General features: G+C 30.9%; 53 protein-coding genes and 2 tRNA genes (2 of these 55 cut by a window edge). 36 read left to right on the forward strand and 19 right to left on the reverse strand.

The genetic code is table 11. The features are described 5' to 3' along the window. The 3 genes from ACEWL1_RS06640 to prfB all read right to left on the reverse strand — a co-directional run. Positions 1-2,389, reverse strand: the 5' portion of a protein-coding gene (locus tag ACEWL1_RS06640; RefSeq protein WP_409232510.1) for a TonB-dependent receptor domain-containing protein. The gene continues 35 nt to the left of window position 1, outside the view; only the first 2,389 of its 2,424 coding nucleotides appear in the window; its start codon is at positions 2,387-2,389; its stop codon lies off the left edge, out of view. A gap of 115 nt (positions 2,390-2,504) precedes the next feature. Beyond that, positions 2,505-2,846 (reverse strand): arsenate reductase (glutaredoxin), encoded by a 342-nt coding sequence (gene arsC / locus ACEWL1_RS06645; protein WP_409232511.1) that lies wholly within the window; start codon positions 2,844-2,846, stop codon positions 2,505-2,507. Positions 2,847-2,853: 7 nt separating this feature from the next. Further along, positions 2,854-3,960: a peptide chain release factor 2 gene (gene prfB / locus ACEWL1_RS06650; RefSeq protein WP_409232512.1), complete on the reverse strand. Its 1,107-nt coding sequence runs from the start codon at positions 3,958-3,960 to the stop codon at positions 2,854-2,856. A 94-nt stretch (positions 3,961-4,054) separates the two neighbouring features. On the opposite strand from prfB, the gene ACEWL1_RS06655 reads away from it, so the two are divergent. Further along, complete coding sequence (locus tag ACEWL1_RS06655) at positions 4,055-6,448, forward strand: zinc-dependent metalloprotease (protein ID WP_409232513.1); 2,394 nt, start codon at positions 4,055-4,057, stop codon at positions 6,446-6,448. Positions 6,449-6,484: 36 nt separating this feature from the next. Beyond that, a complete protein-coding gene (locus ACEWL1_RS06660) occupies positions 6,485-7,504 on the forward strand; it encodes a threonine aldolase family protein (protein ID WP_409232514.1) in 1,020 nt (339 codons plus the stop codon). Positions 7,505-7,539: 35 nt separating this feature from the next. On the opposite strand, the gene ACEWL1_RS06665 is transcribed toward ACEWL1_RS06660, so the two are convergent. Beyond that, the gene (locus ACEWL1_RS06665; RefSeq protein ID WP_409232515.1) at positions 7,540-8,181 is read right to left on the reverse strand and encodes a hypothetical protein; all 642 of its coding nucleotides are present in this window, start codon (positions 8,179-8,181) and stop codon (positions 7,540-7,542) included. 5 nt (positions 8,182-8,186) lie between these two features. After that, the gene (locus tag ACEWL1_RS06670) at positions 8,187-8,681 is read right to left on the reverse strand and encodes an RNA polymerase sigma factor (RefSeq protein WP_409232516.1); all 495 of its coding nucleotides are present in this window, start codon (positions 8,679-8,681) and stop codon (positions 8,187-8,189) included. Between the two features lie 123 nt (positions 8,682-8,804). Here ACEWL1_RS06670 and ACEWL1_RS06675 point away from each other — a divergent pair, with 123 nt between their 5' ends. From ACEWL1_RS06675 to ACEWL1_RS06775, 21 genes are all read left to right on the forward strand, one after another. Then, a complete protein-coding gene (locus ACEWL1_RS06675) occupies positions 8,805-9,701 on the forward strand; it encodes a MerR family transcriptional regulator (RefSeq protein WP_409232517.1) in 897 nt (298 codons plus the stop codon). A 54-nt stretch (positions 9,702-9,755) separates the two neighbouring features. Further along, the gene (locus ACEWL1_RS06680) at positions 9,756-11,237 is read left to right on the forward strand and encodes a phytoene desaturase family protein (protein ID WP_409232518.1); all 1,482 of its coding nucleotides are present in this window, start codon (positions 9,756-9,758) and stop codon (positions 11,235-11,237) included. Continuing rightward, a complete protein-coding gene (locus ACEWL1_RS06685; RefSeq protein WP_409232519.1) occupies positions 11,221-12,063 on the forward strand; it encodes a phytoene/squalene synthase family protein in 843 nt (280 codons plus the stop codon). The genes ACEWL1_RS06680 and ACEWL1_RS06685 overlap by 17 nt, the downstream gene beginning before the upstream one ends. A gap of 4 nt (positions 12,064-12,067) precedes the next feature. Next, on the forward strand, positions 12,068-12,517 hold the full coding sequence (locus ACEWL1_RS06690; protein WP_409232520.1) for a sterol desaturase family protein: 450 nt from the start codon (positions 12,068-12,070) through the stop codon (positions 12,515-12,517). Then, complete coding sequence (locus ACEWL1_RS06695) at positions 12,517-13,212, forward strand: lycopene cyclase domain-containing protein (RefSeq protein WP_409232521.1); 696 nt, start codon at positions 12,517-12,519, stop codon at positions 13,210-13,212. The genes ACEWL1_RS06690 and ACEWL1_RS06695 overlap by 1 nt, the downstream gene beginning before the upstream one ends. Positions 13,213-13,215: 3 nt before the next feature. Next, positions 13,216-13,686 carry a TspO/MBR family protein gene (locus ACEWL1_RS06700; protein WP_409232522.1) on the forward strand — a complete coding sequence of 157 codons (471 nt, stop codon included), beginning with the start codon at positions 13,216-13,218 and terminating at the stop codon, positions 13,684-13,686. A 66-nt stretch (positions 13,687-13,752) separates the two neighbouring features. After that, complete coding sequence (locus tag ACEWL1_RS06705) at positions 13,753-14,232, forward strand: glutathione peroxidase (RefSeq protein ID WP_409232523.1); 480 nt, start codon at positions 13,753-13,755, stop codon at positions 14,230-14,232. Further along, the gene (locus ACEWL1_RS06710; protein WP_409232524.1) at positions 14,233-14,709 is read left to right on the forward strand and encodes an SRPBCC family protein; all 477 of its coding nucleotides are present in this window, start codon (positions 14,233-14,235) and stop codon (positions 14,707-14,709) included. After that, the gene (locus ACEWL1_RS06715) at positions 14,709-15,983 is read left to right on the forward strand and encodes a cryptochrome/photolyase family protein (RefSeq protein WP_409232525.1); all 1,275 of its coding nucleotides are present in this window, start codon (positions 14,709-14,711) and stop codon (positions 15,981-15,983) included. The genes ACEWL1_RS06710 and ACEWL1_RS06715 overlap by 1 nt, the downstream gene beginning before the upstream one ends. Before the next feature lie 108 nt (positions 15,984-16,091). Further along, complete coding sequence (locus tag ACEWL1_RS06720) at positions 16,092-16,520, forward strand: DUF2141 domain-containing protein (RefSeq protein WP_409232526.1); 429 nt, start codon at positions 16,092-16,094, stop codon at positions 16,518-16,520. A 31-nt stretch (positions 16,521-16,551) separates the two neighbouring features. Continuing rightward, on the forward strand, positions 16,552-17,916 hold the full coding sequence (locus ACEWL1_RS06725) for a 2TM domain-containing protein (protein WP_409232527.1): 1,365 nt from the start codon (positions 16,552-16,554) through the stop codon (positions 17,914-17,916). Next, on the forward strand, positions 17,894-18,220 hold the full coding sequence (locus ACEWL1_RS06730) for a 2TM domain-containing protein (RefSeq protein ID WP_409232528.1): 327 nt from the start codon (positions 17,894-17,896) through the stop codon (positions 18,218-18,220). The genes ACEWL1_RS06725 and ACEWL1_RS06730 overlap by 23 nt, the downstream gene beginning before the upstream one ends. Further along, on the forward strand, positions 18,195-18,530 hold the full coding sequence (locus ACEWL1_RS06735; protein ID WP_409232529.1) for a 2TM domain-containing protein: 336 nt from the start codon (positions 18,195-18,197) through the stop codon (positions 18,528-18,530). Before ACEWL1_RS06730 ends, ACEWL1_RS06735 begins: the two co-directional genes overlap by 26 nt. An 8-nt stretch (positions 18,531-18,538) precedes the next feature. After that, positions 18,539-18,871, forward strand: coding sequence for a 2TM domain-containing protein (locus ACEWL1_RS06740; RefSeq protein ID WP_409232530.1), 333 nt, complete (start codon positions 18,539-18,541; stop codon positions 18,869-18,871). A 3-nt stretch (positions 18,872-18,874) separates the two neighbouring features. Beyond that, on the forward strand, positions 18,875-19,183 hold the full coding sequence (locus tag ACEWL1_RS06745; RefSeq protein WP_409232531.1) for a 2TM domain-containing protein: 309 nt from the start codon (positions 18,875-18,877) through the stop codon (positions 19,181-19,183). Between the two features lies 1 nt (position 19,184). Then, positions 19,185-19,940, forward strand: coding sequence for a LytR/AlgR family response regulator transcription factor (locus ACEWL1_RS06750; RefSeq protein WP_409232532.1), 756 nt, complete (start codon positions 19,185-19,187; stop codon positions 19,938-19,940). 313 nt (positions 19,941-20,253) lie between these two features. Further along, complete coding sequence (gene rpsA, locus ACEWL1_RS06755; RefSeq protein WP_409232533.1) at positions 20,254-22,062, forward strand: 30S ribosomal protein S1; 1,809 nt, start codon at positions 20,254-20,256, stop codon at positions 22,060-22,062. A gap of 249 nt (positions 22,063-22,311) precedes the next feature. Then, on the forward strand, positions 22,312-23,208 hold the full coding sequence (locus ACEWL1_RS06760) for a serine hydrolase (RefSeq protein WP_409232534.1): 897 nt from the start codon (positions 22,312-22,314) through the stop codon (positions 23,206-23,208). A gap of 225 nt (positions 23,209-23,433) precedes the next feature. Continuing rightward, the gene (glmM, locus tag ACEWL1_RS06765; protein WP_409232535.1) at positions 23,434-24,828 is read left to right on the forward strand and encodes a phosphoglucosamine mutase; all 1,395 of its coding nucleotides are present in this window, start codon (positions 23,434-23,436) and stop codon (positions 24,826-24,828) included. An 88-nt stretch (positions 24,829-24,916) separates the two neighbouring features. Further along, complete coding sequence (locus tag ACEWL1_RS06770) at positions 24,917-25,654, forward strand: hypothetical protein (protein WP_409232536.1); 738 nt, start codon at positions 24,917-24,919, stop codon at positions 25,652-25,654. 13 nt (positions 25,655-25,667) lie between these two features. After that, positions 25,668-27,137 (forward strand): aminotransferase class V-fold PLP-dependent enzyme, encoded by a 1,470-nt coding sequence (locus tag ACEWL1_RS06775; RefSeq protein WP_409232537.1) that lies wholly within the window; start codon positions 25,668-25,670, stop codon positions 27,135-27,137. Between the two features lie 31 nt (positions 27,138-27,168). Here the strand turns inward: ACEWL1_RS06775 and ACEWL1_RS06780 are convergent, their stop codons facing one another. Beyond that, positions 27,169-28,050 (reverse strand): lysophospholipid acyltransferase family protein, encoded by an 882-nt coding sequence (locus ACEWL1_RS06780; protein ID WP_409232538.1) that lies wholly within the window; start codon positions 28,048-28,050, stop codon positions 27,169-27,171. A gap of 101 nt (positions 28,051-28,151) precedes the next feature. Here ACEWL1_RS06780 and ACEWL1_RS06785 point away from each other — a divergent pair, with 101 nt between their 5' ends. Further along, the gene (locus tag ACEWL1_RS06785) at positions 28,152-28,796 is read left to right on the forward strand and encodes a rhomboid family intramembrane serine protease (protein WP_409232539.1); all 645 of its coding nucleotides are present in this window, start codon (positions 28,152-28,154) and stop codon (positions 28,794-28,796) included. A 155-nt stretch (positions 28,797-28,951) separates the two neighbouring features. Here the strand turns inward: ACEWL1_RS06785 and ACEWL1_RS06790 are convergent. Both ACEWL1_RS06790 and ACEWL1_RS06795 read right to left on the reverse strand, forming a co-directional pair. After that, positions 28,952-29,024: transfer RNA gene (locus ACEWL1_RS06790), tRNA-Gly, on the reverse strand. Between the two features lie 241 nt (positions 29,025-29,265). Further along, a tRNA-Met gene (locus ACEWL1_RS06795) sits at positions 29,266-29,339 on the reverse strand. Positions 29,340-29,448: 109 nt separating this feature from the next. Here ACEWL1_RS06795 and ACEWL1_RS06800 point away from each other — a divergent pair. Both ACEWL1_RS06800 and ACEWL1_RS06805 read left to right on the forward strand, forming a co-directional pair. After that, complete coding sequence (locus ACEWL1_RS06800) at positions 29,449-29,832, forward strand: START-like domain-containing protein (protein ID WP_409232540.1); 384 nt, start codon at positions 29,449-29,451, stop codon at positions 29,830-29,832. 122 nt (positions 29,833-29,954) lie between these two features. Then, complete coding sequence (locus tag ACEWL1_RS06805; protein WP_409232541.1) at positions 29,955-30,791, forward strand: aminotransferase class IV; 837 nt, start codon at positions 29,955-29,957, stop codon at positions 30,789-30,791. Here ACEWL1_RS06805 and ACEWL1_RS06810 read toward each other — a convergent pair. From ACEWL1_RS06810 to ACEWL1_RS06830, 5 genes are all read right to left on the reverse strand, one after another. Continuing rightward, the gene (locus ACEWL1_RS06810; protein WP_409232542.1) at positions 30,788-31,345 is read right to left on the reverse strand and encodes a YqgE/AlgH family protein; all 558 of its coding nucleotides are present in this window, start codon (positions 31,343-31,345) and stop codon (positions 30,788-30,790) included. The genes ACEWL1_RS06805 and ACEWL1_RS06810 overlap by 4 nt on opposite strands. A 99-nt stretch (positions 31,346-31,444) precedes the next feature. Beyond that, positions 31,445-31,717, reverse strand: a complete 273-nt coding sequence (locus tag ACEWL1_RS06815; RefSeq protein ID WP_409232543.1) for an HU family DNA-binding protein — start codon at positions 31,715-31,717, stop codon at positions 31,445-31,447. A 190-nt stretch (positions 31,718-31,907) separates the two neighbouring features. Further along, complete coding sequence (fmt, locus tag ACEWL1_RS06820; RefSeq protein WP_409232544.1) at positions 31,908-32,852, reverse strand: methionyl-tRNA formyltransferase; 945 nt, start codon at positions 32,850-32,852, stop codon at positions 31,908-31,910. Continuing rightward, complete coding sequence (locus ACEWL1_RS06825) at positions 32,852-34,738, reverse strand: RecQ family ATP-dependent DNA helicase (RefSeq protein WP_409232545.1); 1,887 nt, start codon at positions 34,736-34,738, stop codon at positions 32,852-32,854. The genes fmt and ACEWL1_RS06825 overlap by 1 nt, the downstream gene beginning before the upstream one ends. Then, on the reverse strand, positions 34,735-35,277 hold the full coding sequence (locus ACEWL1_RS06830; protein ID WP_409232546.1) for an AAA family ATPase: 543 nt from the start codon (positions 35,275-35,277) through the stop codon (positions 34,735-34,737). Before ACEWL1_RS06830 ends, ACEWL1_RS06825 begins: the two co-directional genes overlap by 4 nt. Positions 35,278-35,360: 83 nt before the next feature. Between ACEWL1_RS06830 and ACEWL1_RS06835 the strand changes: the two genes are divergently transcribed. Genes ACEWL1_RS06835 through ACEWL1_RS06855 form a run of 5 tightly spaced genes read left to right on the forward strand, consistent with a single transcriptional unit; the run spans position 35,361 to position 40,425 of the window. Next, a complete protein-coding gene (locus ACEWL1_RS06835) occupies positions 35,361-35,642 on the forward strand; it encodes a DUF493 family protein (RefSeq protein WP_409232547.1) in 282 nt (93 codons plus the stop codon). An 11-nt stretch (positions 35,643-35,653) separates the two neighbouring features. Beyond that, positions 35,654-37,270, forward strand: a complete 1,617-nt coding sequence (locus tag ACEWL1_RS06840) for a peptidylprolyl isomerase (RefSeq protein ID WP_409232548.1) — start codon at positions 35,654-35,656, stop codon at positions 37,268-37,270. Beyond that, on the forward strand, positions 37,263-38,123 hold the full coding sequence (locus ACEWL1_RS06845) for a hypothetical protein (protein ID WP_409232549.1): 861 nt from the start codon (positions 37,263-37,265) through the stop codon (positions 38,121-38,123). The genes ACEWL1_RS06840 and ACEWL1_RS06845 overlap by 8 nt, the downstream gene beginning before the upstream one ends. After that, complete coding sequence (locus tag ACEWL1_RS06850; RefSeq protein ID WP_409232550.1) at positions 38,089-39,465, forward strand: peptidylprolyl isomerase; 1,377 nt, start codon at positions 38,089-38,091, stop codon at positions 39,463-39,465. Before ACEWL1_RS06845 ends, ACEWL1_RS06850 begins: the two co-directional genes overlap by 35 nt. Positions 39,466-39,471: 6 nt before the next feature. Next, positions 39,472-40,425 carry an AAA family ATPase gene (locus tag ACEWL1_RS06855; RefSeq protein ID WP_409232551.1) on the forward strand — a complete coding sequence of 318 codons (954 nt, stop codon included), beginning with the start codon at positions 39,472-39,474 and terminating at the stop codon, positions 40,423-40,425. A gap of 86 nt (positions 40,426-40,511) precedes the next feature. On the opposite strand, the gene ACEWL1_RS06860 is transcribed toward ACEWL1_RS06855, so the two are convergent. From ACEWL1_RS06860 to ACEWL1_RS06875, 4 genes are read right to left on the reverse strand one after another with little or no spacing between them, the layout of a single operon-like run. After that, positions 40,512-41,849, reverse strand: coding sequence for an alpha-L-fucosidase (locus tag ACEWL1_RS06860; RefSeq protein ID WP_409232552.1), 1,338 nt, complete (start codon positions 41,847-41,849; stop codon positions 40,512-40,514). A gap of 21 nt (positions 41,850-41,870) precedes the next feature. Continuing rightward, on the reverse strand, positions 41,871-42,413 hold the full coding sequence (locus ACEWL1_RS06865; protein ID WP_409232553.1) for an RsmD family RNA methyltransferase: 543 nt from the start codon (positions 42,411-42,413) through the stop codon (positions 41,871-41,873). Further along, on the reverse strand, positions 42,414-43,253 hold the full coding sequence (locus ACEWL1_RS06870) for a DUF3822 family protein (protein WP_409232554.1): 840 nt from the start codon (positions 43,251-43,253) through the stop codon (positions 42,414-42,416). Continuing rightward, positions 43,216-43,953: a hypothetical protein gene (locus tag ACEWL1_RS06875; RefSeq protein WP_409232555.1), complete on the reverse strand. Its 738-nt coding sequence runs from the start codon at positions 43,951-43,953 to the stop codon at positions 43,216-43,218. Before ACEWL1_RS06875 ends, ACEWL1_RS06870 begins: the two co-directional genes overlap by 38 nt. Positions 43,954-44,054: 101 nt before the next feature. On the opposite strand from ACEWL1_RS06875, the gene ACEWL1_RS06880 reads away from it, so the two are divergent. Beyond that, a complete protein-coding gene (locus ACEWL1_RS06880; protein WP_409232556.1) occupies positions 44,055-45,479 on the forward strand; it encodes an ATP-dependent DNA helicase in 1,425 nt (474 codons plus the stop codon). Here the strand turns inward: ACEWL1_RS06880 and ACEWL1_RS06885 are convergent. Continuing rightward, entirely contained in the window at positions 45,476-46,417 is a 942-nt protein-coding gene (locus tag ACEWL1_RS06885; RefSeq protein WP_409232557.1) for a lipid A deacylase LpxR family protein, read from the reverse strand. The genes ACEWL1_RS06880 and ACEWL1_RS06885 overlap by 4 nt on opposite strands. A 90-nt stretch (positions 46,418-46,507) precedes the next feature. Here ACEWL1_RS06885 and ppk2 (ACEWL1_RS06890) point away from each other — a divergent pair, with 90 nt between their 5' ends. From ppk2 (ACEWL1_RS06890) to ACEWL1_RS06905, 4 genes are all read left to right on the forward strand, one after another. After that, the gene (gene ppk2, locus ACEWL1_RS06890; RefSeq protein WP_409232558.1) at positions 46,508-47,368 is read left to right on the forward strand and encodes a polyphosphate kinase 2; all 861 of its coding nucleotides are present in this window, start codon (positions 46,508-46,510) and stop codon (positions 47,366-47,368) included. Positions 47,369-47,371: 3 nt separating this feature from the next. Further along, positions 47,372-48,166, forward strand: a complete 795-nt coding sequence (ppk2, locus tag ACEWL1_RS06895; RefSeq protein WP_409232559.1) for a polyphosphate kinase 2 — start codon at positions 47,372-47,374, stop codon at positions 48,164-48,166. Positions 48,167-48,254: 88 nt separating this feature from the next. Beyond that, positions 48,255-48,803: a DNA mismatch repair protein MutS gene (locus ACEWL1_RS06900; RefSeq protein WP_409232560.1), complete on the forward strand. Its 549-nt coding sequence runs from the start codon at positions 48,255-48,257 to the stop codon at positions 48,801-48,803. Between the two features lie 17 nt (positions 48,804-48,820). Beyond that, entirely contained in the window at positions 48,821-49,960 is a 1,140-nt protein-coding gene (locus tag ACEWL1_RS06905) for a cysteine desulfurase family protein (RefSeq protein ID WP_409232561.1), read from the forward strand. An 18-nt stretch (positions 49,961-49,978) separates the two neighbouring features. Here ACEWL1_RS06905 and ACEWL1_RS06910 read toward each other — a convergent pair whose 3' ends face one another. Then, positions 49,979-57,671 carry the 3' portion of a T9SS type A sorting domain-containing protein gene (locus ACEWL1_RS06910; protein ID WP_409232562.1) on the reverse strand. 38 nt of this gene lie beyond the right edge of the window, so the window shows 7,693 of its 7,731 coding nt (coding positions 39-7,731); its start codon lies off the right edge, out of view; its stop codon occupies positions 49,979-49,981.

The raw sequence follows: 57,671 nt of genomic DNA on the forward strand, positions 1-57,671 counted from the left end.
CATCATTTTGTTGTTGTCTTTGTTGCCTTTGGTTTTTCTTTTGATTAAATCGATACACGAAACTTAAAGATACTTGTCTCTGTCTCCATTGATTTTCTCCGTAAGTAGAAGAGTTTGGTGTATAAGAATATCCTTTACGCATTCTTGAGTTTAAAACATCACTAATGTTTAAAACCATGGTACCATTATCTTTAAATAAATCTTTACTAAATGCTAAGTTTGCACTAAAAATTCCATCACTTGTACTTTGAGCATTTTTTTGTCCGCCTCTATAAGACATCGAAGTTTGCCATTGAATACTTGCTGGTAATGTAATTCTTGAATTAAATCGAGCTGACCAGTTAGAATCTTTGTTCCCAAAATCTATATTATTATATTCTCCCACTGTTTCAAATCCATAAAAGTTAAAACTACCAGAAAAATTTACTTTTTTAGAAACACTATAGTTAGTGTTGAACTCAAAACCATATCTATCTTCTGATGATAAATTAATTGGAGATCTAACAATTACAGGAACGCCATTTACAAAATCGCCTCTTTCTTGACTTATAAATTGATAGATGCCGGTAGAATGACGGTAATATATTGAAGAGTTTAACATTAATTTATCCCACTTCTTTAAATAACCGACATCAAATGAATTTGTAAATGTTGGATCTAAATTTACATTTCCTTTAAAAATATTTGTTTCTGAGCTTCTAGATTCAAACGGATTTAAAAAATAGGATCTTGGTCTTCTTAATCTCTTGCTATACCCTAAAGTTACACTCTCATTTTCAGACAATTCGTACCCTAAATTTATTGTTGGAAATAATTGAGTATAAGATTTATTATAATTTTCATTTGTTGTTAGTAAATTAATTTGTTGATCTGTTAACTCAGCTCTTAATCCAACTAAATAAGAAAATTTTTCAAGTTTTTTACCGTATTGACTATATAAAGCGTATACATTTTGTTCGAAATCTAAATTGTTTGATGGATCAAATTTTGGATCTGAATAAGGTGTTGCGGGTAAGTTTTTATAATCTGAAGTAGATTTATCTAAATCAGCTTTGTATCCTAATTCGAACTGAGAACCATCTTCTTTTGGGAAAACATAATCAATTTGAAAAAGTTTTCTTGTAGAATTTTGAATAGTGTTGTTGTTTTCTACAAAGACATTGTTTTGGAAAATACTTCCTGTTTCGTCTTGATCATTTTTGCTGTATTGTAAATCAATAGTTAATTTTTTACCAGTTGCATTTAATCGATTTGTATAGTTAAGAGAATACTGAATTGATTTTGAATCAGATAATTCATCCTCGTTTCTAGTTCTTGTATCTGTTAAGTTTCTATTAGCATCAAATACTTGAACATTATTAGACGTTGTATTGTTTCCATCAGATTTTCTAATAACTATATTTCCTAGAATAGAACTATTATCGGTCAAGTAATATTCTAATCCAAAGCTTGAGTTGAATCCTTTTCTAAGTCTATTGTTATTTCTTAATTCGTCAAGATATCCGGTAATACTACCAGAATTATCAAAATAAGTAGAATTGTTAATGCTTTTCCCTGGTCCGTCTCGGTAGCTATAACCAGTATTTGTAAAGATGTTAAATTTTTCTGTTCTGTAGTTTAGGTTTGTAGAAATTCCGTATTGAGTTGGATCTCCAATTGTTGGATTGATGGAACCGTTAAATCCAGTAACTTTTCCTTTTCTTAAAATGATATTTAAAATCCCGGCTGTTCCTTCAGCATCATACCTAGCAGACGGAGAAGTAATTACTTCAACTCTTTCAATTGCATCCGCAGGTAATTGACGCAATGCGCTTGTACCATCTAAACCAACTAAAGAAGAAGGTTTTCCATCAATTAAAATTCTTACATTTTCATTTCCTCTTAAGCTAACATTTCCTTCTATATCAACACTAACTGATGGCACATTGTCTAAAACATCGGCAACATTTCCGCCTTTAACAGTCATGTCTTTACCAACGTTATATATTTTTTTATCTAAACGAATATCTACTGTAGATTTTTCTGGAATGATATTCACTTCATCCAAAATTTCTCCATCTTCAGATAAAATTATAGTTCCAAGGTTGATGTTTTTATCTATGGTTCTGTTTTTAAAGCTAACCGTTTTAAAAGAAATAAACTCAACACTGATGTCGTACGTACCACCAGCAATTTTAATGTAGAATTCACCTTTTCCGTCTGTAATTCCACCACTTAATTTATTATCCTTTAAGTTTTTTAAAACAACAGTTGCATATTCTAAAGGTTGATTTGAATCTTTATCAAGTACTTTACCAGAAACAGCGAAAGTTTCAGCTTGAGTTGGTCTTTGCGCATAAACTGCCGATATACTTAAAAGGCAAATTAAAACTAAAATAGATTTTTTCATTTGATTGATTTATGTTTAAAGTGGTAAGACAAGAAGTTTGTCAATTAGTTTAAATATGGGTTTGTTAAACTTCTGTTAAAGAAAAAGAGAGCTAAAAAATAGCTCTCAAAAAATATTAAATAATAGTAGTTATATTTTCTATTGGCCTACCAATTACAGCTTTATTGTTGTTTACAACAATGGGTCTTTCTATTAATTTAGGATATTGAATCATTGCAGAAATTAGTTCTTTATCAGATAAATCTTTCTCTTGAAACTGTTCTTTCCAAATTGCTTCATTTTTTCGAACTAAATCAATAGGATTAATTTGTAGTTTTTTTATGATAGAGGTTAATTCTTCAGCAGTAGGAATCTCTTCTAAATACTTAATTATTTTAAATTCTTTTCCAGAATTCTCTAACAATTCTAAACCTTGTCTAGATTTACTGCAACGTGCATTGTGGTATATTTTTATCATATCTTTTTTATAAGGTGGTTTCTGTTTCTTTTTGTCCGTTTAACATTAAGAATGCTTTTAGAAATGCATCAATATCTCCATTCATAACATTATCTACATTTCCTGTTTCGTGAGCAGTTCTAACGTCTTTCACTAATTTATAAGGATGCATTACATAATTTCTAATTTGACTTCCCCATTCATTTTTCATTTTTCCAGCTTCAATGTCAGCTCTTGCAGCTTGTCTTTTTTGCAATTCTATTTCGTACAATTGAGATTTTAGCATTTGCAATGCAGTTGCTCTATTGTCGTGTTGAGAACGAGAATTTGAACATTGAATTTGAATTCCGGTTGGTTTGTGTGTTAGTTGTACTTTCGTTTCAACTTTATTTACGTTTTGACCACCAGCACCACTAGATCTTGCAGTTGTAATTTCAATATCAGCAGGATTTATTTCAATTTCGATAGAATCATCAGCAACAGGATACACATAAACAGAAGCAAAAGAAGTATGTCTTTTTGCATTGCTATCAAAAGGTGAAATCCGTACCAAACGATGTACACCGTTTTCTCCTTTTAACCAACCAAAAGCATAATCGCCTTCAAATTCTAATGTTACTGTTTTAATTCCTGCAGCATCTCCACTTTGATAGTTTAACTCTTTGATTTTTAATCCGTTTTTCTCTGCCCACATCATGTACATTCTCATAAGCATTTCTGCCCAATCGCAACTTTCTGTTCCTCCAGCTCCTGCTGTAATTTGTATGACGGCACTTAAATTATCGCCTTCATCAGAAAGCATATTTCTAAACTCGATACTTTCAAGTAATTCTTCTGCTTTTGAAAATTGCGTCATAACTTCTTGCTCAGAAACTTCCTCTTCTTTATAAAAATCATATAGCACTTGTGCGTCTTCTAATAAACGAACAACGGTATCATAATCTGTTACCCATTTCTTTTTAATTCTAAGCTCTTTCATAAAAGCTTCTGCTTCTTTTGGATTGTTCCAAAAGTCAGGAGCAACTGTTTTTTCTTCGTCATTAGTTATCTCTATAAGCTTTTGCTCAATATTTAAATACTGTTTTAGCTTAGAAATTCTATCAGAAATATTTTTGATTTGTTCTTGTGTAATCATAGGTATCACAAAAATAAGTTAAAAATTGTGATTTAATATTTTATTCAATAATTTCTCATCAATATTTTATAGTTTTATAGAAAATCTTTTAACCATGAAAAAATTGACCATTTTATTATTATTTGTTTTTGTAAACCAAACGTGTTTTTCGCAATTTTTTAAAGACAATAAAAAAGTAACTAAATACGAAGGGTATTTTAATTTTTATTATGACACTAGTAAAGACAAAATATTTTTAGAAATCTCTAAACTCGAATCAGAGTTTTTATATGTTAATGCACTTTCTGAAGGTGTTGGTTCTAATGATATCGGTTTAGACAGAGGGAAATTAGGTGGCGGATCGGTGGTGTTTTTTAGAAAAGCTGGAAATAAAATTTTATTAATTCAACCAAATCAAAAATTTAGAGCCTTAACAGATAATGTTGAAGAAAAAAACTCCATAAAAGAAGCTTTTGCAAAATCGGTTTTACATGGTTTTGTTATTATGGAAGAAAAAAACAACACGTATTTAGTTGATGCTACTTCATTTTTTATGCAAGATACTTTTGGTGTCTCAAATACTTTATCTAGAAGCGGTGAAGGAAATTATAGTGTAGACAAATCTAGAAGTGCTTTTAATTTAGAAAGAACAAAAGCGTTTAAAAAGAATGTAGAATTTGATGTTTTATTAACGTTTAAAGGAAGTCCAAGAGGAAGAAATTTACGGTCTGTTACTCCAGATGCGAGTGCAGTAACCGTTTATCAACATCATTCTTTTGTAGAATTACCAGATGATAAATACAAACCAAGAATATATGATCCTCGTTCTGGTTCTTTCTCGATGTCTTATATGGATTATTCTACACCCGTAAATCAATCAATTACAAAAAGATTTATTTACAGACACAGATTAGAAAAGAAAAACCCAAATGCAGCTATTAGCGAAGCAGTTGAGCCAATTGTATATTATTTAGATCCAGGAACTCCAGAACCAGTAAGATCGGCTTTATTAGAAGGAGCAAGGTGGTGGAACCAAGCTTTTGAAGCTGCTGGATATAAAAATGCATTTCAAGTAAAAATGTTGCCAAAAGGTGCAGATCCTTTAGATTTAAGATACAATGTAATTCAGTGGGTTCATAGATCAACTAGAGGTTGGAGTTATGGTGGAAGTATTTCAGATCCAAGAACTGGAGAAATTATTAAAGGACATGTAAGTTTAGGTTCTTTAAGAATCAGACAAGATTTTTTAATTGCTCAAGCCCTACAGGCTCCTTACGCTACAAAAACAGCAAAAGATAAATTTGCTTTAGAAATGGCTTTGGCCAGAATTAGACAATTATCTGCACATGAAATTGGACATACAATTGGGTTTGCACATAATTATATTGCAAGTACTATTGGTAGATCTTCTGTAATGGATTATCCACATCCGCAATTTTCGTTAAAAAACGGAAAAATAGATTTCTCAAATGCCTATGCAACTGGAATTGGAGAATGGGATAAAGTAACTGTTGCTTATTCTTATCAACATTTTACAAATAATGAAGAACAAGGATTGCAAAACATCTTAGATACTGCGTTTGCAAGAGGGTTGCGATTTATTACAGATCAAGATGCTAGATCAAAAGGAAGCGCACATGCGTACGCACATTTATGGGATAATGGTAAAAATGTTGATGATGAATTAAACTCATTATTAGCAATCAGGAAAAATGCAATACATAAATTTTCTACCGATAATATTAAAAGTAAAGAACCCTATTCTGTCTTAGAAGATGTGTTTGTTCCGTTGTATTTTTTACATAGATATCAAACAGAAGCAGTTTCTAAAATAATAGGAGGTTTGGATTATAATTATGCTGTTAAAGGAGGAAAGCAAATCATTGTAAAAAGAGTTCCGGGTGCTGTTGAGCGCAAAGCACTTTCTGTTCTTTTAAGAACTATTGATGTAGAAACCATTGCAATTCCTACTTCAAAATTAGAGTTGTTTCCGCCAAGAGCTTTTGGTTATGGTAGAACAAGGGAATCTTTTAAAAGTAAGGTTGGTGCAGAATTTGACCCTTTCGGAGCTGTTGAAACGGCATCAGAAATGACGTTAGAATTGCTTTTTCATCCGCAAAGAGCTGCGCGTTTAGTATTGCATAAAAGTTTAGACAAAACGCAATTAGGTTTAGAAGAATTAATTGATAATGTTATTGATAATACTTTTAAAAAATCTCATAAAAACGATTATTACCAAGAATTACAAAATATTGTTAACGAACAAGTTTTAAATCAGTTATTTTATTTAGCCGCTAACAAAAACACCTACAAACAGGTTACCGCAATTGTAAACTATAAGATTGATGAAATTGCTACTTTGTTACGTACTCGAAAATCTAAAGGTGCTCAATTAATGCACGATAAAGAAATGTCAAGAAGTATTTCTGCATTTAAAAGTGATCCTTCTAAATTTAAAAAAGTACAATCACCTCAAATTCCAGATGGTTCGCCAATCGGAATGGATTAAGAAGTTAAAAAAATTAATAAGAATCAATATTTATAAATGAGAATAGATTTAATAAGCGATACCGTTACAAAACCAACAAAAGGGATGTTAGCCGCAATGATGAATGCAGAAGTTGGAGATGATGTTTTTAAAAGTGATCCAACCATTAACGCGTTACAAGTTAAAGCAGCTGAAATGTTTGGAATGGAGGATGCATTATTTTTCCCTTCTGGAACAATGGCAAATCAAACTGCAATTAAATTGCATACGCATCCAGGAGATAAAATGTTTTGTGATAAATGGGCACATGTTTTTAATTTTGAAGGAGGAGGCGCGGCATTTAATTCAGGAGTTTCAAGTCATTTGATAGACGGAGAAAGAGGGATGTTTACAGCAGCACAATTGGCCTATGCAGTTTCTGGACGAGCAGATATTCACGCCCCCTATTCTCGTTTGGTTTGTATAGAAAATACCACAAACAAAGGAGGTGGTGCATGTTGGGATATCGAAGAACTTCAAAAAATAAAACAAATTTGTGATGAAAAAGAGTTGGCTTTTCATTTAGACGGAGCAAGATTATTTAATGCTTTGGTTGCAAAAAATGAATCTCCAAAACAATACGGAGAGGTGTTTGACACCATTTCAATCTGTTTATCAAAAGGGTTAGGTGCACCAGTTGGTTCTATTTTATTAGGATCAAAAGAACACATTGCAAAAGCATTGCGAATCAGAAAAATATTTGGTGGCGCAATGAGACAAGCTGGTTATTTAGCTGCAGCTGCAATTTATGCCTTAGACAATCATGTAGAAAGATTGGCTGATGATCACAAAAGAGCAAAAAGAATTGGAGAAGTTTTAGAAACATGCTCTTTTATAAAAAGTGTAGAGCCAATAGAAACCAATATTGTTATTTTTTACACAAAAGATACAGTTGATGAAGATGTTTTTGTAGCAACAATGGCAAAGAAAAATATTCATTTCATTTCAATGGGCGATGGAAAATTACGAATGGTTACACATTTAGATTTTACAGAAGAAATGCTAGATAAACTCATTTTGGAGTTACAAAATTTTTAAAACAAAAACTCCAGCTTAAAGCTGGAGTTTTTGTTTTAATGCAGGTGTTCTATATTGTCGAGTTCTTTGTAGTTTTGATTTAGTTTTTTAAGCAATCTACCATAAGTAAATTTATAAAAGAGCCAAATTATTGCAAACATAATTATCACCATTATAGCTGACGCTACTATAAAAATTGTTATTGTTGTTGTAGTATCAACATTTAAGCCATCAGGGTTCAAAGCGTTTATCAAATCATCGGGTTGTCCTAATAAAATAATCATTAATACAATATTTGAAATAATAATTCCGCCTAAATTATAGTATACATAATACTTTACCGTTTTTCTCACAGATAAGATTCTGTTCATTAGTCTTTTGGTGTTGTCTGTAATTGAAATTGAATTGTAATTTTTGTAAAACAACACTAAGAAAACTAGTATTACTACATAATGTACGTAAGTTGTTATTTTTAAAAGTTCCATTATTTTAAAATCTTTATAAAACTCTAAATATTTTTGAGGAACCATAAAATTTAAACTTGTCCAAAAAACTAACTCAATTATCCCAATAATAAAAATCCATTTTACTATTGATGAAGATTTTGAGTGCGACATCTTGTAAATATCAATATTAGAAACAGGATGTGTTTCTAGTGGTTGATTTTCCCAAGATTTTTTATATTGTTCTAAATCCATTTTTTTTATGGGTTTAATATGTTTTTTAATTTGTCTTTTGCTCTATTCATTTTAACCCTTGCGTTTACTTCTGTAATCCCTAATGCTTCAGAGATTTCTTTATAGGGTTTGTTTTCTAAATACAAAAATATGAGCGCTTTATCAATATCGTTTAGTTGATGAATCGCTTTGTATAGTGCTTTTAATTGCAACTCTTCAGTATTATCGTACTCGTTAGATTTTATCTTATAGGTAAAATCATCAATATCTTGAGTCTTAATACTTCTGGTTGATTTTCTATATAAAGAAATTGCCGTGTTTAATGCTACTCTGTACATCCAAGTACTAAATTTTGAATCGCCTCTAAACTTGCTGTAGTTTTTCCACAGTTGAATCACAACTTCTTGAAACAAATCATTATGCGCATCTTGATTTGTAGTGTAGATTCTACATACTTTATGAACGATATTTTGATTTTGCTCAAAATCCAGTAAAAATTTAGACTCTAAATCTTTTTGCACTTTATGTTTTGTTAGTTCTTGGTTAATAAGTAGCTCAAAAGTAGAAAATGTTACAGAATTACTCTTGTAAAATTTACTATTAAATTGAAATTCTTATATTTGTTTAATTAAAACTATTTAGAATTGAACAATATCAAAACAAGCTTTACCATTAAAGATCTAGAAAATCTATCTGGAATTAAAGCACATACAATTAGAATTTGGGAAAAAAGACATCAACTTTTAACTCCGCAAAGAACAAGTGGTAACGCTAGGTATTATGATACTGAAAATCTTCAAAAACTATTGAATGTTAGTTTGTTAAATAAGAACAATTATAAGATTTCTAAAATTGCAAAATTATCTGAAGAATCAATTGTTTTAATAGCAAGAGAATTGGCAAATAAAAATGCTTTGGTAGACGACGCCATCAATTCATTTAAAATAGCAATGTTTAGTTTTGATCAAGCGTTGTTTAATCAAACCTATAATCAATTGCTCATCAATAAAACATTTAGAGATGTTTTTAAAGAGGTGTTTGTTCCTTTTTTAGACCACATCGGTTTGATGTGGCAAACAAAGACGTTAACGCCCGCTCATGAACATTTTATTTCAAATTTAATTTCTCAAAAAATACAAATCAATATTGAGAAAATTCAGCAAAATTTGTTGGTTGATGACAGTGCTGTTTATGTGCTTTTTTTACCAGAAAATGAAATTCATGAATTAGGTTTAATGTATTTGAATTATGAATTATCTCTAAGAGGAAAAAAGACAATTTATTTAGGGCAAAGCATTCCTTTAGATAATTTGAACTCTCTTTTACCAATGTTTTCTAAAGTTAATTTTATTTCTTCTTTTACGGTTGCTCCTCATGATTTATTTATGAATGATTATCTTAGTGAAATTGAAGTTAAATTAAAAAACACAAAGCACGAGTTTTGGGCTTTTGGGAATAAGGTTCAGAATCTCAATTCTAAAGCTTTTAAAAGTCATTTTTTATTCTATGCAAGCTTGATTGATTTGTTAAAAGAAATATAATTTTTAATATAATTTTATATTTTGTTTAATTAATTTGTACATTTGTTAAACAAAATGAAAAAACAAATACATATTATAGGTTCAGGATTCTCATCATTATCGGCTTCATGCTATTTGGCAAAAGCAGGTTTTGACGTTACGGTGTATGAGAAAAACAAGACAACAGGAGGTAGGGCAAGGCAATATAAAAAAGAAGGGTTTACCTTTGATATTGGTCCGACTTGGTATTGGATGCCAGATGTTTTTGAGAAATTTTTTAAAGATTTTGATAAAAAGCCATCAGATTTTTATGAGTTAGACCGATTAGATCCTGCGTATCAAGTGTATTTTTCTGAGTTAGAATCCATTATTATTTCTGGAAAATTAAAAGAGATTTTTGAAGCTTTTGAAAAAGAAGAAGAAGGAAGTTCTAAACACCTAAAAGATTTTTTAGATGCTGCAAAGTTCAATTACAATACTGCAATTAAAGATTTGGTGTATCGACCAGGAGTTTCTCCGCTCGAATTGATTACTCCAGTAACAATTAAAAGAGTCAATCAGTTTTTCTCTACAATAAGAACTCAGGTTCGTAAAAATATAAAAAGCCAGAAGTTAATTCAGATTTTAGAATTTCCTGTATTGTTTTTAGGCGCAAAGCCTAGCAATACCCCAGCTTTTTATAGTTTTATGAATTATGCAGATTTTGGTTTGGGAACATGGCATCCAAAAGGAGGAATGTATAAAGTAGTAGAAGCAATGACAACTTTGGCATTAAGTTTAGGAGTTGTATTTGAAACAGATGCAAATGTTGAAAAAATTTGTTTAGATGAAAAAGGTAAAACCACTGGTTTGCTTGTAAATGATGTATTTATACAATCAGATATTGTAGTTAGTGGAGCAGATTATCATCATACAGAAACCTTATTACCAACCAAATATAGACAGTATTCTGAAAAATATTGGAGCAAAAAAGTGTTTGCGCCTTCGTCTTTATTATTTTATGTTGGATTTGATAAGAGATTAAAAGACGTTTCACATCATACATTATTTTTTGATACTGATTTTGATGAACATGCTAAAACAATTTATGACGATCCAGCTTGGCCAGAAAAACCTTTGTTTTATGCAAGTTTTCCAAGCATAACTGATAAAAGTTTAGCTCCAGAAGGAAAAGAAGCCGCAACGTTCTTAATTCCGCTTGCACCTGGATTAGAAGATACAGAAGAATTAAGAGAAGCCTATTTTACTAAAATTATAGACAGATTAGAAGGTTTAACCCATCAAGAAGTAAAAAGGAGTATTTTGTTTAAAAAATCATATTGCGTAAAGGATTTTATAAAAGATTATAATTCGTATAAAGGGAATGCTTATGGTTTGGCAAACATATTAACTCAAACAGCTTTTTTAAGACCCAAAATACAAAGTAAAACTGTTGAGAATTTGTTCTTTACAGGACAATTAACAGTACCAGGGCCAGGTGTTCCACCGTCATTAATTTCTGGTAAAATTGTTTCAGATTTAATTATAAAAAAACATTCGTATGAAAGCACTATTTGATCAAGTTTCCAGTAATTGTAGTGAATTGGTTACAAAAAAATACAGTACATCGTTTTCATTAGCGGTAAAAATGTTGTCACCAAAAATTAGAACAGCCATCTATAATATTTATGGATTTGTTCGTTTTGCTGATGAAATTGTTGATAGTTTTCATCAATATGACAAAGAAAAATTAATCAACAAATTTGAAGCTGATTATTATGAGGCAATTGAAGACGGAATTAGTTTAAACCCAATTTTAAATGCATTTCAACAAACGGTTTTTCAATATCATATTTCTGATGATTTAGTACAGGCATTTTTAAAAAGCATGAAAGCCGATTTAAACAAAACAGAATACCAAACAAAAGAAGAATATGATTCGTATATTTATGGTTCTGCTGATGTTGTTGGATTAATGTGTTTAAAGGTTTTTGTAAATGGAGATTCAGAAAAATACGAAGATTTAAAAAAACCAGCAATGCGTTTGGGTTCTGCTTTTCAGAAGGTCAATTTTTTAAGAGATTTAAAAGATGATATTGAAGGCTTGAATAGATCTTATTTCCCGAATGTAGATTTACGCACTTTAAATAATGAATCTAAAAATCAAATTATAAAAGAAATAGAAGAAGATTTTGAAGTTGCTTTTAAAGAGGGGATTTTAAAACTACCTGTTGAAGCAAAATTTGGTGTCTATGTTGCCTATAGATATTATAAAAGGTTATTAAAAAAATTAAAACAAACACCTTCTTCTAAGATAATGGAAACAAGAGTTAGAATCTCTAATTCAATGAAAATTAATTTATTAGCGAGAAGTTTTGTGAAATATAAACTAAATTTAATCTGATCTTATGTTTTTTGCCTTAACGACTTTGATTACATTTTTAATAATGGAAGGAATTACTTGGTGTACACATAAATACGTGATGCATGGTTTTGGTTGGTTTTTGCATGAAGATCATCATCAGCCAGGTTATCCGAATGTATTTGAAAAAAACGATGCGTTCTTTGTAGTTTTTGCAATTCCAAGTATTTTATTATTCTATTTCGGAATCCGACCAGAAATCAACTTTTTGTTCTTTATTGGGTTGGGAATTTTATGTTATGGAATTGCTTATTTTTTAGTGCATGATGTGTTAATTCACAGACGATTTAAATGGTTCAGAAATACCAATAGCAGGTATTTAAAAGGCTTGAGGAAAGCACATAAAATTCATCATAAACATTTAGGGAAACCTGATGGTGAATGTTTCGGGATGTTGTTTGTCCCTTTAAAATATTTTAAAAAAAACAACTCCTAATGTATTTGTATTTACTATTAAATCTGGGTTCAATTAGTATACCTTTTATATATTCTTTTAATAAAAGGATGAATTTCGTCAAACAATGGAAAACAGTGTTTCTAGCCATAATTTTAGTGGCAATCTTTTTTATTGTTTGGGATGTTATCTTTACGAAAAATGGCATTTGGGGATTTAATGATAACTATCATTTGCCGTACAAAATTGCTAGATTACCAATTGACGAGATGTTGTTTTTTATCTGCATTCCGTATGCTAGTATTTTTATTCATTATTCATTGGAATATTTTAGACCAACCTTTTTATTGTCAGATAAAGCAGTAAACCGGATTACCTATTTTTTATTGATTTTAACGGCAATAACCTTGTTTTTTAATTTTGATAAATGGTATACAAGTGTTAATTATTCATTATTAATACTTACTTTACTGGTAGCACTTTTTTTTGCAAAAGATATTTTAAAGCGATTTTACATTTCCTTTGTAATAATTTTAATTCCGTTTTTTATAGTAAACGGAATCTTAACAGGAAGTTTTATACCTGAGCCAGTTGTTTGGTATAACAATTCAGAAAACTTAGGAATTCGCTTATTTACAATTCCGATTGAAGATGCCGGCTATGCTTTTACAATGTTATTTTGGATTGTTTTTTTAAATGAACAATTCAAAAAAATGAACCTTTTTAAAACTGTATAAAAAATGAAAAACAAGTATGTTTTATTTTTAATATTTTTTATTGCCAACTTTGGTGCTTTAGGTATTGGAACTATTTTAATGAATGATGGCCCAACATCAAACTGGTACACTTCTTTAAATCAAGCTCCATGGACTCCAGAAGGTTGGGTTTTTGGCGCAGCTTGGACAACAATTATGGTATTGTTTTCATTTTACATGACCAAACTAGCCTTGTTTTTTAAAGAAAAAAAATCATTTCTAATACAACTATTTCTGCTGCAATGGTTGTTAAATGTAAGTTGGAATTACGTTTTCTTTAATCAACACCTTACAATTGTTGGCTTTGTAGTCATCATAAGTTTATGGTTATTGGTAGGCTTTTTTACATTCAATTTTATCAAACAGATAAAATGGTACACACTGCTGATTGCACCGTATTTAATTTGGTTGACAATTGCATCAACTTTAAACGGATATATAATTTTATACAATTAAAACATGAAACCTATTTATATTCTTTGTCTACTCATAGGCATCAATATCATCAATAAAACAGAAAAAATGGAAACAACATCAGTATATAATATCGAAATTAAGAGCATTTCTGGAGAGAAAATCAATTTAGCAGATTTTAAAGGTAAAAAAATATTGTTTGTAAATGTGGCCTCAGAATGCGGTTTTACGCCACAATATGAAGGTTTGCAAGAGTTATATGAGCAGTATAAAGACAAGTTGATGGTTATCGGTGTTCCTTCAAATCAGTTTGGCGGACAAGAACCTGGAACGGCTGAGCAAATTCAGTCTTTTTGTAAACTCAATTATGGCGTTACTTTTTTGATTACTGAAAAAGTTGATGTAAAAGGAGATAAGCAACATCCATTATATGCTTGGTTGACAAAAAAAGAAAATAACGGATTGAAAAACTCTTCTGTAAAGTGGAATTTTCAAAAATATTTGGTGGATGAAAAGGGCGAATTGATTGATTACTATTTTTCTTTAACCAAACCAATGAGTAAAAAGATTACAAAACATTTACAATAAATGATTCAGTTTTCGAAACACTCAGGAATTTATACCTTAGAAGCATCACAAGAATTAAATATTTCGATAGTAGAAGCCTGGGGTTATTTTTCATCACCAGAAAATTTGTCGAATATTACTCCACCAAAAATGGGTTTTCACATCACTTCTAAAGTGGATAAAAAAGCATATCAAGGTCAGATTATTACCTATAAAGTTTCTCCGATTCCGTTTGTGAAAACAAATTGGGTGACAGAAATAACTGCGGTAAAAGAGCACCAATTTTTTATAGATGAACAACGTTTTGGACCATATTCGATGTGGCATCACGAACATTTTTTTGAATCGTTGCCAAACGGAAACACCTTGATGAAAGATAAAATATCGTATAAAATTCCTTTTGGTTTTCTAGGCAGCATTGCGCAAACTTTATTTATAAAAAAACAACTACAATCTATTTTTGAATATAGAGAAAAAGTGTTAAATACTATTTTTTAATGATGAATGTATTTTGGTTTCGTAGAGATTTACGTTTAGAAGATAATGTAGCTTTGTACAAAGCAGCTTTAGAAAAAGAACCTGTACTTCCGATTTTTATTTTTGATACAGAAATCATAGATTCTTTGCCAAAAGAGGATGCCCGAATTACCTTTATTTACAACACGCTAAAAAGTATTGATGCAGAATTTAAAAAGCTAAATTCATCACTACTGATAAAAATTGGAAAGCCAATTGAGGTTTGGAAAGCATTGGTTTCTCAATATCAAATTGATAATGTTTTTTACAACAAAGATTACGAACCCTATGCAATTGCTAGAGATTTAGAAGTTACACAGTTTCTAAAATCAAAAAGCATTGGAGTTTTATCCTATAAAGATCAGGTGATTTTTGAAGAATCAGAAATTGTAAAAGCAGACGAATTACCGTACACGATTTTTACGCCGTATAAAAACAAATGGTTGTCAGAATTTAACGAAGATTTACTTTTAGAAAGTAATCCAAAGCCTAACTTTTATCACTTTAAAATAGATTTCCCTTCATTAGAATCTATCGGATTTGCAGAAAGTACAATCAAAGTAAAAGGGTATAATTTAGCGCATTTAGATCAATACGATGCTGTTAGAGATTTTCCGTTTATTGATAAAACGTCTTATGTTTCTCCGTATTTACGTTTCGGTTTATTAAGTGCTAGAAAACTGATTAAAATTGCTTTAGAAAGCAATGCAACGTATTTGAGTGAATTAATTTGGAGAGAGTTTTTTATGCAGATTTTATTTCACTTTCCAAACGTTGTTACAGATAATTTTAAAAGTAAATACAATCAAGTCGACTGGAGAAATAACGAGCAAGAATTTGAAGCTTGGTGCAAAGGAGAAACGGGTTACCCATTTGTTGATGCAGGAATGCGACAATTAAACGAAACAGGCTATATGCACAACAGAGTTCGAATGATTACTGCCGGGTTTTTGTGTAAACATTTATTAATTGATTGGCGTTGGGGAGAAGCGTATTTTGCTGAAAAGTTATTGGATTATGATTTGTCTGCCAACAATGGTAATTGGCAATGGGCAGCCGGAACAGGTTGTGATTCTGCGCCATATTTTAGAATTTTTAATCCGACAGCACAAATAAAAAAGTTTGATAAAGACTTGCAGTATATTGCAACTTGGGTAAAAGATTTGAACGAGCTTACGTATCCGCAGCCAATAGTTGAACATAAAATGGCTAGAGAAAGAGCATTAGCTACTTACAAAAAAGGACTGAATTCTTAAAAACCTACAATTCATCCTTAAAAAAATACAATTCGGTTTCTTTTAATTTATAAAACTTATTTGTTGTTACATCTTTGTGGTGTCATTAACAATTAAAAATAAGAAATCATGAAAGTATTCACAACAATTTTCGCAATCCTAGTTGTATTTCAAACAGCAACATTTACAGCTAAAAAATCTAATACAGAAAAAAGAACAATTACAGTATCAATTGATAATGTTCCTAGTGATAAAGGTACAGTAAGTTATGCTTTGTACAATAAAGATAACTTTATGAAAGTGCCAGTTCAAACGCAATCGAGTTCTCCAAAAGGTAAAAAAAGTAAAGTAGTTTTTACAAATATTGAGCCAGGTAATTACGCAATTATTTGTTTTCACGATGCAAACAGTAATAATAAAATGGATTTTCAATCTAACGGAATGCCATTAGAGAGTTACGGAATGTCTAACAATCCAATGAGTTTTGGTCCGCCAAATTTTGATGAGGCACAGTTTGAAGTTTCAGATAAAGATGTAACTTTAGAGATTAGATTTTAATAACAAAATCTTTAACGATAAATAAAAAGACATGAGTCAAGATAAAAATAGTTCAACACTAGATAAGATAAAGAAAGACGTTATTCTTTGTATAAAGTTAACAGTTGTATTTGGAATCTTATTTGTGATTATCAATCAGCAATTTACCATAAAAGGTGTTGGAATTATATTTTTATTTTCTGCAATGTATTCCTTCGGATTAGGATTAGGAAACGGTATGATTAATGAGTATTTAAATACCAAATGGAGTTGGGTAGATCAAACAAATCAAAGACTTACAGCGGGTATTATTGCAACCATATTTTACACAATTATTATTGTATTGCTAATTCATTATGTACAATATGTACTTATTTTAGGAAATAACTTTGAAGAGTTTTTCTTTGGAGAATTATTTTTAGTGCATGTATTTACAATTTTGGGAGCACTTGCAATTGCAGTTTTTTTTCACGCTCGTGGATTTATGATCAATTGGAAAGCTTCGCAAACGCAAAAAAGCAATAAACAAGAAATTGTAGCAAAAACGGAAACTGCAAAATTTGAATCGTTAAAAAATCAAATTGATCCGCACTTTTTATTCAATAGTTTAAATGTGTTAACATCATTAATTGGAGAAAATCCGAAGCAAGCAGAACGCTTTACTACAAAATTATCGAAAGTATATCGGTACGTTTTAGAACAGAGAAATAAAGAATTAATTCCGCTTTCTGAAGAATTGCAATTTGCAAGAACCTACATGGAATTATTACAAATGCGATTTGAAGATGCCATACAATTTGATATTCCATCAGAAATTAGCAACGAAGAATTAAAAATTGTGCCTTTATCCTTACAATTGTTACTTGAAAACGCTGTAAAACACAATGTGGTTTCATCAAGCAAACCATTACAACTTCGAATTTTTGAAGAAAACGGAGCGTTAATTATAGAGAATAATGTAAATCATAAAGAAGCAATTGGTAAAAGCACAAAAATTGGATTAAGAAACATTACAGATAGGTATTTCTTACTAACAAAAAGAAGTGTAGAAATTACAAACGACAACATAGTTTTTAGGGTAAGCTTGCCATTATTAACAAAAAACAACAACATTATGTACACAAAAGAAATAGAAAATAACAGTTATGTAAGAGCTGTAGAAAAGGTAGAAAAGCTAAAAGAGTTTTATCAAAATTTAGCATCGTATTGTATTGTAATTCCGTTTTTAGTATTCATCAATTTATATACATCACCACAGTTTCATTGGTTTTGGTTTCCAATGTTTGGTTGGGGAATTGGTGTCATTTTTCACGGATTAGATGTGTATAATTACAATCCGTTTTTAGGAAGAAACTGGGAAAGTAAAAAGATTAAAGAATTGATGGAAGAAAACGATGATACATCAAACTGGGAATAATACTATGGAAGGAGAATATATAGAAGAAAAGCGTTATTTAAAAGCAAAAAAAAGAGTAAAAGAGATTCAAGGGTTTTACATCCATTTGGTAATAGAAATCTTTTCTCTGATTACAATTGTAGCAGTTAATTTAATTTTTTCGCCAGGTTATCATTGGTTTTGGTTTGCTGCACCAGGAATTGTATTTGTAGTCATATTACATTGGTTTCTGGTTTTTGGACCTTCAAAAATTGGTTTCGGAAAAGAATGGGAAGCCAAAAAAATTAAAGAGTTGATGGATGAAGATGGAAAATTATCAAAATAAAGCAGGAATTATGAAAGAATTTACAAAAGAGCAAAAATATTTAAGAGCTAAAAAGAAGGTGGATAAAATCAAAGGGTTTTATGCAAATGTTGCATCATACTGTATCGTAATTCCTTTTTTAATTTTTATAAACGTACGTTTTGTGCCAGAATTTCATTGGTTTTGGTTTCCGATTTTTGGTTGGGGAATGGGATTGACTTTCCACGCAATGGATACCTATGATTACAATCCGTTTTTAGGAAGAAATTGGGAAGAGAAAAAGATCAAGGAATTGATGGAAGAAGAAGAAAAGTATAAACAATACAAGTAAAAAAAATCATGAGAGACGAAGAGGCAATAAGAGGTATCAAGTACCTTAGAGCAAAAAAAAGGGTTGAAAAAATAAAAGGATTTTACGTTCATTTAATCGTATATATTATTGTAAATACATTTTTAAGCGGAATCATCATTTTTGGTTTAATGAATGATGGAGGAGATTCACTTGAAGAGGTGATTCAAAACTTTGGAGTGTATTCTACTTGGTTTTTTTGGGGAATTGGAATCTTTTTTCATTGGTTAGGCGTTTTCGGATTTAATGTTGTAGGAAAAAACTGGGAAGAGAAAAAGCTAAAAGAAATTATGGAAGAAGAAGAACGCAAATCTAAATTTTAAGAAATGATAGAAGAGAATAAATACGTAAAAGCGAAAAAGAGAGTTGAAAAGTTAAAAGGCTTTTACAATCATGCTGCTTTTTATATAATTATCAATGGTTTTTTTATTGGTAGAAGAATTTATAAAGATATTTCTTATGGAGATTGTTTTCTAGATGCTTTTACAGAAATTAGCAATTATAGATTGTTTTTTTGGTGGGGAATCGTTTTAATATTTCACGGTTTAAATGTGTATAAGTTCAATTTTTTTGGTAAAAAATGGGAAGAGCGTAAAATACAAGAAGAAATGAATAAGGATCATAATAAGTTTTAGCATGAATGTAATAATTATAGAAGACGAAAAACCAGCAGCAAGAAGATTAAGTAGAATGCTGGAGGAATTGGATGTAAAAGCTCATAAAATGCTACATTCTGTAGAAGAATCAATAGAGTGGTTTCAGAATAATGAACATCCAGATTTGCTATTTTTAGACATTCAGTTATCTGATGGTTTGTCTTTTGAAATTTTTGAACATGTTACCATTTCTAGTGCCATTATTTTTACAACAGCGTATGATGAATATGCATTAAAAGCTTTCAAGTTAAATAGCATCGATTATTTACTAAAACCAATTGATGAAGACGAATTAAAAGCTGCAGTAGATAAATATAAAAGTCACCATGTGAAACAAGCAGATGTTCAATTAAACTTTGAAGATATTAAAAAGTTGCTGGTAAATCCGATTGATAGAAAATATAAAATACGTTTTACCATAAAAGTAGGTCAGCATTTAAAAATTGTTTCAACAGATGATGTTGAGTGTTTTTACAGCGAAAACAAAGCAACCTATATCCATACAACTGCAAATAGAAGTTATTTATTAGATGGCGCTTTAGAACAAGTACAAACCGAATTAGATCCAGAAAAATTCTTTCGAGTAAACAGAACGTTTATTGTTCAAATATCAGCAATAAAAGACATTGTTGCGTATACAAATAGTCGTTTAAAAATCATTTTAAATTCGTATTCAGAAACAGAAATTATTGTGAGTAGAGAACGCGTTAAAGATTTTAAAAATTGGATTGAGTAAGAATAATTAGTTTGCAGTTTTCAATAGCAGTATACAGTTAGATTCAAATTAGAAACAAACCTGTCTATTCTCTTTTTTCTAAAAATATAACAGTCTAACAGTCTAGGCTCTTAGCTCTTCAAATTGCTAAATTGTTAAATTAAATCATTGTTATATTACCCATTGTTTAATTACAAATATTTTGTACATTTGCACTCCTTTTTACGAGAACAGGTTTATAAAAGGAACTAGAAAATAATTATTTATATAAACATCTCTTGATGTTATTGTCGTTAAAAATCTGAATAACAACAAGATACAAAGTAAATTCAGAATGTCTGAAGAAACAAAAAACACTGAAGAGCAAGTTGTTGCTACTGAAGTACAAGAAACAGTTGTAGAAACTGTAAATCCACAAGAATTTTTAGAAAACTTTAACTGGCACAAATACGAAGAAGGTATTGAAGCTGTTGATGAAGAAAAATTAAAAGAATTCGAAAAAGCGTTAGAAGGAACTGTAGGTTTTGTAAACGAACGTGATGTAATCGAAGGAACCGTAGTAAGATTAACAGAAAGAGATGCAATTATTGACATCAATTCTAAATCTGAAGGAGTTATTTCTTTAAACGAATTTCGTTACAACCCTAGCTTAGCTGTTGGTGATGTTGTTGAAGTTTTAGTTGATAAAAGAGAAGATAGTTCAGGTCAATTAGTTTTATCTCACAAAAAAGCAAGAGTAATTAAAGCTTGGGATAGAGTTAACAACGCACACGAAACTGGAGAAATCGTTAACGGTTTTGTAAAATGTAGAACAAGAGGAGGAATGATCGTTGATGTATTCGGAATCGAAGCATTCTTACCAGGATCTCAAATTGATGTAAAACCAATTAGAGATTACGATCAATACGTAGAAAAAACAATGGAATTCAAAGTTGTGAAAATCAACCACGAATTTAAAAACGTTGTCGTTTCTCATAAAGCATTAATTGAAGCGGATTTAGAAGTACAGAAAAAAGAAATCATTGGTCAATTAGAAAAAGGACAAGTATTAGAAGGTATTGTTAAAAACATTACTTCTTACGGTGTATTTGTTGATTTAGGTGGCGTTGATGGTTTAGTACATATTACAGATTTATCTTGGTCTAGAATCAATCATCCAAACGAGGTTGTTGAGTTAGATCAAAAATTAAATGTTGTAATCTTAGACTTTGATGATAACAAATCTAGAATCCAATTAGGATTGAAACAATTATCTGCGCATCCTTGGGAAGCGTTAGATGCTGATTTAAAAATTGGTGATAAAATAAAAGGAAAAGTTGTTGTCTTAGCTGATTACGGAGCATTTATTGAAGTTTCTGAAGGTGTTGAAGGATTAATTCACGTTTCAGAAATGTCTTGGTCAACACATTTACGTTCTGCACAAGATTTCGTAAAAATTGGTGACGAAGTTGAAGCTCAAATTTTAACTTTAGATAGAGAAGACCGTAAAATGTCTTTAGGAATTAAACAATTACATCCAGATCCTTGGACAGATATTACGAAGAAATATCCTGTTGGTTCAACGCATACTGGTACAGTAAGAAACTACACTAATTTTGGTGTGTTTGTAGAGTTAGAAGAAGGAATTGATGGATTGGTTTATATTTCTGATTTATCTTGGACTAAGAAAATTAAGCATCCATCAGATTTTACATCTGTAGGTGATCAATTAGAAGTTCAAGTGTTAGAGTTAGATGTTGAAGGTCGTAAATTAAATTTAGGACACAAACAAACTCAAGATAATCCTTGGGATGCTCACGAAGCTACGTACGCTATAGATTCTTTACATGAAGGAACAATTTCTGAAAAGAATGATAAAGGAGCTACAGTAACATTTGCTGATGGAGTAGAAGGTTTTGCACCAACTCGTTTCTTAGATAAAGAAGACGGTGGAAAATTAGAAAAAGGTGATACTGCGCAATTCAAAGTTTTAGAATTTTCTAAAGAATACAGAAGAGTGGTAGTTTCTCATACATCAATCTTTAAAGAAGAAGAGAAGAAAAATGTAAAAGCAGCTTCTAAAAAAGCAGCCGAAGCAGAAAAAACGACTCTTGGAGATATCGGTGGATTAGCTGATTTAAAGAAGAAAATGGAAGGGAAATAAAACCCATTCTTAATTCATATATAAAACGCCGTTGATTTTTTCAACGGCGTTTTTTTGTTATTTTAGCAATCAAAAAAAGATTTAAGCTTTGAAAAAAAAGAAAATTATTGTTTATCTGTTTGCATATATACCAATAATAATTGCTTTACTTATTCAAGCGGTTGATAAAGATGGTAGTTATAGGCTTGTGCAATATGCACTGTTAATATTTATGGTTGTCTCATTAATTATATATAAAATTTTAAAAAAATGACTAAATACATCAAACCTTTATTTTTAAGTATCCTTTTTTTTGTTGCAATTTCTTGTGCTGATAATTCGAAGTCTTTAGATACTTTAAAAATTTCTATAGAAAATCAAATCTCGAATATTGATGGAGATGTAGCTGTTGCATTTTTAGATTTGTCTGATGAAAAGAAAAACGTATTTATAAATGTTGATGAACAATTTCATGCTGCAAGCACAATGAAAGTTCCTGTGATGATTGAGTTGTACAAGCAACAATCTGAAGGGAAACTCAATTTAAACGATTCTATTCTGCTTAAAAACGAATTTAAAAGTATTGTAGATGGCAGTTTGTATAAAATGGATATTGGTGAAGATAGCGACGATGTTATTTACAGCAAAATTGGATCGATGCAAAAAATGTACGACTTAATGTACGGCATGATTATTTTAAGTAGCAATTTAGCCACCAATGTGTTAATTGAAGTTGTTGATGCTAAAAAAACAACAGCAACTATGAGAAATTTAGGTGCTGATAAAATAGAAGTGCTGCGTGGAGTTGAAGATATAAAAGCGTATGAAAAAGGTTTAAGCAATTCTACCACAGCAAATGATTTGTTAGTAATTCTAAAAGCTATTGCAAACGGAACTGCAGGAACAAAAGAAGATTGCAAAGCAATGCTAACTATTTTAAAAGATCAAAAATGGAACGACATGATTCCGAAATACTTACCAGAAAATATTGAAGTTGCACATAAAACTGGTTCAATAACTGGTGTTCATCACGATGCTGCAATTGTCTACTTACCAAATGGCAAAAGTTATGTATTGGTATTGCTTTCTAAAAACTTAAAAGATTTTGATAAAGGCACAGATCAATTAGCTAAAATTTCTAAATCTGTATATGATTTTATGAAGTAAATTACATTTTTGTCAGGTCGAGCGCAGTCGAGACCTAAATAATACCTCTCATTATAAAAGTAAAGATTTCTCGGTTTCGTTTCACTTCACTCGAAATGACATTTGTTGTTTTTTTAATGTAGCAACAAATTGCTTTTTATAAAGATATTACTTTTTCTTTATTCTCATTTTATTTCAACATCTCATAGAATAAAATTATCTTTGTTCAGCTAATAAAAAAAGAACATGACATTAATAAAATCTATTTCAGGAATAAGAGGAACAATTGGAGGGAAAACCGCCGATAATTTAACACCCATTGATGCGGTAAAATTTGCAGCAGCTTATGGTACTTTTATTTTAGAAAGAAATAAAAATAAAAAAAATATTACCGTAGTTTTAGGTAGAGATGCGCGTATTTCTGGTAAAATGATTTCTAGCTTAGTCGCAAATACGTTGGTTGGCTTAGGAATTCATGTAGTGGATTTAGGATTGTCAACTACACCAACTGTTGAGGTTGCTGTTCCGTTAGAAAAAGCGGATGGCGGAATTATCTTAACGGCTTCTCACAATCCAAAACAATGGAATGCCTTAAAATTACTAAACGAAAAAGGTGAATTCTTAAATGGAGCTGAAGGAGAGATTATTTTAGCGAAAGCTGAAGCTGATAATTTTAATTTTGCAGCCGTTGATGATTTAGGAAGCTATTCAAAAGATAAAAGTTATTTACAAAAACACATTCAAGAAGTGTTGAATTTAGAATTGGTAGATGTTGAAGCAATCAAAAAAACCAATTTTAAAGCGGTTGTTGACGGTGTAAATTCTACTGGAGGTATCTTTATTCCAGCTTTACTAAAAGAGTTAAACGTGGAATGTGTAGAATTATATTGTACACCAAACGGACAATTTCCTCATAATCCAGAGCCTTTAAAAGAACACTTGACAGATATTTCTGAATTGGTAGTAAAAGAAAAAGCTGATTTAGGAATTGTAGTGGATCCAGATGTAGACAGATTAGCATTGATTTCTGAAGATGGTTCTATGTTCGGAGAAGAATATACTTTGGTTGCGTGTGCAGATTATGTGTTGGGAAGATTAGGTGGCGGAAATACCGTTTCTAATTTATCATCTTCAAGAGCATTAAGAGATGTTACAGAAAAACATGGAGGAACCTATACTGCAAGCGCAGTTGGAGAAGTAAATGTGGTGATAAAAATGAAAGAAACCACTGCTGTAATTGGTGGAGAAGGAAATGGCGGAATTATATATCCAGCTTCTCATTACGGAAGAGATTCTTTGGTTGGAGTTGCACTATTTTTATCGCATTTAGCACATAAAAAAATGTCTTGTAAAGAGTTAAGAGATTCGTACCCAGCTTATTTTATGAGCAAAAATAAAATTCAGCTAACGCCACAAATTAATGTTGATAAAATTTTAGAAACGATGGCTTCTAACTATCAACATGAAGATGTAAATATCATTGATGGAGTTAAGATAGATTTTGCAACAGAATGGGTGCATTTACGTAAATCAAATACAGAACCAATTATTAGAATTTATACAGAAAGTACTTCACAAGAAAATGCAGATGCTTTAGCAAAACGTTTTATCAAAGAAATCGAAGATGTTATTGCAAAATAAAACACTATTTATTCTAACACTCTGTCTGCTTTTAACAAGTACCTTTTTAGTTGCTCAAAAATCAAACAAAACATCAAACAAAGGAAAAATGTTTTTTTATTGGGGTTGGAATAGAGTTCATTATTCTGATTCTGATATTCATTTTAAAGGAGCAAATTACGATTTTACGTTATCAGCAGTAAAAGCTGAAGATAAAGTAACGCCTTTTTCTTTGTACGATTATTTTCATCCAGCTCGTATTACAATTCCACAAACAAATATGAAAATTGGGTATTTTTTTCATGATAATTACTCTGTTTCAATTGGAGTAGATCACATGAAATATGTAATGATTTCTTATCCATACCAATCGGTTAAAATAAACGGAACCATTAATACTGGCGGAAAGTTTGATAAAAATTATGTTGATGAGGATATTTTTTTATCAAATGAATTTTTACAATTTGAACATACCGATGGTTTAAATTATGTGCATGTTGAAGTAAAAAGGTTTGATAATTTAGGATATTTCATGGGGTTTACAGATCCAGATTTTACGGTAAATCTTACTGAAGGATTTGGAGTTGGATTCTTATATCCAAAGACAAATGCTACCTTGTTAGAAAATGAAAGATACGATGATTTTAATGTTGCTGGTTGGGGAGTTTCTGCAAGCTTAGGTATAAATATTACAATTTTTAAAAGCTTTTTTATCCAATCGGATTTTAAAGCCGGCTATATTAATATGCCAAATATTAGAACAACTAAATACGAAATAGATTCAGCATCTCAAAAATTTACTTTTTTAGAGAGAACAATCGTTTTCGGATATAAATTCAATATTTAAAATAACAGCTAAAATGGAATCCTTAGAAAAGTATTTTAGTAAATTTAGAAATCATATTGTTGGAGTAGATCAAAAGTTTGAATCTCCTTATGGTGAGCAAGACTTAATTTATACAGATTGGACAGCAAGCGGAAGATTGTACAGATCAATTGAAGAAAAATTAGTAAACGATTTTGGACCTTTTGTAGCAAATACGCATACAGAAACTTCAACAAGTGGAGCAGCAATGACCTTGGCTTATCATGAAGCAAGAAACATTATTAAGCGTCATGTAAATGCATCAAAAGACGATGCATTGATTACCGAAGGTTCTGGAATGACAGGTGTTGTAAATAAATTTCAACGTATTTTAGGATTAAAAATTAGCGAAAGTTTAAAAGAACATACAAGGGTTCCGGATGAATTAAGACCCATTGTTTTTGTTTCTCATATGGAACATCATTCTAACCAAACTTCTTGGTTAGAAACCATTGCAGATGTTGTTGTTATTCCTTGTGATCATGAAGGCTTATTGTGTTTTGATAGCTTTGAAAAATTGCTAAAAGAACATGAAAGCAGACCGATTAAAATTGCTTCTATAACAGCCTGTTCTAATGTTACAGGAATAAAAACAGATTATCATAAAGTTGCAAAAATAATTCACGCACATAACGGTTTGTGTTTTGTTGATTTTGCTTGTTCTGCGCCCTATGTAGATATTGATATGCATCCAAAAGATGAAGACGCATATTTAGATGCAATTTTCTTTTCTCCGCATAAATTTTTAGGCGGACCAGGAACTTCTGGAGTGTTGATTTTTAATAAGAAATTGTATAAAAATTTGGTACCAGATAATCCAGGTGGCGGAACGGTAAGTTATACAAATCCTTGGGGAGAACACGATTATTTTGATGATGTAGAAACGAGAGAAGATGGTGGAACTCCAGCTTTTATGCAAACCATAAAAATTGCTTTATGTGTTCAGCTAAAGGATGAAATGGGAACCGATAAAATTCACGATAGAGAAGAAGAAATCAACGCAAAACTATTTGCTTGTTTAGAGTCAATTCCGAATGTGCATATTTTAGCTCCAACTCACAAACATAGATTAGGTATCTTTTCATTTTATGTAAATAATGTACATTTTAATTTAATCGTAAAGTTGTTAAACGATCGTTTTGGGATCCAAACGCGTGGCGGTTGTTCTTGTGCAGGAACGTATGGACATTTCTTGCTAAATGTAGATCAACAAAGATCAAACGCTATCAAAAAACAAATTATTGAAGGGTGTTCTGTAGAAAAACCAGGTTGGGTTCGTTTGTCAATTCATCCAACCATAACTGATAAAGAAGTAGATTTTATTTGTGATGCTTTAAAAGCAGTTTGTAAGAATGTTGAAGCTTGGAAAGAAGACTATGATTATGATGCTGTGAATAACGATTACAAGCACAAAACGCATTTATCTATAGAAAAAGCGTTGGTAAAAAAGTGGTTTGAAAACTAAAAAATAAAAGCCTTGAAGAAATTCAAGGCTTTTATTTTGGCGCATTATCTTTGTGTTTAAAGCGTTTATGTGACCATAAATAAAACTCAGGTTGCTTATAAATATGATTTTCTGTTAAGCGTAAATAAGCATTTGTAATTTCTTTGGCTTCTTCTTCTTTTGGAGTATTTGTAATCAATTCAAATTCAGATTCGTAATAACCGCGCTTTATTCTTGTTGTATTCATATTTACAACTGCAAAATCAAACTTCTTAGAAATCATTTCTGCACCTGTAAAAACCGGAACTTTTACATTCAAAAATTCTGTCCAATACAAACTTTTATGAAGCATTGGAGATTGATCGGCAACCAACAAATACAATCCTTGCTTTTGTTGTTTTACGTTCTTTAAAATCGATTTTATAATCTCGTTAGATTTTACACATTTCATTCCGAATTTACTTCGAGAATCTTTAATTAATTTTTCAAAATTTTTATTCTGAATTTTTGTGTATGAAGTATAACAATCAATTTTTGCAACTAGCGGAATTCCAACAACCCATTCCCAATTTCCATAATGAGAACCCGTTAAAATAATGCTTCTACCTTGGCTATACAACTCATCAATTAATTCAATATTTTTATAAGAATATCTTTTTTTAATGCTGGTTTCAGAAATAGTAATTGCTTTAATTGCTTCGATTAATGTATCCACAAAATGACTAAAAAATTGCTTCTGAATTGTTTTTAAATCTTTTTCAGACTTCTCTGGATAGACCAACTTTAAATTCTCTAAAACCACTTTTTTTCGATAACCAATTACATAGAAGAAGAGGAAGTAAATTCCGTCAGAAATAATATACAATACTCTAAAAGGTAGTTTAGAAAACAACCAAATTATTGGATATGATAAATAAAAAACAAGTTTGTGCATGCGTATTTTTGTGTTGCAAATATCGGATTTAATTTTCTTAAAAAGAAGCCAATCTTTTAGATAGTTTTATGTTAAGTTTGTAGATAAATATATCATAAAGAATGAATCAATTTGTTTTAGGAATTATAATTGTCAATGTTTTAATATCTATGAAAGGCTTTAATGAGTATGTTTTTTTAGATAAATACAAGTTTCAAGTTGGAAAAATTTTAGGCGGTGAAAAAATCAGAATGCTTACTTCGGGTTTTTTGCATGTAGATTGGATGCATCTTGGATTTAATATGTATGCGTTGTATTTATTTGGTGGAATTGTTGCCGGCTTGATGGGGAATATTTCTTTTCTCATTATTTATTTAGGTAGTTTGTTAGCTGGAAATATGTATTCTATTTATTATCATAAAAATGAATCTTATTATAGCGCTGTTGGTGCATCTGGAGCGGTTTCTGGGATTTTATATGCAGCAATTTTATTGTATCCAGATATGACGCTGATGTTGTTTCCGTTACCAATACCAATTCCTGCTTATATATTTGGTGTTGGATATTTGGTGTATTCAATTTATGGAATGAAAAAACAATTAGGAAATGTTGGTCATTCTGCACACTTAGGTGGTGCAATTGGAGGATTTGTAATCGCTTTAGTTATGATGCCAAATCTTATTATGCAAAACACATTGATGGTTGGTTTATTGGCTATGCCAATTATTTTGCTATTACTTTTTGGAGATAAATTAAAGAATTTATAATGCTAAAGAAAATCGAAAATTTTTGTTTCGGTTTTTTATGAGCAAAAGACAGGGCTCATCTCAACTCTGCTCGATATCAACTTCTCATCCTTACTTTAGGTTTTTATAAAAATTGACAATAAAAAAAAGACTCCATAATTAAATGAAGTCTTTTGAGCGAAAGACCGGGTTCGAACCGGCGACATTCAGCTTGGAAGGCTGACGCTCTACCAACTGAGCTACTTTCGCGTTAATAGAGCTGCAAATATAAGAGCATTTTTCTTTTTTGCAATGAAATTTTATAGATAATTGAAAAAAAATTACAACTTTTATTATAACATTCAGAAAATGAAATCACTATAAGTTTATTCATATTATCAAGCAGTGATTTACTTATAGAAATAACAAAAAAAAGAATAAAAAATGCCATAAATCTAAATATTTATAAAACAAAAAACCCAAAACAAATTAGTTTTGGGTTTTCCTTTTGTAGCGAGAACGAGATTTGAACTCGTGACCTCCGGGTTATGAATCCGACGCTCTAACCAACTGAGCTACCTCGCCATGATTATGCGGCTGCAAATATAACCTATTTTTGTTTTTTTGCAAGCTAAGTTTTTAATTTTTTTAAAAAGGAATAAATACCTATATTGGCCTACTAAGAAAATGGATAATGAGTAAAATTAAATTTGAATTAGAATTTCCTATTCATGCTTCTCCAAGCATGCTATATACCTACTTTGCAACTCCCGCAGGATTAGAAGAATGGTTTGCTGATAAAGTAAACTCGAGAGGTAAATTAGTGACTTTTGTTTGGGATGGTGTTGAAGAAAAAGCAGCTATTTTATCAAATAAGAATCATGAAAAAATGAAATACAAATGGGAGGAAAGCGAAGGAGATGAATCTTATTTTGAATTTAGAATTCAAGTTGACCCAATTACAAAAGATGTTTCTTTAATGGTTACTGATTTTGCAGATGATGAAGATGAAGTAGAAGAATCTAAAATGTTATGGGAAAATCAAATAGATGAATTAAAACACACTATTGGAGCATAAACTAATATTACACGATATAAAAAGCCTTATAAATTAATTTATAAGGCTTTTTTTTATGAAATTATAAACCAAGTTTTAATGCATTTAATGTAATTTTGTTTTTCAATTTTAAGAGAATAATTATGTTGAATTATAACGGTGATTTAATTAATAAAAATGATTTTTCTGTTTCTGTAAACAACAGAGCATTTAAGTATGGAGACGCTATCTTTGAAACGATTAATGTGATCAATAACAATATTGTTTTCTGGGAAGATCATTATTTTAGATTGATGGCCTCTATGCGTATGTTGCGTATGGAAATTCCGTTAAAATTTACTCTAGAGTTTTTAGAAGAAGAAATCTTAAAATCAATTCCGAATCAAATAGAAAATAAAAAACTTCGAATTCGGTTATCTGTGTTTAGAAAAGACGGTGGTTTGTATACGCCAAAAACGAATGAAGTTGATTATGTGATTGAAGTTTCTGAAAACACCTATCAAACTAAAAGCACTTATCAAATAGACTTGTTTAAAGATTTTTACAATTACTCAGGATTGCTTTCTACCATAAAAACCACCAATAGAATGCTAAATACCTTGGCAAGTATTTATATGGAAGAAAACGAACTAGATAATTGTGTGTTGTTAAACGAAAACAAAGGAATTGTAGAAGCAACAAATGCCAATATTTTTGTGGTGAAAGGAAACGAAATTAAAACACCGGCCTTAACAGAAGGCTGTATTAAAGGAATTGTTAGAAAAAAAGTTATCGAAATTCTTCAAAAGAATAAAGATTATATTCTTACAGAAACCTCTATTTCTCCTTTTGAAATGCAAAAAGCAGATGAACTCTTTTTAACGAATTCTATTATTGGAATTCAGCCAGTTACAAAATACCGGAAAAAAGAATTTAAAACAGAAGTAGGAGAGAAGTTGTTGGCAAATTTAAAACTACAACAGATTCTTTCTAAGGCTTAGTTCAATTGAATATCACTTGGTGCATTAGCCCAAATTTTATATTTACCGCCTTTTTCAAGTAATTTATTTTTCCAAATGGTAGTATTGTCTGTGGCAAAAATGTTTGAGTAATTATTTTCTGAAACAAACCAAGAGTCGGTTTTAAGTTCTTCTTCTAATTGATTGCTTTCCCAACCAGAATATCCTAAGAAAAACCGAATGTCACTAATTTTTAATTTTTGATTGTTTAATAAGTCTTTTAAAGCCTCAAAATTTCCTCCCCAAAAAACACCATTAGAAACTTCTACGCTGTCTGTAATTAGCTCAGGAACTTGGTGTACAAAATATAAATTATCTTGTTCAACGGGGCCGCCTTGGTAAACAGGAAAATTACATGCAATTTCTGGAACAAGGTCGTTTAAGGTAAAGCTTAAAGGTTTGTTTAATATAAAGCCGACAGAATTGTTTTTGGTATGCTCTGTTAACAGAATAATCGATCTATTAAATGAAGAATCATTTAAGATTGAAGGTTCTGAAATTAATAATCTTCCTTTTTTAGGTAAAAGTGATTTCATAAAATAACGGCTATCGCTTTTAAATATAACAACTTTTTAGGCAATAAAAAAACTCTCCTAAATATTTAGGAGAGTTTTTAAATACAATTTTTTGTATTTCTAGTTTACTGAACTACTTAATCCAGCACCTGCTTTAAACTTAACTACGTTTTTAGCAGCAATTTGAATAGTTTTTCCAGTTTGTGGGTTTCTACCAGTTCTAGCAGCTCTGTTAGATACTGACCAAGTTCCCCATCCAACTAATGATACTCTATCTCCGCCTTTTAAAGCTTTAGTAACGTTAGAAGTTAATGAGTCTAAGGCAGCTTTTGCTGCAGCTTTAGAAATTCCTGCGTCAGCAGCCATTGCATCGATTAAATCTGATTTGTTCATGATTTGTAATTTTTAAAAATTAATTGATCTAATATTTTCGCTTAACTAAGCTTAACAAATATAGCAGGAATAAGGGTTCGTGCAAGAAATGACACTAAAAAACCTTGTTTTTGTTAATAAAAGAGGTAAAATTGTTAATAACCAAAGCAAAAAAAGGATTAAAATAGCAGAAACCGTGTCAATAAAGAGATTAAGTCATTTTTGAGTTGGATGAAAATTGAAAGCCATTTAGTAGATTTTGGACATCCATTTTCTTCTTTCCAGCTAATTTTATTTCATCAATCATTAGATATCCGTTCACAACAGCAACTTTTAATGTTTTTTTAGTGCTTATTATTTTGCCTATTTCATCAGTGTGATTAACAAATTCTTTAGAAACTTTATACAATTTAGCAGTTGTTTCTATGTCATTATTATATATAGTAGTCCAAGCAGCTGGATACGGATTTAATCCACGTACTTTATTGTAAATGTTTTCTAAACGATCACTCCAATCAATTTTACAGTTATCTGGGAACAATTTATAAGCGGTTTTCTCTTCTAATTCTGGCTGCTTTTGAGTAACTACTTTATTTTCTTTTATAAGTTGTAGCGTTTCTAAAACCACATCTGCTCCTAAATGCATTAAACGATCGTGTAGCTCGCCAACAATTTCATTTTCTTTTATAGCAATTTCTTTTTGAAGAATGATTTCTCCTGTATCAATTTTATCATCAATAAAGAATGTGGTAACACCCGTTTTTGTATCACCATTAATAATAGCCCAATTAATTGGTGCTGCTCCACGATATTCTGGCAATAAAGATGCGTGTAAATTAAAGGTGCCAAATTCTGGCATTTGCCAAACTACTTTTGGCAACATTCTAAAGGCTACAACAATCTGTAAATTGGCTTTTAATCCAGATAATTCATCTATAAAATCTTGATTTTTAAGATTGGTGGGTTGTAAGATATTTAAGTTTTGAGAAACGGCATATTTTTTTACTGCAGATTCATTTAACTTTCGTCCTCTTCCTGCTGGTTTGTCTGGAGCAGTAATTACCCCAACAATAGTGTGCTTATTCTCTACTAAATGTTTTAAAATGGTGACTGCAAAATCTGGAGTTCCCATAAATACAATTCGTAAATCTCTCATTAGTTAAGATGATATTGATTAAAATTATTAATGCTAATTTTTTCTTCGGATAAAAGTTGTTGCAAATTTACTAAAATGATGTCTTCTTTACTTGGAATTTGTTGGCATATTTCTTTTGAAGTTGCTGTTTTGTTTGATGATAAATATTCCATAATTTCTTTTGAAACATCTTGATAGGTTTTCTTATTTGCCAAACAAACATCACAAATTCCACACTTTTCAGTGCCTTTCTCATTAAAATAGCGTAAAACTTGGACACTTCTACAAATGGCATCATTTTCAATAAATGCAACTAAATCTGTAGCTTTTCTTATTTTTTGTTTGATGTATTTCTGAATATTTTTAGAAATGCTATTGATGGTTTTATCATCTTCTCTCGGAACTAAAAAATAGAGTTTGGCATTTTCAGTAGTTTTTTTATACGAAATCAACCCTTCTGTTTCTAATTTGGTAAGAATAGCTACAACTTGTTTAGAAAGAAAATGTGCTTTTTTTGCCAACCAAAATTCATTAATTTTTGTTTCTTGCTCAAAAATTCCGCCATAGCTTCTTAGTAATAATTGTATCAACTTTATGGTATTAGAATCTGATTTCGAATAGTTTAAGACACGATTGCTACTTGTTAAAAATTGTACGGTAGATTTTTTATTATAACTATCTGTAATTTGGATAATTCCGTTGATTTCTAATAAGTTTATGGTTGTTGCAACTTTGTTTGTCGGAATTTTATATTTGTCTGAAAATTCAAAAAGATTGAACTGAAATACTTCTTCATTAATTTCTCCGTTCGCAATTTGAAAATGTGAAAAGATACTTTTGTAAATGTGTTTTATTTCAGCAATTGTAGGAAAAGCATTTTCTAATCGCTCTTTATAAAGACGAATATCATTTTTGTTAACCAGCACAGCAGAAAAAGATTTTTCGCCATTTCTGCCAGCTCTTCCAGCTTCTTGAATGTAGTTTTCGATGCTATTTGGTAAATCTAAATGGATCACAACTTTTACATTGTCTTTATCGATTCCCATTCCAAAGGCATTTGTTGCTACAATAATTGGTGTTTTTTCTGAGATCCAATTGTCAAAAGCTTCTTGTTTGTTTGCAGCAGACAACCCGCCGTGATAATGGCTCGCTTTAAAATTATTTGCATTTAAAAAACTAGCAATTTCCTTGGTTTTATTTCTGCTACTTACATACACAATAATTGGTGCTTTTGTTTTTGTGCAAATTTGTAAAAGTCGACCTAATTTATCTTCCAAAGAAAAAATTTGATAGGCTAAATGATCTCTATAAAAAGATTTTTTAAAAATTGTTGCATCCTTAATTTCTAAGCTATTGGCAATATCATCTAGCACTTCTTTTGTAGCAGTAGCGGTTAATGCAATAATTGGAACAGTAGGTTTTAATTCTTTTAAAATTTTAATATTTCTGTACGATGGTCTAAAGTCGTGCCCCCATTCAGAAATACAATGCGCTTCATCAACTGCAATTAAATTGATATTTAATTGTTTGATTTTTTCTTGTATAAAAGGCGATTGTAATCTTTCTGGCGAGAGATATAAAAATTTATAATTCCCGAATCTGATATTATCAAACAAGGTGATTAAATCGTCTTGAGAAGTACCAGAAGCAATTGTTGTGGCTTTAATGCCTTTGTTGTTTAAGCTATCCACTTGATCTTGCATTAAAGCAATAAGCGGCGAAACAACAATGCAAATTCCGTCTTTTACCAATGCAGGAATTTGAAAACAAATAGATTTTCCGCCGCCAGTTGGTAATAATACAATTGTATTATTATTTTCTAGAACGGCATTAATAATTTTATCTTGTGGTTCTCTAAACGAATTATGATTCCAATACTTTTTTAATATTTTTAAAGCAGTATTCATACATCATTTTTAATAGCATTTAAAATATAGTCGGTTCTTTCTTGAATTGTTCCAAAAGGTACGATACTAATTTTATATCCAATTTGTTCGTACGTTTTTTTTAAGTGATGATAAATTTTAACTGCTTCTTCAAAACTTTCATAACGTTCATTATCACAAGTATAAATTTCTTTCCAAGGCGGAAGCATAAATACTTTTGAATATAAATGTGTGGTGCTTTTTTCGATAAAATGCGCCGGATAATCAGTATTAAAAAACTCTAAATAAGCGTGTACATCTGGAATTCCGCGATCAAAAAAAACAAGTTCGTCGGTAGATTCATTGACTTCTAAATATTGTTTCTCTCTCCCTTTTAGCAACAAATTGCTAAACAACAACGGATCTGTTAAAAACAACTGATCGATTCCTTTTTTCTGAGCTTCTAAAGTAACTTCTCTCGAGATTTCTGGTTTGCAAAGAAACCCTCTAGAAATTAATTCGTTTAGAACAGAAGATTTTCCTGTTCCTGGTCCACCAATAAGTACTATTTTTTGTTGCATTCAGCAAAAATAAAAGATTCTGATTATAAAAATAATAATATAGTGTAATTTTGCAGGAATAATAAAAAGATAAAATTAGTAGCATGTCTAAAAAAGAAGATTTTTATTTAAAACTAAAAGATAGTTTAGAAGCAACAACAAAGTTTCCATCAGCATATTTATATAAATTTATCGTTCCTGCAAATGGAAACCAGGTTCTAGAAATTGAAGAGCTTTTTAAAGAGAAGTTAGCCAAAATTACTTCGAAAGAATCTAAAACGGGAAAATATGTAAGTGTTTCTATTAAAGTTATATTAAGCTCGTCTGAAGAAGTGATTTCTTATTATAGAAAAGCTGAAAAAATTGAAGGAATTATCTCTTTATAAAATAAAAACGCATGAAGATTAAAATTATTATTACGTTTTTTTTAGCGACTACTTTTGCCTCTTTTGCACAGAAAGATTCTGATGTATTGTTTCGTATTGATGGCACAAAAGTTACTGTGCTAGAATTTAAAAATGTTTATGAAAAAAACTTAAATGTTATTCAGGATAAAAATCAAAAAAGCATCAAAGAAAACTTAGATTTATACATCAATTTTAAGTTAAAATTAAAAGAAGCATATCGTTTAAAATTAGATGAAACGAGAGCCTACAAAAGAGAAATTGAAACCTACAAAAATCAATTAATTGCTCCGTACTTACAAGATACAGCGTATTTGTCTACATTGGTAAAAGATGCATATTACAGAACAAAATACAAAGTTAATGTGAGTCATGTTTTGGTAAAAGTAGCTCCAAATGCAACTCCGGCAGATACTTTAATTGCATATAATAAAATTCACAAAGCAAGAAAAGAAGTACTTTCAGGACAACCTTTTGATAAAGTTGCAGTTGCATATTCAGACGATCAATCTGTAAAAAGCAATTTTGGAAATGTTGGTTATTTTACTGCTTTTAAAATGGTATATCCATTTGAAAATATGGCATATCAAACAAAGGTTGGAGAAATTTCTGAACCATTTAAAACCAATTTCGGATATCATTTTTTAAAAGTAAACGACTTACAGTTGTCAGACGGAGAAGTAGAAGTAGCACATTTATTAATTACTGATCAATCTAGAAAAGGAAAATTTAGAATTGATAGTATTTATACAAGTTTAAAAAATGGGGCAAATTTTGAGCAATTAGTTTTAAAATATTCGAATGATAGAGGAACTGTTAATAAAGGTGGAAGATTGCCAAAATTTGGAACAGGAAGGATGTTTAAAACGTTTGAAGATGAGTCTTTTAAATTGATAAACGTGAATGATATAACTTTGCCGTTTAAAACACAATATGGTTGGCATATTATTAAATTATTAAAAAAGCATCCTGTTAAATCATTTAAAGAAATGAAGCATGAAATTACAGAGAAAGTTAGAGCAAGCGGTGGTGCAAGAATGTCTGATTTACATGTTTTAAGGAAACTAAAAAACGAATATAAAATTGTTGAGTTTGAAAAAGCAAAACTTGTATTTAATTCAAGCAATATTAGAGCGTCAAATAAAGATACTTTGCAGCAAGTAATTTTATCAATAAATAATAAAAAAATTAAGCAAGAACGTTTTTTTGATTATATTAGAAATAGAAGACATAAACCTGTTGCGGCGCTTTTTAATGATTTTAAAGATGAAGAAGTACTTAGGTATTTTAAAGAAAATTTGAAATTTACTGAACCAGAATTTGCAAAGACATTAAAAGAGTATGAAGAAGGTTTAATAGTGTTTGATTTTATGCAACAAGAAGTTTGGGAGAAATCCACAAAAGATACTTTAGGATTAAAAGCTTATTTTTATAAAAATAAAAAGAAGTTTTCCTTTAATGATTTGTCTAAAAACAAAGGGAAAGTAATGAATGAATATCAAGATTATTTGGAAAAAAACTTGATAACGACTTTACGTAAAAAGTATCGAATAGACATTAAGAAAAAAACGTTAAAAAGACTTACAAAACAATACACCAAAAATGAATAAAAAACTTGTATATTTTTTTCTATTAATAGTTTTTTCGTCTTGTCAGTTTTTTGATTTTGGCAAGAAAGAAGATCGCATAGAGAAACCAATAGCAAGTATTAATAATAACTTCTTATACAGTAAAGACATTGAGTCTTTAATTCCAAAAAACATCTCTAAAAAAGATAGTATTTTAATTGTTAAAAGCATTATTAGTAATTGGGCTGTACAAGAATTGTTAAAGCAAAAAGCTGAAGAAAATTTAACCTTAGAAGAAAACACAACCTACAATAAGTTGGTGCAAGATTATAAAGAAAGTTTATTAATTAATGGTTATAAAGAACGCTTAATTCAGCAGCAATTAGATACTATTATTTCTGAAGACGAAATAGAAGAATATTATAACACAAATAAAACAAACTTTAGATTAAATGAAGAACTTATAAAAATAAAATACCTTCACTTTGGCAACGATTTATTAGATCAAAAAGAAATTATAAATCACTTTAAATCTGATAAAGAAGAAGATTTAATTGCTTTAGAAAATCAAGAGCTAAATTTTAAAGCAATTAACCTAAATGATTCTACTTGGATTAAATTAGAAGACGTTTTGTTAAAAATTCCAAAATTTAAAGAAGAACCAAGAGAATATTTGTTAAAAAAATCCAAATACGTACAAAAAGAAGATTCTTTAGGGTTATATTTGGTGGCTGTAAAAGATGTTTTAAAAAGGAACGATATTGCTCCAATAAATTATATCACACCAACCATAAAACAACTTATTTTACACAAAAGAAAACTAGAATTAATTAGAGATATAGAAAAAACGTTACTTAACGATGCAATTCAGAACAAAAATTTTAAAGAGTATTAATAATCCAGTATTTATTTTCATAATGGCGCTGTTTACCATCACAGCACAAGCTCAAATGAATAAAATAGATGGAGTAGATGTTGTAATAGGAAAAAACGTAGTATTAAGCTCAGATATAGCAAAGTTTAAATTAGATATTGAACAACGTAGCGAAGGGAAAATTAAAATTTCTGACTGCGAAATGTTAGAGCAATTAATGCTTCAAAAATTACTTTCTCATCATGCAGTAATAGACAGCGTATTAGTTACAGAAACAGAAGTGAACGCTGCTGTAGATAGAAATTTAGCCTATTTCACACAAGAATTTGGTTCTATAGAAAAAGTGGTTAAACAATATGGGTTTAACGATTTAAAAGATTTAAGAACAGAACTTTTTACTATAGAAAGAGAAAATGCTTTAGTAGCCAAAGAACAACAAAAGATTAATGAAGGAGTTGATGTAACTCCCGAAGAAGTTCGTATTTATTTTAATGGATTAAAAGCGAAAAATGAACTTCCAGAGTTTCAAGCGGAGATAGAAATGGCGCAAATTGTTCTTTATGCAGAACCAACGCAAGAAGAAAACGATAGAATTATTAAAAGACTAACTCAGCTTAAAGAAGAAATTGAAGCCGGAGCCAGTTTTAAACTAAAGGCTGTTTTAAATTCAGATGATCCTACTGCGGCTCAAAATGGTGGTCAGTTAGATGTAACAAAAGAAAGTCAGTTTATTAAAGAGTTTAAAGAAGTTGCTTTTTCACTTGATGTTGGTCAGGTTTCAGAACCCTTTAAAACTTTATTTGGATATCATATTATACAACTTCATGCAGTAAAAGGGAAAACAAGAACGGTTTCACACATTTTAATGCAACCAGAAATTTTAGATTCTAAAATTCAGGAAATAAAAGAGAAGATAGAAAAAATTAGAAAAGAAATTATTGACGGAAAAATTACTTTTGAAGAAGCGGTTGTAAAATATTCTGAAGATAAAGACACCAAAAATAGTGGAGGAATGATTATGAATCCATATACAAATGAAACTCGTTTTGATTTAACAAGAATGGATCCATCTTTGTATGCTAAGGTTATCAACACTAAAAAAGGAGAAATTACTGAACCTTTCTATGATGAAACTCAGCAAAATGAAAAGATGTACAAAATCATCTATATGAAAGATAGAACGCTTACACATAAAGCAGATTTAGTAAATGATTATGTTAAGATTCAGAAATTAGCTTTACAAAAGAAAAAAGAGGAGAACATTACCAAATGGTCTAAAAACAAAATAAAAGATACTTACATAAAGATTAACGATAAATACAACAAATGTGAGTTTCAAAGAAATTGGAGAAAAGAAAACTAGTATTTAATGTCTGATGTAGCTGCAATTGAGCAATTAGTAGAAAAAACGAAACTACTAAAAAAAGAAATTTCAAAAGTAATTGTTGGTCAAACAGACGCAGTTAATTTTGTGCTACTTTCTGTTTTTTGTGGGGGACATTCTTTATTAATTGGTGTTCCTGGTTTGGCAAAAACATTATTGGTTCATACCGTTTCTGATACATTAGGATTAGATTTTAAAAGAATACAGTTTACTCCAGATTTAATGCCTTCAGATATTTTAGGGAGTGAAATTTTAGATGAAAACAGAAAATTCACTTTTATAAAAGGACCAATTTTTAGTAATATTATTTTAGCTGATGAAATAAATAGAACGCCACCAAAAACGCAAGCTGCTTTACTAGAAGCTATGCAAGAACGTTCTGTAACTGTTGCTGGTCATCATTATAAATTAGAATTGCCTTTTTATGTGTTGGCAACTCAAAATCCAATAGAGCAAGAAGGAACCTATCCTTTGCCAGAAGCACAATTAGATCGTTTTATGTTTTCTATTCATTTAGAATATCCTTCTTTTGCAGAAGAAGTGGCAGTTGTAAAAAACACAACTTCCAATGAATTACAAGAAGTAAATTCAATATTTTCTAGTCAAGAAATCATAGAAGTTCAAAAATTAATTAGAAAGATACCTGTTGCAGATAATGTGGTAGAATATGCTGTTTCTTTGGTTAGTAAAACAAGACCAAAAGAAGCCAATGCATCTGATTTTGTTAAAAATTATATAGATTGGGGAGCAGGGCCAAGAGCCTCTCAAAATTTAATTTTGGCAGCAAAGGCACATGCTGCAATAAATGGTAAGTTTTCTCCAGATATTGAAGATGTAAAGGCTGTTGCAATTCCTATTTTATCACACAGAGTTGTAAAAAACTACAAAGCAGAAGCAGAAGGTATTACAATAAATGCAATAATTACGTCATTACTTTAAACAATGAAACCTAAGAAATTATATATCATTGCACTTATTGTATTTGTTGTTTCTTTTTTGCTAACAACACTACTTATTAGAAGTATTTAATTGCTTTCTATTGCTTTAATTTCTTCTCGATATAAATCAACTTTTCCCTTTAAAAGAATTGCAATTACGGTTACGTCTTTGTCTTGAACTTTTTCAGGTACATCAATATATAACAAACCAGGAATATCACTCCAATATTGTTTTCCAACTACTTTGTGGGACAATTTTGTACCGTTCCCAACAACCCAAACTCTATTTACTTTATTCTTTAAACCTTTAATTAATAAAGGTCCGTTTGGTTTGTTATCAAGATATAAATACAAGGTGGTTTTGTCTTTAGATAATGCGGTATAACCATTAAAATGTCCGTGCGGAATTCCAGCTCTTGTTCCGTAAATAGCTTCCTTATGTTTGTTTGTCCAACGTCCAATTCCCTGTAAAATTTCAACTTGTTCTTCTGGAATTGTTCCGTCTGGTTTTGGTGCAATGTCTAACAATAAATTTCCACCCATACTGATACAATCCACTAAAATCCGAATCAATTGATTTACTGTTTTGTAATTTGTATCGTTTGGTTGATAACCCCAAGAATTATTCATAGTCATGCATAATTCCCAAAAATCAGTTAATGGTTTTGTTATCGGAACACCTTGTTCTGGTGTTGCATAATCACCGTAACCTTGCAATCTAGAATTGATAAATGTATGTGGGTTTTTCTTCAATAATAATTGCCTGATTTCTTTTGCTTTCCATTTGTCAGCTGTTTGTTCCCAATCTCCATCAAACCAATACAAATCTGGATTGAATTTAGTTAATTCATTGAGTTGCCCAAAATTAAATTTTGTAAACGCTTGCCACTTTTTATCGTCATTGGTATATTTCGTTTTTGTTCTTGTGAACCCAGGATACCCTGGATGCGACCAGTCTAACAACGAAAAGTACAGACCAACTTTTAAATTTTCTTTTCTAACAGCATTTACAAAAGGCGTAATTAAATCTCGTTTAGCGGGTGTTTTTTTAACAACACTTAAATCGTTTTGTTTAGTATTCCAAAGTGCAACACCATCATGGTGTTTTGTGGTAATCACAGTATATTTTGCACCACTTTCTTTAATGAGTTTTGCCCACTTTGAAGGATTGTAGTTTTTAGCAGTAAATCCGTTTAGTTGTTTCATATAATCTGTATATGAGATATAATTGTTGTAAAAAGACCAAGATTCGTCTATTCCGTTCACAGCATATATTCCCCAGTGAATAAAAATACCGAGTTTTGCATCTTTAAACCAAGCTAATCGTTGTTCTTTAGGGATTTCGGTTGTTTGTGCATTTGTCTGGAATGGTTGTGTTAATAGAAAAATAATTAAAATAAGTAGCATTTTCTTTTGAGAATTCATTCTAAGATAGGATTTAAAAGACTACTCAAGATACTCAAAAAAACTAAATACATTTCCGCCATACTTTTTAGCATAACTAAAATTTGGATGTGTAGAAATATCAGTATGTTTAGAATGTTCTATAATTAACAAACCATCGTCATTTAAAAGTTTTCTATCAAAAATAATTTCTGCGATTTTTAGAAACTGTTCCGCTTCAAAATCATAAGGAGGATCTGCAAAAATAAGATCAGCTTTTAAAGGTGTTTTTTCTAAAAACTTATAGACATCGCTTTTGTATGTGTTTATGTTTAAATCGAGCTCTTTAGAAATAGTATTGATGTATTTTACGCAACCAAAGTGTTGATCTATACTGTAAATGGTTTTTGTTCCTCTAGAAGCAAATTCAAAACTGATATTTCCGGTTCCAGCAAATAAATCAATTACATCAACATTTTCGAAGTAATAATTGTTGTTAATGATATTAAACAAAGATTCCTTTGCCATATCTGTAGTTGGTCTTACAGGCAAGTTTTTAGGAGCAGTTAATCTTTTCCCTTTGTGTTTTCCAGAGATAATTCTCATTTATGGTAGTATTGTATAATGTGAGTGATTAGAAATATCTTCCTCTTCATTAAAGAAAGGAATATTTAGTTTGATAAATGCTACATTTCTGATGTATTGATATGTGATGTGATAAATTTCAGAATCTTTTTCGATATCTCCAATAAAGTATAGTAAAAACGATTCTGGATTTAATTTTAATTGTTCAGCTGTAAATAAAATGTAGTAAATAAAATCTTCTTTAGTGCTGAAAGAAAATGAATTGTAAAACAATAATTTTGAATTTTCTATAACAACAATATCAAAATTAGAAGCAGCAACATTTACATAAAAATGTTTGTCTGTGTTGTTTTTAGAATGTAAAATTAACTTATCAATCAACACAGTTGCATAATGTTTATAGTCAAACTCACCAAATTGCTGAAAGAAATAATTATTGATGTTGATGTACGGAACATACACATTTTTAATGTCTAACTGAGTTAAACTATCAAATGCAATAAAATCGTTTGCAAGTGTTTTTATGTTGTAATCTAAATACAATTGCAATTCATTTTCATTAAATAAAGCTGCAGGAACAAGTGTAGCCAAATTGTTTTGATGAATGATAGTAACAGTTTCAAACTCTTGTTTTAATACTGTATTTTCATTAAATAATTCTTCAATTTTAGACAATAGCAATTCTGGAGTTGCAACAGAATTTTCAAAAGTATGCGTAGTAAAATGCTGTAATTCTTTTGTGTCAGAATTACAGATACAAAAAGAAAATCCATCCAAACTAAATTGGATGGATATTTCTTTTCTATAAGGGTCTTTTATAATTTTATTTATCGTCTTTTGTCGCACGATCGTTTTTGTCATAAGATGGTGGCCAGTTACCTCCAGTTGTTACTTCGTTTAAAGAACCTACAGATATAAACTCACCTTTGATTTCGTCAGAAGTATTTGCTTCTAATTCTTGTTTTACTAAAGAAGGATCCATTCCTTTTAAAACATCAATTTTGTTTGCTTTTGCAAAGAACACATCCACTTGAACATTAAACTTATCAACCATTCCAACTTCTAAAGAAAATTCTTTATCAGTTCCAGGAATCTTAGCCATGCCTTTGTAATCTCTACCTTTAAATCTATCTAAAACAGGCTCGTACCCAATAGTATCTGTTACTCTTTTTTCAACATCTACCATAATTGGCTGCCATTTCGTTCCTTTGTTTACTTTTTCAACTACAGTAGTTGTATTTGTTAAAGCTAATTGAGCAGTATCAATAAACTGAATTAATCCACTAATGCTTTTAGAATATTTACCTGTAACTTCTTTATGTGCAACTTCAGCATCTCTAATCATTTTTAACTGATTGATAACTTTCTCATACACAACTTTTTTGTTTTTATGAAAATTAATTGGCTTCATAACACCATCATATATTTTCCAAGTTAAGAAAACTGCTAATACTAATAATAGTATAGATACTATAGGTCTTAATTTTAGCGGTAAGTATTTTACGATTAAAAATGCAATAGCACCAGTAACAATAATAGCGGCAATAATAGTAATTAACATTCGTATAGTTTTTAAATGAGTATTCGCAAATCTACAATTTTTTTTTAATGATAAAAATTTTTATGCATAAATCAATTCCTATATTTGAATTTTGAAAATTTATGATAAAAAACAACGCAGATTTTTATAAAGAACTTCTTCAAAAGTTTCCTTTTGAGCCAACAATAAAGCAACAAAAATTGTTAGATGAACTGTCAGGTTTTATATTTGACAACAATAATCGTGCCTTGTTTTTACTGAAAGGGTACGCAGGTACTGGTAAAACAACAACCATTAGCACCGTTGTAAATTCTCTTTGGAAAGTTGGAGTCAAAGCGGTTTTATTAGCACCAACAGGTCGCGCAGCAAAAGTAATTTCTGGCTATTCTAAAAAGCAAGCATTTACAATTCATAAAAAAATATATTTTCCTAAAAAGCAACAAAACGGTTCTGTAGATTTTGTAATTCAACCAAACAAACACACCAACACACTTTTTATTATAGATGAAGCTTCAATGATTCCAGATAAACCAAGCAATGCAAAACTATTTGAAACAGGCTCTTTACTGGATGATTTAATCAATTATGTGTACTCAGGAAAAAACTGTAAAATCATTTTTATTGGTGATACTGCACAATTACCACCTGTAAAGTTAAATGTTAGTCCGGCTTTAGAAGCAAGAACTTTAGAATTAGATTATCATAAAGATGTTACAGAGATAGAATTGGATGAAGTGATGCGTCAGCATGAAAATTCAGGAATTCTTGCCAATGCAACTCATTTACGAATGTTGATACATCATAACGCTACAGAATTTCAATTCGATTTAAATTTTCCTGATATTATCAGGTTAGAAGATGGATATGATATTGAAGATGCTATTACATCTGCTTATGATAATATTGGTGTAGAAGATACTGCGTTTATTGTGCGTTCTAACAAAAGGGCCAATCAATACAATGAGCAGATTAGGACTAAAATACGTGGACAAGAAAACGAAATCTCTACTGGCGATTATGTAATGGTTGTAAAAAATAATTATTATTGGTTAAAAGATTCTTCTGAAGCAGGATTTATTGCCAATGGTGATATTTGTGAAATAACACGAATCAAATCTGTAAAAGAATTGTACGGTTTTCGTTTTTCAGAAGTTGAAGTTAGAATGATTGATTATCCGAATCAACCACCATTTGAAACTGTTTTACTATTAGACACACTCTCTAGCGAATCACCATCATTAACATATGATGAATCTAATAAATTATACCATGCAGTTAGAGAGGATTTTGCACACGAAAAATCTAAGTACAAACAATTATTAGCAGTTAAAAACAATAAGTTTTTTAATGCTTTGCAAATTAAGTTTTCGTATGCAATGACTTGTCATAAATCTCAAGGTGGACAATGGAAAACGGTTTTTGTAGAGCAACCATATTTACCAGAAGGAATAAATGAAGATTACCTACGTTGGTTATATACCGCCATTACAAGAGCAGAAGAAAAGTTGTACTTAATTGGTTTTAAAGACGATTATTTCACCAATTAATTAAAATAATATCCTATATAAATACTTCCATAAGAATTGCTTTTTGAAGCTCTTAAACTTTTTAGTTTTTTGGTGTGGTACGAGTATGTATAACCATATAAAAAGCGTTTTCTATAATAACGATATCCTAATTCTAACGAAAAATGAAATGGCATTACATCAAAAGTAACCGCACTTGTTTTGTTTAAAAAACTTCCTTCTACAGTTGCATCATATAGCGTGTAATTCAAAATTGGTTTTACAAAAATAAAAGATTCACTATTACTTTGAAAAGAGGTATTTAAATTTGAATGAAAAGCAACAGAATTAGAAAAAGGTTGCAAGGTTTTTAATCCAAATCTAGAATAAACTCCTGATGCAATACTTGTAAATATTGTTCCAACCTTTAAAGAGTTAGTGCTACTGAAATCTAGCCTATTTGAACTAATTCTTGTAAAATAATGTAAATAACGAGCATTAAAATTTATTGCAAATGCATTTTGTATTTGATGTTTCCAACCTAAAGGTTTGGGATAATTATACACATCATGCATAAAAGTTTGTAATTCTTCACCCTTAGCATCTGGACCTATAATACCTATTTCGTAATCTGTAATAAATATATTATTTGAGGGATAAAACCTACTAATGCCAAAACCACCATATAGATATCCAGCAAAAGGTCTGTCATGAGTGCTTGCAAATGGCAAGGTAGATTTTACAGCTGTAAACATCATATGGCCAGTTTGAAATTTGTAGATTTTCTTTGGTAAATTATTTGTAGTTTCATTTTTAACAACTCTGTACGTTAAAAATAAGCCGTTTGTATAATATCGATCTCTATACACAGAAGTATATAAGTCATTATCAGAAATAAGGCTTATTTCTTTTGAGTACGTGTTTTGTGCAACACAAAAAAAAGAGACACAGCTAAAAAATAGGAAAGCAATAATTCGCATGAAAGCAAATATAAAATTTGTTAGTGATTATCTTCTTATTTTAGATTAAAATTTTGTAAGTTTAGGTTAGGTTAATTTTGAATTTTAAGTATGAGTAAAAACGATTTGTTTACTCTCGAAGAACTAAAAAATATAAGTTCAAGAGAAGAATTATTAAATAAAATAAAAGAGAAAAAAACTCCATATAAAAAGATAGAAAGCACTTTTTTGTACGAAGAAGAATTAAGAAATTTACAGGTAGAACTCGTTAAATTACAACACTATATTTCTAAGAAAAAAAAGCGGTTGGTTATTTTATTTGAAGGAAGAGATGCTGCTGGTAAAGGTGGAAATATTAGACGTTTTACAGAGCATTTAAGTCCGCGTTCTACAAATTTAGTTGCTTTAACAAAACCTACAGAAATAGAAAAAGGACAATGGTATTTTAGAAGATATATCAAAGAACTTTCTAACCCTGGAGAAATGGTTTTTTTTGATAGAAGCTGGTACAATAGAGCAGTAGTTGAACCTGTTATGGGATTTTGCACCAAAGAACAATACAATAGGTTTATGTTGCAAGTGCCAGATTTTGAGCACATGTTATATGAAGACGGAATTATCATTATAAAGTTTTGGTATTCAATCTCAAAAGAAGTTCAAAAAGCACGTTTTGATGCTCGTCTAAAAAACCCTTTAAAAAGATGGAAATTTAGTCCTGTTGACGAAAAAGGGCAAGAATTGTGGGACACATACACGTATTATAAAGAACAAATGTTTAGCAAAACGCATACAACTTATTGTCCTTGGATTATCGTAAAAGCAAACGATAAAAAAACGGCGCGGCTAGAATCTATGCGGTATGTATTGTCTCAATTTGATTATCCTGGGAAAGAAAAAGCATTGACAACCTTGTTGCCAGATCCAAATATTATTATGCGTTATTATAGATCATCAAAACAATTAGACCTTTAAAAGATGGATGTAAAAAAAATAGAAATTACAGAAGATGATGTTAAAAAACTAAACTCTAAAAAAGGGTTGCTAGCCATGTTGTCTAAAGATCCAATCAATTTAGAAAGAGCTGTTAGATATATAGATTACGAACGAAAACTGAAAAAATTACAAGTAGAATTAGTGAAACTACAATCTTGGGTAATTAACAATAACGAACGCGTAATTATCATTTTTGAAGGAAGAGATGCTGCAGGAAAAGGAGGTGCAATTAGAAGAATTACAGAGAAAATAAATCCACGTCATTTAAAGAAAGTTGCATTGCCAAGACCTACTGAAGAAGAAAAAACACAATGGTACTTTCAACGTTATGTGAGTCAATTTCCGAAAGCAGGAGAAATTGTTTTTTTTGATAGAAGCTGGTACAATAGAGCAGTGGTAGAACCTGTAAACGGTTTTTGCACCAAAGAAGAATATAAAATATTTATGAATCAGGTTAATGGTTTTGAACAAATGATTTTAGAGTCTGGAATTCATATGGTAAAACTGTACATGTCTATTTCTAAAAAAGAACAAGCAAAGCGTTTTAGCGAAATAAAAAATGATCCATTAAAACAATGGAAAATGACAAGTGTAGACGAAAAAGCTCAAGAATTATGGGATGATTATACAACCTATAAAAAAGCCATGTTCGAAAAAACAAATACAGAAATTGCTCCGTGGAAAATTATAAGAGCTAATAAAAAAACAGAAGCAAGAATTAATTCAATCAATTATATTCTTAAAAGAATTCCTTATGATAAAAACATTAAAGTTTAATAGGAATACTTCAATTTTATAAGCAACATTCAAATGGTTCTGTTTATTTTTGCAGTATAATAAGTAGTGCCTTTTTTAAATTATAGAAATGAGTTTTGTTATTGGAGATTTTGTTGCTGTACTCGATGATGTTGTAAAAGGCACAATAACTGGTATTAATAATACAGAGGTTTTAATTAAAGATGATACAGGAATGATCTTTAGCTATTTACCTTCTGAACTTGTAAAACTTGATGAAAATCAACATGAATTGACAGCATATAGCGACATCAACAATCAGTTTTTACAAGATAAAATTGCTGAAAATCCCAAAAAGAAATCTCGAAACTTTTTAAAATCAAAAAATGAAGTCATTTTTGAAGTTGATTTGCATATCAATCAATTGGTAAACTCTACAAACGGACTCGATAATTACGATATGCTAACGATTCAGTTAGAAACAGCTAAAAGAAAGTTAGAGTACGCAATACAAAAAAGAATTTCTAAAATTGTATTTATTCATGGAGTAGGCGAAGGTGTTTTAAAATCAGAATTAATTTATCTGTTTAAAAAATATCCGGTAGAATATTACGACGCTTCGTATCAAAAATATGGTTTAGGCGCCACCGAAGTTTATATTTTTCAGAACCCTAATTAAATTCCTACTTTTGTAGCATGAACAAAATCTATTTAGATAACGCCGCCACAACGGCAATAGATAAAGAAGTTATAGATGTTATGGTTCAGTCGATGCTGCATAATAACGGAAATCCATCTTCTACACATCAATTTGGGCGTAAAGCGAAATCTTCTGTAGAAACTGCCAGAAAAAATATTGCAAAACATTTTAACGTTACTGCGAGTGAAATTATTTTTACTGCTGGCGGTACCGAAGCTGATAATTTAATTCTGCAAAATGCAGTTACAAATTTAGGCGTAGAAGTGATTATTACTTCAAAAATAGAACACCATGCAGTTTTACATACATGCAATTTTTTAAAGAAAATACATCAAACTGAAATTGTTTATGTGGATGTTGAAGAAAATGGAGATGTAGATTTAAAACATTTAGCAACACTTTTAGAAAGGTATAACACTCAAAAATGTTTGGTGAGTTTGATGTTTGTTAATAATGAAATAGGAAATTTATTACCCTTAAACAAGGTTTCTGAAATTTGTAAAAAACACCATGCTTTATTTCATTCTGATACTGTTCAAGCAATTGGACATTATCCAATAGATTTGCATAAAACTCCGATAGATTTTATAGCTGCAAGTGCGCATAAATTTCATGGACCAAAAGGTGTTGGGTTTGCATATTTTAAAAAAGGATTTGGAATTCAGCCTCTACTACACGGTGGCAATCAAGAAAAAGGTGCACGCTCTAGTACAGAAAATGTACACAGTATTTTGGGAATGGAAAAAGCTTTAGAAATAGCCATTTCTAATATTGATAAGGACACCAGTTATTTGTCAGAATTAAAAATATATTTTATTTCTGAATTACAAACCAACTTTAAGGGTGTTGCCTTTAATGGTAATTCAGCGCATAATGATAAAAGCAGTTATACTATTTTAAATGTTCGTTTTGCACATGCGAACGATATGTTGTTGTTTCGTCTAGATTTAAACGGAATTGCAGTTTCAGGTGGAAGTGCTTGCCAAAGCGGAAGTAACAAAGGTTCTCATGTATTAGATGAGTTGTTAGATAAAACAGAAGCAGATAAAATTTCTGTGCGATTTTCGTTTAGTAAAACCACCACAAAAGAAGAAATAGATACAACAATTATCAAATTAAAAGAGCTCCTTAATTAAGAAGCTCTTTTGGTTTTGTTAGTTATTATTTATACTTACTTTCTTGGATAAAACACCTTTATCTGTAAATGCCTTTACAATATAAATAGCTGACGCTAAATTTTTAGTAGAAATCCTATTTTCAAATTTAGTTTCAAGATTTTTCCAAGTAGTTACTTTTTGTCCTAACAAAGTATAAACTTCAATTTTATGTATATTTTGATTGTTGTTATTTTTAATAACGAGTTCGTTGTTTTGATTATCAGAATATACCGATATTTTATTTAATAAAGCTTCGTCATCAACACCTAAAGCTTTACCTCCAAAGATTAATACAAATCTGTCATTATAAGTACCTTTTGCTAAATTTAATACTTTTGGAGTGTCTAAGTTAAAGATTTGACCTGTTAATAAGTCAACTAGATAGATAGAATAATCTCTCATGTTTTCTTTTTCATCAATCATTAAAGTAACAGGTTTATCTGTGTCAATTACAAAACCTAATGGCACTTGCAATTGGGCACTTATTTCTCCTATACCAGCAATAATTAAATTAGACTCTATTTCAGGGAAATTCCAATAGACATCAGTATTTTGTAAGTCAAATGTTTGACTATCGTAACCACTTTCATATTTAAAAGTATTCCCAGCTTTAAAGTTGATACCTAATTGTCTATGGATTTGAGTATTTGTACTATTTGTATAATCAAAACCTAATTTAAAATTCGGAAGAATTTGTTCAGTTTGTCCTTTAAAAAATACATTACTAGCACTATATTTTCTTTGTGAATTTTTAAAACTAAAAGTACCTCCTTTATTAGAAGGAGCAGATACAAAGAAACCTTGACCAACTGCAATATATTGTTGTGGAGCTGTATAAGTATTTTGGCCTAAACCAGCAGTGCCTTCTGTAACAGAGTTTGCGGCAACTCCCATTGCCTCGTTTCGTTGAGAATAACCACCTATATAACCAAATTCACCATGACCTTCCACTTGTACATCAGTAGTTGTGCTTTCTCCTTTATGTTCCCAGAAGTATAAAGTTCCGTCTAAAACAGCACTATTATCTTGAATGAATTTTTGACTATCTAGGGCACTTGGATAAGGATTACCAACCAACGATGCCGTACCAGCTCCAACAGTCTTAGTATATGTTCCATCATTTGGCGTTCCAATAAATGTGAAATTTTGTGGAGATCTACCTGTGCTTTTCATAATATAACCCTCAGCAATATTTATATCACCAGTATGTCCTTTTTGCACCCATCCACCTCTGTCTCCATTACTATCAAAATACGAGTATATCCAGTAACTAGCAATTTTAATAGGGTTCGTTTGTTCTCCATTTAGTGAACTAATATTTCCATTCCAAGTTTTAAACACGATACTTTTTGCTGTTGATGTTTCTGAAGTAGGAGAAGTTCCATCATAGAGTATTTCACCAACTTTAAAACTTGTATCCCCTAATGTTTTTACAACTGGAGACGTCCAATAATTATAACGGTATACATTTGGTAAATACGATTTCTGATCTCTATATAATTTTCCAGTTCCTTGTACATTAGAAACACCTGTGTGTGTTTGCACTAGTTGTGCATCACCGATTAATCTAATTTCACCATCTAAAATTAGTTTCCCACCAAATTTTATAAATTTATTATTGTTTACAACCAACTTAGAATTTGCTTTTACCCATACACAGCCAACAGTTGCACTACTTGTTAAAACTGCATTTCTACCTAAGGTTTCTGCATCAATTACTAATACTCTTGAAGCATCTGCAGCTATTTCACTTGGTGCTGAATTTGTACCTGCTCCACCTGTCCATGCATTTGCATCTCCATTCCAAAATATACCGTCAACTTCTGAATACGTAAAATATTTAGTTCCATTAAAGTCATAATTAGCAACAGAAAGTGTTCCACTTACAGTTAATGGTATTTGTTTTACGTTTATAGTAAAGTTAGCATCATCAGCAATTTTTAAGAACCTTGTTGCATTTGTGTTTGTTAAAACGCTAAGTGTTGTTGTAGTTATTCCTACTTGTACAGTACCAATAGATCCAGTTTCCACAATTTTCCAAACTCTATCTAATTGTTTTTCAGTAGTACATACAATAGTTTTAGAGTTGGTGTTTGTTAAAGGAGCACTATTATTACCCCACATTAAAAAGGATTTATTTGATGCTATGGTTCCTGTATTTAACTTATTTGTTGTAGCAATGCTATTAATACCAATTGTTATTACAGCATCACTATTAATAGATCTAGATTGTTTTTGAGTCAATAACATTCCGTCTTCTCTACCAATTCCAGCTACATCATTATGATATGCATTGTTTACTGTTTTATTCCAAACTTTTGTACCATCTAATAATGTGTAGTCACCTTCTATAATTGTTCCATCTGTATCAACTAAATTATCTAAGGTGATTCCATATTTTATTGCTAAATACGATTGTATTTGTTGTTGAGCAGCTGGTGTAGGTACGCTAGTATATACCATTAATTCTGCAATTTCACCATTCATATAGGTACTACCATTTCTACCGATGTACGCTATTCCATTATCTCCTCCAAAACTACCATTTGTTCCATTTGTAGCAAGTCTACGTCCGTCTCTGTAAATTACTGTTCTTGCTCCGGAAGGTTGAGTCGCTGCAGAATCAAACCCTGCATTCCATAAATTAAAAACATTATTAGTTCCTCCCCAAGCAGCAGTTAAAGTATTAGATCCAGTTCCTGGATTAAAGTTAAGGTTATTAGCCGCACTAGGTGTTCTTAATGACATTACATTTGCTCCATCAATATCATGTGAAAAAAGGTAAGCATCTCCAGAGCCAGTGGTTCTTTTACTTACACCATAAATCCAAACAGCATTATATGCGGTAGTTGTTGTATTGCCAAAAATTCCGTTTGCAATTTGTAAATTTTGATTGGTTCCATTTAAAACTACTGTAGGGTTAAAGTTCAATCCATTTGCTTTTATTGTTGGTGCATTGTTTGGTGTAGCATTCTGAGGTGTACCAGCTTGGTCATTCCAACCAGTAACAGTTGTTGTACCATTTAATCCAATATCTGAACGCAACCATAAAACATGACCAGGAGTTACAGTGGCGGTTCTATCGTCATCAATATCTCTGTAATCTATATCGTTATAGTTTGCAGCTGGCGGATTTGTACTTGCAATTGCAGCATCCGAATCTTCATCTGGCAAACTAGATATTGGTGTATTTATTCCATCATTTACTACGAAACCATCTGTTGTAGAACCGTGTTCAAACACATCGTCTAAACCATCGTTATCTGCATCAAATCCACTTGCAGTAGAACCAAAACCTGCTTCTAAACGATCTGATTTTCCGTCACCATCAGAATCTGTATCAAGATAATCTGGCAATCCATCTGCATTGTTTCCTGTTATTGTATCTGTATTTCTTGGAGTTAAACCACCAAGATATGCCGAGTTTACTCCATTATTTGCAGTATAAGTTGCTGGTGAATCTGCATTTGGCGCTATATAACCAACAGTTGCTTGTGCTTCTATATTATCAGGAATTCCATCATTATCTGAATCGATATCAAAAGAATCTTTAATTCCGTCTCCATCAGAATCTCCATTTCCTTCTACAGAATCTAAAATACCATCGTTATCATCATCTAAATCAATAGAATCTATAACTCCGTCGTTGTCATTGTCTAAAACCACAGAGATGTCTCTATAATCTGAATCACCTGTAGAGCTTGCGTCATTATCTGCATCTAATAATGTTGTTGCAGGGTTTGTAATTCCGTCGTTCAGAATTGGACCATCACTAACAGTTCCATTTTCATAGACATCATCTAAACCATCACCATCAGTATCTGTACCCAAAGTTCCTGTAGGAGTTGGATTTAAACCTTCAGCATTATCTAAGGTTCCATCACCATCAGCATCTGTATCTCTATAATCTGGAATACTATCTGCGTTATTGTTTAATGTTGTATCAGTATTTGGTAGTGTTAAACCTATGGGGTTAAAAGTATCATTATTTTCATAGGCAGAATCTACACCATTTAAACCAACATTTCCGGTTGGAACTACATATCCTTGTGTAGATTGTGCTTCTAAATTATCTGGAATTCCATCATCATCTGCGTCGATATCTAAATAATCTGGAGTTGTATCTACTGCAGTTGTAATTGTTGGAGTAGTACCATTTGATCCTGCAGCTCCACCGTTTGGAGTTGCATCAAAGTTGTCGTCTAGACCATCACCATCTGCATCATTACCTGATAATACTTTTGCTCCAGTATTTGGTTGAGATTCTATAATGTCTAAAATTCCGTCACCATCTGAATCTAAGTCTAAAGAGTTAATTATTCCATCACCATCGAAATCGCTACCCGATACACAAGGATTTGCTGTAAATACAACTTCTTCTATATAAGGGTCCCAAGAAATACTTCCTCCACCAATCCAAAGAATCCTATAACTTGTGTAAGTAGCGGTATTTGCACTTAAATCAAAAACTTCTTCCTTGAAGCCAGGGAATTCGGTAGATGTAGCTGCGTTATTATCTGCTGCTGTTCCAGCTGAACCAGGGATAATTGTGTAGGCACCACCATTTGACCCCTCAACTCTGTATTGCAAACCAGTCTGAATAAAAGAATCTGGATATGTATCAGTTGATTCCATTATAACTTTTAATTGTGTTACAACAAGAGCTTCATTAAATGTAATGTTAAATATTTCTGTATCACTAGTGTAGGTTTGGTTGTCAGCAAAGTAAAAAGTCTGATTGGTCGTTACTGCGTTGTCATACAATGTGTTAATGCTACCAGCACTTATTTGTAATTGAGTTGTAACAGAAGTAATAGCTTGTGTGTTACCACTACAATCACCAACACCACCAACATTTTCAACAGTGTCTAAAATTCCGTCATTATCATCATCAATATCAATAGAATCTACAATTCCGTCGCCATCTGTATCAATACCCGCCAATCCATCTCTGTAATCTAAATCTCCTCCAGTAAGTACATCACCATCCGCATCAATTAAGCCAGATGCTTTAGGGTTTGTTATTCCGTCATTTACCACAAAACCATCATTTGTAGTTCCGTGTTCATAAATATTATCTAAACCATCGCCATCTGTATCGGTACCAAAAGAACCAGCAGTTATTGAGCTTAATCCTTCATCAACATCATTAGTACCATCATTATCAGAATCTTGGTCTCTATAATCTGGTTCTCCATCTCCATCAGTATTTACTAATGTGTTTGATAAACCAACCGCACTAAAATTATCAGTAAAATCATATGCGCTACTCAAACCATTTTTGTCTGAACCAGTTACTGCTACAAAATTTACATAACCTATAGTTGTTTGTGCTTCTATATTATCTGGAATACCATCATTATCAGAATCGATGTCTAAATAATCTGGAATAGTATCGCTGTTTGTAAAAGAACCATCAGTGTTTTCAGGTGTGGTAATAGGATTTGCACCTACAATATACGCTGAGTTTACTCCATTATTAGTAGCATAGGTAGCAAAACTATCTGCATTTGGTGCAACATAACCAGTGGTTGATTGTGCTTCTACATTGTCTATAATACCATCGTTATCAGAATCGATGTCTAAACGATTTACAATTCCGTCTCCGTCTGTATCAAAATCTGCACAGATTGTAGAACCGGGTATGGTAATCATATGAAATTGAGCATTACCATTACCGCTTTCTGTTTGCATACTTATTCTTATGTACTGTGTGTTAGCAGTTAATGTATAATTGTAATCTGTTGCAGTTGTAGTTACCGAAAATGTTTGCGTGTTTGGAGTTGCGGCTGCACTACCATCTGCGTTTGCTTGTTGAATTCTAAACACCTTAGTATTATTATTACTTTTGCTCATTCTAAGTAATATTGTTGTTCCAGAACTAACAGGACTTGTTCCAAGTCTTAACCCTAGTACATCATTAATATTATTAAAAGAGGCGTAAGTAGTTGGCGTATTACCAGTTGCATTACCTTGGTTACCAACTGATGAATCTAACACAACATTATCTGCATAAGTGGTAGCTAAAGTTTGACTGACACACTCGTCGGAGTCTAAAATACCATCATTATCATCATCTAAATCTATTGCGTCTGGTACTTTATCTCCATCTGTATCAACTCCGTTTACATCATCTCTAAAATCTACATCACCGCCCGTTGTTACATCGTTTGGTGTTTCTGTTTCTGCTAAATCTGTTTCTGTATCAGTTAATCCGTTTGTAGCATCGTAATTAGAAACGCCATTTGTAAATGCAGCATCTGTATTATCGTGATTGTTATCTAAACCATCACCATCAGAATCTGAACCACTTAACGTACTTCCTAATCCACTTTCTATTAAATCGGATGTTCCGTCGCCATCAGAATCTGAATCTCTATAATCTGGAATGGTATCGTTATCTGTATCAACAATTGTAATACCAGTAGGCGAGAAGGTATCTACATTTTCGTATCTAGAGTCAACACCGTTATTACCAACTGTACCTGTTGGTAAACTATTTTTATAGTCTGATGTAGAATGTGCTTCTACGATATCTGGAATACCGTCATTATCTGCATCAATATCTAAAAAATCTGGTTTAAATAAAGCTACGTTATCACCATCTGTATTTACTGGTGTAAATTTAGGTGTTCCACTATCTGGGCTTGTTTCAAAAACATCGTAATAACCATTTGTACCTACCGAACCAGTTGGAGCAATATATCCTGTAGAGGTTTGTACTTCTACAACATCTAAAATTCCATCATTGTCTGAATCTAAATCAATATGATTAGGAATTCCATCATGATCAAAATCATAGGCATCTGGTATACCATCACCATTTAAATCTGTATAGTTTGTAAATGAATTATCTCCTGTTCCGTTATCAAATGCATCCAAGTAATTTGGTACTCCATCTCCGTCTTCATCGCCCCCAAATTCTAAAGTTGCTGGGTATTCTGCAGTATCTAAAATACCATCATTATCATCATCAATATCTTCATCATTAGGAATGCCATCACCATCTGTATCTAATCTTGTAATAGGGTAAATTGTATTATCTATAGATACCAATACAGTTTCTAGAAGTTGAGAACTAGTCCCAGAACTTCTATATCCACCATCTGTTCTTGGATATAGCGTTAAAGTTACTTCATCATTATTAGTTCCTTCAAGCACACTTGGAGTTCTAAAAACAAAGTAAGTAGCATTCCATTGTGTAGCAGAAATAACCGTTAAACTTTGTCTTGCTTGTTCATCAATTTGATAATCAAATTGATCCATTTTAGTTCCCGCGTAATATTGTCCTCCATCACCATTATTATTAGACAATGGCGAAATCGTAAACATGGTAAGTTTATATAGTTTATCTGGTAAAAGACCAGAAATTTGTGTTCTAACAGATTCTTCAGGAAAATCTGGTCCAACATCCCTTAAAGAAATAAAAGTAGCGTGGTTGGTTGGCGCAGAAGGAAGTGGGTTTATCACCCAAGTTGCACCATACCCTAAACTACCACCAGTTGCTGGAGGCAGAAAGTTACCACCAGCTTGATTTCTATTTGATACATCTGGTGTAGCAGGTGAGGTAAAAGTCCAATCTATTGGTGCACATACACCACATATAGCACTTTGTGTATTTGTAGGTGCAATTGTAGGTGTTTGTGCTGTAACTGCTGTACTTAAAAACAGTATGATTATTGGAATTATA

It is taken from the genome of Polaribacter gochangensis (assembly GCF_046224025.1).
GTDB lineage: Bacteria > Bacteroidota > Bacteroidia > Flavobacteriales > Flavobacteriaceae > Polaribacter > Polaribacter gochangensis.

Excerpts from the sequence above, each read along its gene's own strand:
- ACEWL1_RS06775 (WP_409232537.1), top strand. The coding sequence starts at position 25,668 with ATGGAATCCTTAGAAAAGTATTTTAGTAAATTTAGAAATCATATTGTT.
- ACEWL1_RS06780 (WP_409232538.1), bottom strand. The coding sequence starts at position 28,050 with ATGCACAAACTTGTTTTTTATTTATCATATCCAATAATTTGGTTGTTT.
- prfB (WP_409232512.1), bottom strand. The coding sequence starts at position 3,960 with ATGATTACACAAGAACAAATCAAAAATATTTCTGATAGAATTTCTAAG.
- ACEWL1_RS06725 (WP_409232527.1), top strand. The coding sequence starts at position 16,552 with ATGAGTCAAGATAAAAATAGTTCAACACTAGATAAGATAAAGAAAGAC.
- ACEWL1_RS06760 (WP_409232534.1), top strand. The coding sequence starts at position 22,312 with ATGACTAAATACATCAAACCTTTATTTTTAAGTATCCTTTTTTTTGTT.
- ACEWL1_RS06875 (WP_409232555.1), bottom strand. The coding sequence starts at position 43,953 with ATGTTAATTACTATTATTGCCGCTATTATTGTTACTGGTGCTATTGCA.
- fmt (WP_409232544.1), bottom strand. The coding sequence starts at position 32,852 with ATGAGAGATTTACGAATTGTATTTATGGGAACTCCAGATTTTGCAGTC.
- glmM (WP_409232535.1), top strand. The coding sequence starts at position 23,434 with ATGACATTAATAAAATCTATTTCAGGAATAAGAGGAACAATTGGAGGG.
- ACEWL1_RS06900 (WP_409232560.1), top strand. The coding sequence starts at position 48,255 with ATGAGTTTTGTTATTGGAGATTTTGTTGCTGTACTCGATGATGTTGTA.
- ACEWL1_RS06710 (WP_409232524.1), top strand. The coding sequence starts at position 14,233 with ATGATTCAGTTTTCGAAACACTCAGGAATTTATACCTTAGAAGCATCA.
- ACEWL1_RS06850 (WP_409232550.1), top strand. The coding sequence starts at position 38,089 with ATGCAATTCAGAACAAAAATTTTAAAGAGTATTAATAATCCAGTATTT.
- ACEWL1_RS06845 (WP_409232549.1), top strand. The coding sequence starts at position 37,263 with ATGAATAAAAAACTTGTATATTTTTTTCTATTAATAGTTTTTTCGTCT.
- ACEWL1_RS06745 (WP_409232531.1), top strand. The coding sequence starts at position 18,875 with ATGATAGAAGAGAATAAATACGTAAAAGCGAAAAAGAGAGTTGAAAAG.
- ACEWL1_RS06870 (WP_409232554.1), bottom strand. The coding sequence starts at position 43,253 with ATGACAAAAACGATCGTGCGACAAAAGACGATAAATAAAATTATAAAA.
- ppk2 (WP_409232558.1), top strand. The coding sequence starts at position 46,508 with ATGAGTAAAAACGATTTGTTTACTCTCGAAGAACTAAAAAATATAAGT.
- ACEWL1_RS06715 (WP_409232525.1), top strand. The coding sequence starts at position 14,709 with ATGATGAATGTATTTTGGTTTCGTAGAGATTTACGTTTAGAAGATAAT.
- ACEWL1_RS06840 (WP_409232548.1), top strand. The coding sequence starts at position 35,654 with ATGAAGATTAAAATTATTATTACGTTTTTTTTAGCGACTACTTTTGCC.
- arsC (WP_409232511.1), bottom strand. The coding sequence starts at position 2,846 with ATGATAAAAATATACCACAATGCACGTTGCAGTAAATCTAGACAAGGT.
- ACEWL1_RS06785 (WP_409232539.1), top strand. The coding sequence starts at position 28,152 with ATGAATCAATTTGTTTTAGGAATTATAATTGTCAATGTTTTAATATCT.
- ACEWL1_RS06805 (WP_409232541.1), top strand. The coding sequence starts at position 29,955 with ATGTTGAATTATAACGGTGATTTAATTAATAAAAATGATTTTTCTGTT.
- ACEWL1_RS06830 (WP_409232546.1), bottom strand. The coding sequence starts at position 35,277 with ATGCAACAAAAAATAGTACTTATTGGTGGACCAGGAACAGGAAAATCT.
- ACEWL1_RS06685 (WP_409232519.1), top strand. The coding sequence starts at position 11,221 with ATGAAAGCACTATTTGATCAAGTTTCCAGTAATTGTAGTGAATTGGTT.
- ACEWL1_RS06800 (WP_409232540.1), top strand. The coding sequence starts at position 29,449 with ATGAGTAAAATTAAATTTGAATTAGAATTTCCTATTCATGCTTCTCCA.
- ppk2 (WP_409232559.1), top strand. The coding sequence starts at position 47,372 with ATGGATGTAAAAAAAATAGAAATTACAGAAGATGATGTTAAAAAACTA.
- ACEWL1_RS06740 (WP_409232530.1), top strand. The coding sequence starts at position 18,539 with ATGAGAGACGAAGAGGCAATAAGAGGTATCAAGTACCTTAGAGCAAAA.
- ACEWL1_RS06690 (WP_409232520.1), top strand. The coding sequence starts at position 12,068 with ATGTTTTTTGCCTTAACGACTTTGATTACATTTTTAATAATGGAAGGA.
- ACEWL1_RS06680 (WP_409232518.1), top strand. The coding sequence starts at position 9,756 with ATGAAAAAACAAATACATATTATAGGTTCAGGATTCTCATCATTATCG.
- ACEWL1_RS06810 (WP_409232542.1), bottom strand. The coding sequence starts at position 31,345 with ATGAAATCACTTTTACCTAAAAAAGGAAGATTATTAATTTCAGAACCT.
- ACEWL1_RS06655 (WP_409232513.1), top strand. The coding sequence starts at position 4,055 with ATGAAAAAATTGACCATTTTATTATTATTTGTTTTTGTAAACCAAACG.
- ACEWL1_RS06815 (WP_409232543.1), bottom strand. The coding sequence starts at position 31,717 with ATGAACAAATCAGATTTAATCGATGCAATGGCTGCTGACGCAGGAATT.
- ACEWL1_RS06905 (WP_409232561.1), top strand. The coding sequence starts at position 48,821 with ATGAACAAAATCTATTTAGATAACGCCGCCACAACGGCAATAGATAAA.
- ACEWL1_RS06770 (WP_409232536.1), top strand. The coding sequence starts at position 24,917 with ATGTTTTTTTATTGGGGTTGGAATAGAGTTCATTATTCTGATTCTGAT.
- ACEWL1_RS06750 (WP_409232532.1), top strand. The coding sequence starts at position 19,185 with ATGAATGTAATAATTATAGAAGACGAAAAACCAGCAGCAAGAAGATTA.
- ACEWL1_RS06835 (WP_409232547.1), top strand. The coding sequence starts at position 35,361 with ATGTCTAAAAAAGAAGATTTTTATTTAAAACTAAAAGATAGTTTAGAA.
- ACEWL1_RS06720 (WP_409232526.1), top strand. The coding sequence starts at position 16,092 with ATGAAAGTATTCACAACAATTTTCGCAATCCTAGTTGTATTTCAAACA.
- ACEWL1_RS06665 (WP_409232515.1), bottom strand. The coding sequence starts at position 8,181 with ATGGATTTAGAACAATATAAAAAATCTTGGGAAAATCAACCACTAGAA.
- ACEWL1_RS06885 (WP_409232557.1), bottom strand. The coding sequence starts at position 46,417 with ATGCGAATTATTGCTTTCCTATTTTTTAGCTGTGTCTCTTTTTTTTGT.
- ACEWL1_RS06730 (WP_409232528.1), top strand. The coding sequence starts at position 17,894 with ATGATACATCAAACTGGGAATAATACTATGGAAGGAGAATATATAGAA.
- ACEWL1_RS06865 (WP_409232553.1), bottom strand. The coding sequence starts at position 42,413 with ATGAGAATTATCTCTGGAAAACACAAAGGGAAAAGATTAACTGCTCCT.
- ACEWL1_RS06695 (WP_409232521.1), top strand. The coding sequence starts at position 12,517 with ATGTATTTGTATTTACTATTAAATCTGGGTTCAATTAGTATACCTTTT.
- ACEWL1_RS06660 (WP_409232514.1), top strand. The coding sequence starts at position 6,485 with ATGAGAATAGATTTAATAAGCGATACCGTTACAAAACCAACAAAAGGG.
- ACEWL1_RS06705 (WP_409232523.1), top strand. The coding sequence starts at position 13,753 with ATGGAAACAACATCAGTATATAATATCGAAATTAAGAGCATTTCTGGA.
- ACEWL1_RS06700 (WP_409232522.1), top strand. The coding sequence starts at position 13,216 with ATGAAAAACAAGTATGTTTTATTTTTAATATTTTTTATTGCCAACTTT.
- rpsA (WP_409232533.1), top strand. The coding sequence starts at position 20,254 with ATGTCTGAAGAAACAAAAAACACTGAAGAGCAAGTTGTTGCTACTGAA.
- ACEWL1_RS06880 (WP_409232556.1), top strand. The coding sequence starts at position 44,055 with ATGATAAAAAACAACGCAGATTTTTATAAAGAACTTCTTCAAAAGTTT.
- ACEWL1_RS06860 (WP_409232552.1), bottom strand. The coding sequence starts at position 41,849 with ATGAATTCTCAAAAGAAAATGCTACTTATTTTAATTATTTTTCTATTA.
- ACEWL1_RS06735 (WP_409232529.1), top strand. The coding sequence starts at position 18,195 with ATGAAGATGGAAAATTATCAAAATAAAGCAGGAATTATGAAAGAATTT.
- ACEWL1_RS06825 (WP_409232545.1), bottom strand. The coding sequence starts at position 34,738 with ATGAATACTGCTTTAAAAATATTAAAAAAGTATTGGAATCATAATTCG.
- ACEWL1_RS06855 (WP_409232551.1), top strand. The coding sequence starts at position 39,472 with ATGTCTGATGTAGCTGCAATTGAGCAATTAGTAGAAAAAACGAAACTA.